This window comes from Mesorhizobium monacense, assembly GCF_056781675.1.
On the sequence record NZ_CM165567.1, the window covers coordinates 5355531 to 5413201 of the forward strand.

At 64.4% G+C, this 57671-nt stretch carries 43 protein-coding genes (1 of these 43 only partly in view); 22 read left to right on the top strand and 21 right to left on the bottom strand.

From position 1 onward, the window contains the following. Positions 1-89 precede the first annotated feature (89 nt). Entirely contained in the window at positions 90-1787 is a 1698-nt protein-coding gene (rpsA, locus tag AC1RUK_RS25635) for a 30S ribosomal protein S1 (RefSeq protein ID WP_006204006.1), read from the top strand. Between the two features lie 76 nt (positions 1788-1863). Here the strand turns inward: rpsA and AC1RUK_RS25640 are convergent, their stop codons facing one another. The 3 genes from AC1RUK_RS25640 to AC1RUK_RS25650 all read right to left on the bottom strand — a co-directional run bounded on the left by AC1RUK_RS25640 (position 1864) and on the right by AC1RUK_RS25650 (position 5174). Beyond that, entirely contained in the window at positions 1864-2571 is a 708-nt protein-coding gene (locus tag AC1RUK_RS25640) for an SDR family NAD(P)-dependent oxidoreductase (RefSeq protein ID WP_481838417.1), read from the bottom strand. Between the two features lie 177 nt (positions 2572-2748). Then, positions 2749-4329 carry a 5-guanidino-2-oxopentanoate decarboxylase gene (locus AC1RUK_RS25645; protein ID WP_481838416.1) on the bottom strand — a complete coding sequence of 527 codons (1581 nt, stop codon included), beginning with the start codon at positions 4327-4329 and terminating at the stop codon, positions 2749-2751. Further along, on the bottom strand, positions 4326-5174 hold the full coding sequence (locus AC1RUK_RS25650) for a dimethylarginine dimethylaminohydrolase family protein (protein ID WP_481839392.1): 849 nt from the start codon (positions 5172-5174) through the stop codon (positions 4326-4328). Before AC1RUK_RS25650 ends, AC1RUK_RS25645 begins: the two co-directional genes overlap by 4 nt. 221 nt (positions 5175-5395) lie before the next feature. Between AC1RUK_RS25650 and AC1RUK_RS25655 the strand changes: the two genes are divergently transcribed. From AC1RUK_RS25655 to AC1RUK_RS25685, 7 genes are all read left to right on the top strand, one after another. Next, complete coding sequence (locus AC1RUK_RS25655) at positions 5396-6208, top strand: ABC transporter ATP-binding protein (protein ID WP_481838415.1); 813 nt, start codon at positions 5396-5398, stop codon at positions 6206-6208. A gap of 56 nt (positions 6209-6264) precedes the next feature. Then, positions 6265-7059, top strand: a complete 795-nt coding sequence (locus AC1RUK_RS25660; RefSeq protein ID WP_481838414.1) for a transporter substrate-binding domain-containing protein — start codon at positions 6265-6267, stop codon at positions 7057-7059. 213 nt (positions 7060-7272) lie between these two features. Then, positions 7273-7938 carry an ABC transporter permease gene (locus AC1RUK_RS25665; protein WP_481839391.1) on the top strand — a complete coding sequence of 222 codons (666 nt, stop codon included), beginning with the start codon at positions 7273-7275 and terminating at the stop codon, positions 7936-7938. Further along, a complete protein-coding gene (locus AC1RUK_RS25670) occupies positions 7938-8747 on the top strand; it encodes an ABC transporter permease (RefSeq protein ID WP_436170444.1) in 810 nt (269 codons plus the stop codon). Before AC1RUK_RS25665 ends, AC1RUK_RS25670 begins: the two co-directional genes overlap by 1 nt. A 92-nt stretch (positions 8748-8839) precedes the next feature. After that, complete coding sequence (locus tag AC1RUK_RS25675; RefSeq protein ID WP_481838413.1) at positions 8840-9841, top strand: Ldh family oxidoreductase; 1002 nt, start codon at positions 8840-8842, stop codon at positions 9839-9841. A 386-nt stretch (positions 9842-10227) separates the two neighbouring features. Continuing rightward, positions 10228-10680 carry a DoxX family protein gene (locus AC1RUK_RS25680; protein ID WP_481838412.1) on the top strand — a complete coding sequence of 151 codons (453 nt, stop codon included), beginning with the start codon at positions 10228-10230 and terminating at the stop codon, positions 10678-10680. Positions 10681-10866: 186 nt separating this feature from the next. Continuing rightward, on the top strand, positions 10867-11841 hold the full coding sequence (locus tag AC1RUK_RS25685) for a complex I NDUFA9 subunit family protein (protein ID WP_481838411.1): 975 nt from the start codon (positions 10867-10869) through the stop codon (positions 11839-11841). A 23-nt stretch (positions 11842-11864) separates the two neighbouring features. On the opposite strand, the gene AC1RUK_RS25690 is transcribed toward AC1RUK_RS25685, so the two are convergent. Then, positions 11865-13238, bottom strand: a complete 1374-nt coding sequence (locus tag AC1RUK_RS25690; protein ID WP_481838410.1) for a cytochrome P450 — start codon at positions 13236-13238, stop codon at positions 11865-11867. 185 nt (positions 13239-13423) lie between these two features. On the opposite strand from AC1RUK_RS25690, the gene AC1RUK_RS25695 reads away from it, so the two are divergent. The 3 genes from AC1RUK_RS25695 to gyrB all read left to right on the top strand — a co-directional run bounded on the left by AC1RUK_RS25695 (position 13424) and on the right by gyrB (position 19332). Further along, the gene (locus AC1RUK_RS25695) at positions 13424-13993 is read left to right on the top strand and encodes an NADPH-dependent FMN reductase (protein ID WP_481838409.1); all 570 of its coding nucleotides are present in this window, start codon (positions 13424-13426) and stop codon (positions 13991-13993) included. Positions 13994-14044: 51 nt separating this feature from the next. Continuing rightward, positions 14045-16699, top strand: a complete 2655-nt coding sequence (locus tag AC1RUK_RS25700; protein WP_481840131.1) for a caspase family protein — start codon at positions 14045-14047, stop codon at positions 16697-16699. 161 nt (positions 16700-16860) lie between these two features. After that, positions 16861-19332, top strand: coding sequence for a DNA topoisomerase (ATP-hydrolyzing) subunit B (gyrB, locus tag AC1RUK_RS25705; RefSeq protein ID WP_481838407.1), 2472 nt, complete (start codon positions 16861-16863; stop codon positions 19330-19332). A 12-nt stretch (positions 19333-19344) separates the two neighbouring features. Here gyrB and AC1RUK_RS25710 read toward each other — a convergent pair whose 3' ends face one another. Both AC1RUK_RS25710 and AC1RUK_RS25715 read right to left on the bottom strand, forming a co-directional pair. Further along, a complete protein-coding gene (locus AC1RUK_RS25710) occupies positions 19345-21144 on the bottom strand; it encodes a hydantoinase B/oxoprolinase family protein (protein ID WP_481840132.1) in 1800 nt (599 codons plus the stop codon). Position 21145: 1 nt separating this feature from the next. Then, positions 21146-23218 carry a hydantoinase/oxoprolinase family protein gene (locus AC1RUK_RS25715; protein ID WP_481838405.1) on the bottom strand — a complete coding sequence of 691 codons (2073 nt, stop codon included), beginning with the start codon at positions 23216-23218 and terminating at the stop codon, positions 21146-21148. A gap of 220 nt (positions 23219-23438) precedes the next feature. Here AC1RUK_RS25715 and AC1RUK_RS25720 point away from each other — a divergent pair, with 220 nt between their 5' ends. The 5 genes from AC1RUK_RS25720 (at position 23439) to AC1RUK_RS25740 (ending at position 29892) form a co-directional block, all read left to right on the top strand. Further along, the gene (locus AC1RUK_RS25720; protein WP_481840133.1) at positions 23439-24266 is read left to right on the top strand and encodes a ferredoxin--NADP reductase; all 828 of its coding nucleotides are present in this window, start codon (positions 23439-23441) and stop codon (positions 24264-24266) included. Between the two features lie 166 nt (positions 24267-24432). Then, positions 24433-25482: a deoxyribose-phosphate aldolase gene (deoC, locus tag AC1RUK_RS25725; protein WP_481838403.1), complete on the top strand. Its 1050-nt coding sequence runs from the start codon at positions 24433-24435 to the stop codon at positions 25480-25482. Between the two features lie 49 nt (positions 25483-25531). Further along, a complete protein-coding gene (locus tag AC1RUK_RS25730) occupies positions 25532-27904 on the top strand; it encodes an aldehyde dehydrogenase family protein (RefSeq protein ID WP_481838402.1) in 2373 nt (790 codons plus the stop codon). A 191-nt stretch (positions 27905-28095) separates the two neighbouring features. Further along, positions 28096-28827: an SDR family oxidoreductase gene (locus tag AC1RUK_RS25735; protein ID WP_481838401.1), complete on the top strand. Its 732-nt coding sequence runs from the start codon at positions 28096-28098 to the stop codon at positions 28825-28827. A 219-nt stretch (positions 28828-29046) separates the two neighbouring features. After that, entirely contained in the window at positions 29047-29892 is an 846-nt protein-coding gene (locus AC1RUK_RS25740) for a fumarylacetoacetate hydrolase family protein (RefSeq protein ID WP_481838400.1), read from the top strand. Positions 29893-30103: 211 nt separating this feature from the next. On the opposite strand, the gene AC1RUK_RS25745 is transcribed toward AC1RUK_RS25740, so the two are convergent. From AC1RUK_RS25745 to AC1RUK_RS25770, 6 genes are all read right to left on the bottom strand, one after another. Further along, a complete protein-coding gene (locus AC1RUK_RS25745; RefSeq protein ID WP_481838399.1) occupies positions 30104-31102 on the bottom strand; it encodes an ABC transporter ATP-binding protein in 999 nt (332 codons plus the stop codon). 15 nt (positions 31103-31117) lie between these two features. Continuing rightward, positions 31118-32179 carry a Gfo/Idh/MocA family protein gene (locus AC1RUK_RS25750; RefSeq protein ID WP_481838398.1) on the bottom strand — a complete coding sequence of 354 codons (1062 nt, stop codon included), beginning with the start codon at positions 32177-32179 and terminating at the stop codon, positions 31118-31120. Beyond that, positions 32176-33015, bottom strand: a complete 840-nt coding sequence (locus AC1RUK_RS25755) for a carbohydrate ABC transporter permease (protein WP_436170426.1) — start codon at positions 33013-33015, stop codon at positions 32176-32178. Before AC1RUK_RS25755 ends, AC1RUK_RS25750 begins: the two co-directional genes overlap by 4 nt. 10 nt (positions 33016-33025) lie before the next feature. Beyond that, positions 33026-33955 carry a carbohydrate ABC transporter permease gene (locus tag AC1RUK_RS25760; protein ID WP_481839390.1) on the bottom strand — a complete coding sequence of 310 codons (930 nt, stop codon included), beginning with the start codon at positions 33953-33955 and terminating at the stop codon, positions 33026-33028. Between the two features lie 219 nt (positions 33956-34174). Beyond that, the gene (locus AC1RUK_RS25765; protein ID WP_481838397.1) at positions 34175-35434 is read right to left on the bottom strand and encodes an ABC transporter substrate-binding protein; all 1260 of its coding nucleotides are present in this window, start codon (positions 35432-35434) and stop codon (positions 34175-34177) included. Positions 35435-35436: 2 nt separating this feature from the next. Next, positions 35437-36393, bottom strand: coding sequence for an N-acetylmuramic acid 6-phosphate etherase (locus tag AC1RUK_RS25770; protein ID WP_481838396.1), 957 nt, complete (start codon positions 36391-36393; stop codon positions 35437-35439). A gap of 199 nt (positions 36394-36592) precedes the next feature. On the opposite strand from AC1RUK_RS25770, the gene AC1RUK_RS25775 reads away from it, so the two are divergent. The 6 genes from AC1RUK_RS25775 (at position 36593) to AC1RUK_RS25800 (ending at position 41999) form a co-directional block, all read left to right on the top strand. Beyond that, the gene (locus AC1RUK_RS25775) at positions 36593-37474 is read left to right on the top strand and encodes a glucosamine kinase nucleotide-binding domain-containing protein (RefSeq protein WP_436170423.1); all 882 of its coding nucleotides are present in this window, start codon (positions 36593-36595) and stop codon (positions 37472-37474) included. Beyond that, a complete protein-coding gene (locus tag AC1RUK_RS25780) occupies positions 37471-38250 on the top strand; it encodes a GntR family transcriptional regulator (RefSeq protein WP_436170422.1) in 780 nt (259 codons plus the stop codon). Before AC1RUK_RS25775 ends, AC1RUK_RS25780 begins: the two co-directional genes overlap by 4 nt. Further along, the gene (locus AC1RUK_RS25785; protein WP_436170421.1) at positions 38247-39281 is read left to right on the top strand and encodes an SIS domain-containing protein; all 1035 of its coding nucleotides are present in this window, start codon (positions 38247-38249) and stop codon (positions 39279-39281) included. The genes AC1RUK_RS25780 and AC1RUK_RS25785 overlap by 4 nt, the downstream gene beginning before the upstream one ends. Then, complete coding sequence (gene nagA / locus AC1RUK_RS25790) at positions 39278-40456, top strand: N-acetylglucosamine-6-phosphate deacetylase (protein WP_481838395.1); 1179 nt, start codon at positions 39278-39280, stop codon at positions 40454-40456. Before AC1RUK_RS25785 ends, nagA begins: the two co-directional genes overlap by 4 nt. 44 nt (positions 40457-40500) lie before the next feature. Next, the gene (locus tag AC1RUK_RS25795; RefSeq protein WP_436170419.1) at positions 40501-40821 is read left to right on the top strand and encodes a hypothetical protein; all 321 of its coding nucleotides are present in this window, start codon (positions 40501-40503) and stop codon (positions 40819-40821) included. 65 nt (positions 40822-40886) lie between these two features. Beyond that, positions 40887-41999: an NAD(P)/FAD-dependent oxidoreductase gene (locus tag AC1RUK_RS25800; RefSeq protein ID WP_436170418.1), complete on the top strand. Its 1113-nt coding sequence runs from the start codon at positions 40887-40889 to the stop codon at positions 41997-41999. A gap of 36 nt (positions 42000-42035) precedes the next feature. Here AC1RUK_RS25800 and AC1RUK_RS25805 read toward each other — a convergent pair whose 3' ends face one another. From AC1RUK_RS25805 to AC1RUK_RS25845, 9 genes are all read right to left on the bottom strand, one after another. Next, positions 42036-43565, bottom strand: a complete 1530-nt coding sequence (locus AC1RUK_RS25805) for a malonate--CoA ligase (RefSeq protein WP_481838394.1) — start codon at positions 43563-43565, stop codon at positions 42036-42038. Positions 43566-43629: 64 nt separating this feature from the next. Further along, positions 43630-44376, bottom strand: a complete 747-nt coding sequence (locus tag AC1RUK_RS25810; RefSeq protein WP_481838393.1) for a GntR family transcriptional regulator — start codon at positions 44374-44376, stop codon at positions 43630-43632. A gap of 340 nt (positions 44377-44716) precedes the next feature. Beyond that, positions 44717-45394 carry a ribulose-phosphate 3-epimerase gene (gene rpe, locus AC1RUK_RS25815; RefSeq protein ID WP_481838392.1) on the bottom strand — a complete coding sequence of 226 codons (678 nt, stop codon included), beginning with the start codon at positions 45392-45394 and terminating at the stop codon, positions 44717-44719. A gap of 247 nt (positions 45395-45641) precedes the next feature. Next, positions 45642-47594, bottom strand: a complete 1953-nt coding sequence (locus tag AC1RUK_RS25820) for a hypothetical protein (RefSeq protein ID WP_481838391.1) — start codon at positions 47592-47594, stop codon at positions 45642-45644. Positions 47595-47723: 129 nt separating this feature from the next. Then, entirely contained in the window at positions 47724-51551 is a 3828-nt protein-coding gene (locus AC1RUK_RS25825; protein ID WP_481838390.1) for a DUF7929 domain-containing protein, read from the bottom strand. A 10-nt stretch (positions 51552-51561) separates the two neighbouring features. Beyond that, complete coding sequence (locus AC1RUK_RS25830) at positions 51562-53523, bottom strand: hypothetical protein (RefSeq protein WP_481838389.1); 1962 nt, start codon at positions 53521-53523, stop codon at positions 51562-51564. 412 nt (positions 53524-53935) lie between these two features. Next, positions 53936-54877 carry an alpha/beta hydrolase gene (locus tag AC1RUK_RS25835; RefSeq protein WP_481838388.1) on the bottom strand — a complete coding sequence of 314 codons (942 nt, stop codon included), beginning with the start codon at positions 54875-54877 and terminating at the stop codon, positions 53936-53938. 21 nt (positions 54878-54898) lie between these two features. Beyond that, positions 54899-55681 carry a carnitinyl-CoA dehydratase gene (locus AC1RUK_RS25840; RefSeq protein WP_120011890.1) on the bottom strand — a complete coding sequence of 261 codons (783 nt, stop codon included), beginning with the start codon at positions 55679-55681 and terminating at the stop codon, positions 54899-54901. Next, positions 55674-57671: the 3' portion of an acetate--CoA ligase family protein gene (locus AC1RUK_RS25845; RefSeq protein WP_481839389.1), read on the bottom strand. Its footprint extends 81 nt past the window's final position; the window shows 1998 of its 2079 coding nt (coding positions 82-2079); its start codon lies beyond the right edge, outside the window — the gene reads right to left on this strand; the stop codon is at positions 55674-55676. The genes AC1RUK_RS25840 and AC1RUK_RS25845 overlap by 8 nt, the downstream gene beginning before the upstream one ends.

A 57671-nucleotide genomic window follows, 5' to 3' on the forward strand; every position in this document is an offset into this window, starting at 1 on the left:
CTTTTGTAGCCCGGAACGCCGGCAGGCCAACGCAACGCTAACCCACGGCGCCCGTCCCGCTTGAGATGCGGGGCATTCCAGGAGAAAATATGTCAGCTGCAAATCCCACTCGCGATGATTTCGCGAGCCTGCTCGAAGAATCTTTTACCGCCGGCCATTCCGGCGAAGGCCAGGTCGTCAAGGGCACGATCACCGCGATCGAAAAGGACATGGCCATCATCGACGTCGGCCTCAAGGTCGAAGGCCGCGTGCCGCTGAAGGAATTCGGCGTCAAGGGCAAGGACACCACCCTCAAGGTTGGTGACACCGTCGAAGTCTATGTCGAGCGCATCGAGAACGCGCTTGGCGAAGCGATGCTGTCGCGTGAGAAGGCTCGTCGCGAAGAGAGCTGGGTGCGTCTCGAAGAGAAGTTCACCAAGGGTGAGCGCGTCGAAGGCGTCATCTTCAACCAGGTCAAGGGCGGCTTCACCGTCGACCTCGACGGCGCCGTGGCCTTCCTGCCGCGCAGCCAGGTCGATATCCGTCCGATCCGCGACGTTTCCCCGCTGATGCACAACCCGCAGCCCTTCGAGATCCTCAAGATGGATCGCCGCCGGGGCAACATCGTGGTGTCGCGCCGCACCGTGCTCGAAGAGAGCCGCGCCGAACAGCGTTCGGAAATCGTGCAGAACCTCGAAGAGGGCCAGGTTGTCGAAGGCGTGGTCAAGAACATCACCGACTACGGTGCGTTCGTCGACCTCGGCGGCATCGACGGCCTGCTGCATGTCACCGACATGGCATGGCGCCGCGTCAACCATCCGACCGAAATCCTCAACATCGGCCAGACGGTCAAGGTGCAGATCATCCGCATCAACCAGGAAACCCACCGCATCTCGCTCGGCATGAAGCAGCTCGAGAGCGATCCGTGGTCCGAGATCGGCACCAAGTTCCCGATCGGCAAGAAGATCAAGGGCACCGTCACCAACATCACCGACTACGGCGCGTTCGTCGAGCTGGAGCCGGGCATCGAAGGCCTCATCCACGTTTCGGAAATGTCGTGGACGAAGAAGAACGTGCACCCCGGCAAGATCCTGTCGACGACCCAGGAAGTCGACGTGGTGGTGCTCGAGGTCGATCCGGCCAAGCGCCGCATTTCGCTCGGCCTCAAGCAGACGCTGGAAAACCCTTGGGAAGCCTTCGCGCGCACCCATCCGGTCGGCAGCCAGGTCGAGGGCGAGGTCAAGAACAAGACCGAGTTCGGCCTGTTCATCGGCCTGGAAGGCGACGTGGACGGCATGGTGCACCTCTCCGACCTCGACTGGACCCGTCCGGGCGAGCAGGTTATCGAAGAGTACAATCGCGGCGACATGGTCAAGGCGCAGGTGCTCGACGTCGACATCGAGAAGGAGCGCATCTCGCTCGGCATCAAGCAGCTGGCCAAGGATACGGTCGGCGAAGCGGCGACTTCGGGCGAACTGCGCAAGAACGCCGTCGTCACCTGCGAGGTTATCGGCGTCAAGGATGGCGGTCTGGAAGTGCGGCTGGTCGACAGCGGCATCGAGACCTTCATCAAGCGCTCCGATCTGAGCCGTGACCGCGACGAACAGCGCCCCGAGCGCTTCACCGTCGGCCAGAAGGTCGACGCCCGCGTCATCGCCTTCGACAAGAAGACCCGCAAGCTGCAGGTCTCGATCAAGGCGCTGGAAATCGCCGAAGAGAAGGAAGCGGTCGCTCAGTACGGCTCGACCGACTCCGGCGCATCGCTGGGCGACATCCTGGGTGCTGCGCTGAAGAAGCAGGGCAGCTAAGCGCTTTCGCACCGACTGAAACCAAAACCCCGCCGGAGCGATCCGGCGGGGTTTTTCTTTGGGATATGCCGAGGGATCAGGCCCGGCCGTAAAGCGGCACCAGCGCGCCGCTCATTGCCAAATTGGCCGGCGAGGCGAGATAGGCGATGGCTTCGGCCACCGCTTCGAGGCTGACCCATTTGCTGAAATCGGCGTCCGGCATGTCGGCCCGGTTTGCCGGCGTGTCGAGCGTCGAGGGCGCCACGGCATTGACCAGTATGCCCTTGCCTTTCAATTCCTCGGCCATCGCCAGCGTCATCGCGGCGACTGCCGCCTTGCTGGCGGCATAGGCGACCATGCCGGAGCCGCGCCTGGGCTCGAGCCCGGCGCGCGCCGTGACGTTGACGATGCGGCCCGCCGTGCTTGACGCCAGCATCGAGCGGACAGCGGCGCGACAGCACAGGAACGTGGTGCGGGCGTTGGTGTCCATCATCTCGGCGAAGGACGCCGATTCGATCTTCTCCACCGGCGCCATCGTGAAGCCGCCCGCCAGATGGATTGAACCCCAGAGTTCCGGAAGCTGGTGGTAGAACGCCTCGACCTTGGCGGAGTCCGACAGGTCGACATTGTGCGCCAGCCTGACGCGGTCATGCGTGGTGAAAGGAAAATGCGAAGGTGCGGCGGCATGGGCATTGGGCACATGGCAGACCGCGCCCTGCTCCAAGAGCTTGCCGACAACCGCGCCGCCCAGCGCCCCGGTGCCGCCGGTCACCACGATATGCCTGCCGTCCAGTGTTTCCGTCATATTCGACTGCTCCAGTGTTCTTATGCTTGGGCCACGCCGCCGGCGAAAGTCGCGCCTTTCGCTCGATCACTCAACTGAAATATCGACATGGCTGGGTCGCGTCTTTGCATCGCTCGGGCCGCCGGCCAGACGCAAGCCTCGCCAGGCTAACGCATGAAGCGCTCTGCCCGGCCAAACTCAGTCGACGGTTATTTCGATGACGTAGGGAAGTCCGCTCGCGCGTGCGCGCTTGAGCGCATCCGCCAGCCCGCCAACGCCGGCAAGCCGCTCGGCGGCAATGCCATAGGCCTCGGCCAGCTTGCAGAAATCCGGCGGCGCCGGCGACACACCGACCGGTTCGACGCCGACGTTCAGCATCGAAGTCTCGATCTCGCGATAGCCGCGATTGTTCCAGACGACGAAGATGACCGGCGCATCCGCATCGAGGGCGGCGCCCAGCTCCGGCAAGGTGAACTGGAAGCCGCCATCGCCGGTGAGGCAGACGACCGGCGCCTCGGGCACGGCAAGCGCGGCACCGATGGCCGCCGGCGGGCCAAAGCCCAGCGCGCCGAAGCCGGTGGCGGCATTGAACCAGCCACCCGGCCGGTCATGGTCGTAGTAAAGGTTGGCGGCGTAGATCGGCTGCGTCGAGTCGCCGACGATGATTGATCCGGGCAGTGCATCGCGGATCACTTCGACCGCGCGCATCTGCGCCTGCATGGCCGGGCCAAGTTCTGCAAATGCGGCCTGCCGGGTTGCGGCGGCGCGGGCCGGGCCGTCGGCCGAAGCAGGCGGCCTGTCGCCAAGCCGAGCCAGCAAGGCCTCGATCGCCTCGGCGCAGTCAGCCTGGATGGCGACGGTGGCCGGGCGGCGCGCGAGCTGGTCGGCGCCGATGTCGATGCGGATCAGATTGGCCGGCAGGACGAAACCGCCATCGCTATAACCGTCATACTCGGTCGGACCGAATTCGGTGCCGGCGGCAATGACCAGGTCGGCCTCCGCCATCAGCGCCCGCACTGCCTTCAGGCAGGGGCCTGCCGGCACGCACAGCGGATGGCGGTGCAGCAGGCCGCGCGCATTGGCGGTCTCGACGACCGGCGCGCCGAGCCTTTCGGCCAGCCGCCGCAACGGCGCCTCGGCCCGCCTGGCGCCACCGCCGGCAAGGATCAGCGGGCGGCGGGCGTCCGCGCAAAGCCTGGCTGCCTCCTCTATCGCCGCCGCGTCGGGAACCGGCGGCGCGGCATTGCTCAGCAAGGCTTCGATGCCGTCGCCCGGCTTGACCATGACGTCGGTCGGGATCTCGATATGGACCGGGCCCGGACGCGAGGACGAGAACAGCGCGAAGGCGCGGGCGAGCACGCCGGGCAATTCGCCGGCCTCGGTGACACGATGCGAGAACAGCGCCACCTTCTCCATCATGCCGCGCTGGTCGGGCAGTTCGTGCAGATGGCCGAGACCCTTGCCGAGTGTCGGCATGGCGTTGACGCCGGAAATCACCAGCATCGGCACCGAATCGGCGCGCGCCTGGCCCATGGCGGTGATGGTGTTGGTCAGCCCCGGCCCGGTGATGACGAAGGCGACGCCCGGGCGGCCGCTGGCGCGCGCATAGCCGTCGGCCATGAAGCCGGCACCCTGCTCGTGGCGCGGCGTCACATGGCGGATATTCGAACGCGCCAGGCCGCGATAGAGCTCGACCGTATGGACGCCCGGAATGCCGAAGACGGTATCGACGCCATGGGCCTCGAGCAAGGTGATGAGCGCTTCGCCGATCGTGGTCATTGTCTGAGCACCGGACGCGTGAGGCAGGTCGGGCCGCCCTCGCAGGCGATACACAGCGCATCCGCCTCGAAGGTTGAGACCGTGCAGCCGGCGGCCTGCATGGCGGCGGCGGTCTTCGGAAAACCAGCGACCGCGATCACCTGGCGCGGGGCGGTCGGCAACACGTTGAGGCTGAGCCCGTTGGAGGCGAAGAACTCGTCGGCGTCGCCCTCGACCAGGCGAATGCCGCGGCCGCGCAGCATCTGGTAGAAGGCAGCCGGAAGAAGCGGCGCGTAGACCAGCGCCAGATCGTCGGCCAGCGGACTGATCACCGACATCAGGTGCAGGCAGGCTTCCTCGCCGTGCCAGAGCGGCAGGTCGAAGCTGTAGACTTGGATGCCCTTCGGCGAAAGCAGGTTCGCAAGCTGCTGGATGCCATCCTGGTTGGTGCGCACGCCGCGGCCCACGGCCAGCGTGGTTCTGTCCACCCAGACACAGTCGCCGCCCTCGACCTGGCCGGGGCTTTCGATGCGACCAAGAACGGGAATGCCCATGCGACTGTAGGCAGCTTCGTGCAAAGCCGGTTCGCCAACGCGCAGTGCCTTGCCCATGGCGAGGATGATGGCGCCATGGTCGGTCATCAGCGAGGGGTCGTGGGTGAAGACGGAATCGGCAAGCCCGTCATCGGCGTCGGTCAGCCATTCGATCTCGGCGCCGGAGGCCGAAACCAGCCTGGTCAGCGCCTCGTGCTGGGCGGCGGCCTTTTGCGGATCGAAACCGGGGCCATAATGCCACTCCGATGCCCTGGCATGGCGCATGGCGCCGGCGGCGGAGCGCATCAGCACGCGTTCAAGCTGCCCGGCCATGGACTGCGACCCGAATGTTTTGCCCACCAACTTCTCCCTGAAACGTCCGTTTCGCCACTAACCACCACAACAGGCTGTGATCAATGGTCCAAAAACCATGGTTGACGGATGCAAGCGGAACGGTCCATCTTGCGAAAGGGAACTTCTGTTTTGCGACGGGTAATGGGTAAAAGATTTCAGCAGCGATGGCTCCGGCGGCTCCGCGGAGCACTGAAAGCGTAATGGCGTTGGCTACGGCTCCCGCACTGAAACATACGGCGCAGGACGGCGCCGCCGAAGCCATCCATGTCGAGAACCTGCACAAGAAATTCGGCGAATTGCATGTGCTAAAAGGCGTCTCGCTGTCGGCGCGCGACGGCGAGGTCATTGCCATCATCGGCGGCTCAGGCTCCGGCAAGTCGACGCTTTTGCGCTGCATCAACTGCCTGGAAAATCCGACCAGCGGCATCATCCGCGTCAATGGCGAGGAGATCAAGCTGAAGGCCGACAGCCACGGCCACACCGTTCCCGCAGACCGCAAGCAGATCGAACGCATCCGCTCCAAGCTCGGCATGGTGTTCCAGAACTTCAACCTGTGGAGCCATATGACGCTGATCGAGAACGTCATCGAAGTTCCGGTGCACGTGCTTGGCGTCAAGCGCGACGAGGCGATTGCCCAGGCCGAAAAGCTGCTTGCCCGCGTCGGCCTCGCCGAAAAGCGCGACGTCTATCCAGCCTATCTGTCGGGGGGCCAGCAGCAGCGCGCGGCGATCGCTCGCGCGCTGGCGATCAACCCGCGCGTCATGCTGTTCGACGAACCGACCTCGGCACTCGATCCCGAACTGGTCGGCGAGGTGCTGAAGGTGATCGGCGACCTGGCGCGCGAAGGGCGCACCATGGTGCTGGTCACCCATGAGATGAAGTTTGCCCGCGAGGTCGCGACGCATGTCGTCTATCTCTACAACGGGCTGGTCGAGGAAGAAGGACCGCCGAAGCAGATCTTCGGCGCGCCCAAATCCGAAAGGCTCAAACAATTCATCCGCAACATCGGCTAGATCAGGCCGAAAGCGGGCGAAGAACCGGGAACCAACAACAAACTGGGAGTTCTGACATGAAGACTGTTCTGAAGACATTCGCCGCAGCGTTGCTGCTCGGCGTCGCCGCCATGGGCGTGGCCAAGGCCGATCCGGTCAAGATCGGCGTCGCCGCCGAACCCTATCCGCCCTTCGCCTCACCGGACGCCTCCGGCAAGTGGGTCGGCTGGGAGGTCGATTTCATCGACGCCGTCTGCGCCGAAGAGAAACTCGACTGCGTCATCACCCCGGTCGGCTGGGACGGCATCATTCCGGCGCTGACGACCAAGAAGATCGACGTCATCGCCGCCTCGATGTCGATCACCGACGAGCGCAAGAAGACGATCGACTTCTCCGACAAGTATTACAACACGCCGACCGCCATTATCGGGCCGAAGGACCAGAAGTTCGGCGCCACGCCGGATGACCTCAAGGGCAAGATCATCGGGGTGCAGGTGTCGACCGTGCATGCCGTCTACGCCAAGAAGCACTTCACCGGTGCGGCGGAAATCAAGGAATACCAGACCCAGGATGAGGCCAACCAGGACCTCGCAGCCGGCCGTGTCGATGCGGTGCAGGCCGATTCGATCGCACTCGGCGAATTCCTCAAGTCCGATCAGGGCAAGGGGTGCTGCGACCTGAAGGGCATGGTGGCTCCGGACGTAGAAGTTCTGGGTCCCGGCGTCGGCGCCGGCATCCGCAAGGAAGACACCGAGCTGAAGGACAAGATCAACGCCGGCATCAAGGCCATCCGCGCCAACGGCAAGTATGAGGAGATTTCGAAGAAATACTTCGATTTCGACATCTACGGCGAAGACAGCCAGTCGAACTGACGGCCCGCGCACGAGCGAATGGCTGCACGGCGCGTAATGCGCGCCGTGCAGCCTCGCCGAAATCTGTCCACGCATGCTTTCCGCTGACGGGCGCAGCCCGCGGCCGGCGCCAGCCATTTGGGGGCGAAGCTGATCGAAGCACTTCTTCCGGCCTCGGCGGCCGGCATCATCGAGCTTCTCTCGCCCGTGCCGCCCGGCTGGGGCGGGACCCTGTTGCTCGGTCTGCTTCATTCGATAGAGATCGCGGTCGGCGCAACGTGCCTCGGCCTGCTGATCGGTACGTGCGGCGCCTATGGCAAGCTGTATGGCGGCCCGGTGGTGCGCGATCTCCTCGCAGTCTACACGACCGTGGTGCGCGCTGTGCCGGAGCTTGTGCTGATCCTGCTGCTCTATTATGCCGGCACCGACCTGATAAACCAGCTGCTGACGGCGATGGGCTATCAGCGCATCGACATCAGCGGGCTTGCGGCCGGCATTGCGGTGCTGGGCTTCGTCCAGGGCGCCTATTCGACCGAGGTCATTCGCGGCGCGATCCTTGCCATTCCACAAGGACAAATTGAAGCTGCCCGCGCCTATGGCATGTCACCCGGCCTTCTTCTCAGGCGCATCACGCTGCCGGCGATGCTGCCTTTCGCCATACCTGGCCTTGCCAATCTCTGGCTGATCGCCACCAAGGACACGGCGCTGCTGGCAGTCGTCGGCTTTTACGAACTCGCGCTGGCAACACGACAGGCGGCGGGCGTCACCAAGGCCTATTTCACCTTCTATGTCGCGGCGGGCGCGCTGTATCTTATGCTGTCGCTGTTTTCCAACGTGATCCTCGGCCGGATCGAGGCCTGGTCGCGGCGCGGCATGCCTTCGGTCAAGGAGGCACGTTGATGGCCGGCGAAGCGACCGTCATCAACGTAGCCGCGCGCACATCGCTGTGGCTGCAGCCGCATCGCATCGTGCTGATCCTGATCGCGCTGGCGCTGGTCCTCGGCGCCGCCTTCTTCATGCGCTGGGACTGGCTGCCGCAATATTACGAAATGGGATTGCTGGGCATCTGGCGGTCGCTGTGGATCCTGGCCGTCACCTGCTTCCTGGGCTTCATGCTCGCCGTGCCGCTCGGGCTGGCGCAGGCGGCGGGTCCATTCTGGTTTTCCGCACCCGCCAAGGCCTTCTGCACCGTCATCCGGGGAACGCCGCTGCTGATCCAGCTCTGGCTGCTCTACTACGGGCTGGGTTCGCTGTTTCCCCAGTATCCGTGGATCCGCGAGTCCTGGATGTGGCCCTATCTCCGCCAGGCCTGGCCCTATGGCGTCCTGGCGCTGACACTGTCCTTCGCCGGCTATGAGGGCGAGGTGATGCGCGGCGCCTTTGCCGGCGTGCCGAAGGGTCAGCTCGAGGCTGCCCGCGCCTTCGGCATGAGCCGCTGGAAGATATTCCGGCGCATCTGGCTGCCGCAGGCCATCTACCGGGCGCTGCCGACGCTGACCGGCGAAACCGTGCTGCAATTGAAGTCGACGCCACTGGTGGCGACGATCAGCGTCATCGATATCTTCGCCGTCTCCTCCAAGGTGCGGCAGGACACCTACCTCACCTATGAACCCTTGCTGCTGCTGGCGTTGATCTATATGGCCATCACCGGCATTCTCGTCTTCGCCTTCAGCCGGATCGAAGCGCGGATCCCGAACAAGGTCGGTTAGGATTTTGGTGAGTAGCCAGGAGTGAGTAGTGTGCAGGCAGTCGCTCCCACCACTCACTAATCCCCACTCACTACTCACTAAAGGCAATCGCCATGCAACTCAGTCTCGACCAGGCAACCGGATTGTGCCGGATGGCGGCACTCGGCGCCGGCGCCAATGAGGAAGCGGCGCAGTCGCTCGCCGCCTCCATCGTCGCGGCCGAGGCGGAAGGGCTCGTCTCGGTCGGGCTGACGCATCTCATCGACTATCTGGAAGCGATCGAAGCCGGCCGCATCGATGGCAATGCCGACCCCGTCATCACCAGGCCGGCGCTCGCGGTCTATCTTTCCGATGCGCGAGGCGGCCTCGCTCATACCGGTTTCGACCGCACGATCGACGATCTTGCGAAGGCCGCAAAACTGTTCGGCGTCTCGATCTTCTCGCAGAAAAACGCCTATACATGCGGCGCGCTCGGCTATTTCACCGGCCGGCTGGCAGCGCTTGGGCTGGTGTCCTTCGCCGCCACCAACGGGCCCGCGGTGCTTGCCGGTTCCGGCTCGGTCAAGCCGGTCTACTGCACCAACCCGATGTCGTTTGCCGCACCCGCCGCCGACGGATCGCCTTTAGTCATCGACCAGTCGTCGAGCGCCACCGCCTTCGTCAACATCCGCAAGGCGGCCGAGGATGGCAGGAAGATCCCCGAAGGCTGGGCGCTCGATGCTAGCGGCAACCCGACCACCGATGCGGCGGCGGCCATGAAAGGCGCCATGCTTGCCTTCGGCGGCCAGCGCGGCGCCAACATCGCGCTGATGGTCGAGGTGCTGGCCGCCGGCCTGTCCGGCGCCAACTGGTCAATCGACGCCCCCTGGTTCACCGGCGGGCCGGACAGCCCGGGAACCGGCCTGTTCGTGCTTGCGATCGAGCCGAAGCTGCTCGATCCGGATTTCGAGCAGCGCATGAGAGACCAGCTCGACCGGCTGCGGCGGCGCTACGGCGTGCACGTGCCGGGACGCGCCCGGGCCGAGGCGGCGGAGAAGGCGCAAGCACGGGGCATAGACGCGCCCAAGGCGGTGGTGCAGCGCATTTCCGAATTCGCCGAGCGCTATTCGGGCTGAAATCCTTATCCATCAAATAAATAGCTGACCTCTCCCGCGAGGCTGTGGGCAGGCGTGGATTTTTTGCGTCCGTCGCTGAACCTTCCAGTGGGTGGCGGCGACCAATGCCTGACCGGGTCGGGCTTGCCCGGTCGGTGTCTACTGTCGGATGCGTCCAGGGCTGGGGCGGGCGTCTCACGCCAAGCTGATACCGTCTCAGGTCAGGCCGTCTCGTTGGACCCTGGTTTCGACACGAACGTCACCCGGAAAACCCCGCTTCGGCGGGGTTTTCTGCGTTTTTGTCTGCTGTCAAGAAAAACATGTGAGCGACGGTCAACTTTTGTTTATTTGACACTGCCCGACCCCATCGGGCGTTTGCGGATGACAGCAACACAGAGGAGACCGCCTTGTCCGCAACCACCGACAGCACTCGCAGCAACCTTTTCGTTCCCGCCCTTGGCGGCGTCTACGCCACATTGAACAATGCCGCGGAAACCATGCTGCGGGCCGTCGCCGGCATCTTCCTTACCATCCATGGCTCGGAGAAGATCACCGATCCGTTCGGCGCCGCCGAGATGGTCGAGGGCCTCGGCTTCTATCCCGGCGCGTTCTGGTCGCTGCTTCTCGCCTGCACCGAATTCTTCGGCGGCATTTTCATCGCCATCGGCCTGCTTACCCGCCCAGTTGCCTTTGCCGGGATGTTCGTGCTTCTGGTGACTGTGTGGTTCCACTGGGTCACCGTCGGTCAAGGTTTTTCCGGCGCCGAAAAGTCGCTTTTGTGGGCAACGATCCTGCTCTTCTTCGTCATCCGTGGCGGCAACCGCCATTCGGTCGACGCGCGCATCGGCAAGGCGTTCTGAGGCGGGTCTGTTTAGATGCGATTCCCAAGGGAAAGCGCTATGCGCTTTTCCCGGGAAAACCGCTTCACACTTTTCCTGGAATTGCTCTGAAACAAGGTCACGAGCGACCTCCGGTCGCTCTTTGCCTTTGCCTCGAAACGGATTAAGAAGCGGCTTCAGCCAAGCTTGCGAGCGCCGGAGCCAGCCATGACCGAAATCCTGCAGACCCCCAAGCTCGTCGTCGTGTTCGGCGGGTCCGGTTTTGTCGGCCGCCACGTGGTGCGGGCACTGGCCAAGCGCGGCTACCGTATCAGGGTGCCCGTGCGCCGGCCCGATCTCGCCGGCCATCTGCAGCCGCTCGGCAATGTCGGCCAGATCCAGCCGGTGCAGGCCAATGTGCGCGTGCGCTGGTCGGTCGACCGTGCCGTGCAGGGCGCCGACCATGTCATCAACCTGGTCGCCATCCTGCATGAGAGCGGCCGGCAGAAATTTTCCGCCGTGCATGAGTTCGGCACCCGCGCCATCGCCGAAGCCGCGCGCGCGGTCGGCGCCGGCCTCACCCATATTTCGGCGCTGGGCGCGGATCTCAACGCGAAATCGGACTATGCCCGCACCAAGGCACTCGGCGAAAAGGCGGTGCTGGAGACGATCGCGGATGCTGTCATCTTCCGTCCCTCGATCAATTTCGGACCGGAGGACGCCTTCTTCAACCGCTTCGCCAACATGGCACGCTATTCGCCGGTGCTGCCGTTGCTCGGCGGCGGGCTGACCAAGTTCCAGCCGGTCTATGTCGGCGATGTCGCCGAGGCAGTGGCGCGCTCGGTCGAAGGCAAGGTCGAAGGCGGCCGGATCTACGAACTCGGCGGGCCGCAGGTGCTCACCTTCAAGGAATGCATGGAAGAACTGCTCACCGTGATCGAGCGCAAGCGGATTTTGCTGCCCGTGCCGTGGTGGGTGGCGAACATGCAGGCGTCGGTTCTCGGGCTGTTGCCCAACCCGGTGCTGACCAAGGACCAGGTGCTGCAACTGCGCGAGCACAACATCGTCTCGGACGCGGCCGCCAAGGAAAGCAGGACGCTTGCCGGCCTCGGCATCCAGCCGCAGTCGATTGGCACGATCCTGCCCAGCTACCTCTGGCGCTTCCGCGCCGCCGGCCAGTTCCAGCGCAAGTCGGCAGCCTAAGCGGCAAGGGCCCGCTCAGCCGTCTATGAAACGCGGCTCGTGACCTGCATCGGCAGGCCGCCTTGCGGCTGCGTCGTCAGCTTCTGCACCGGCCAGGGCTTCGTCTCAGGAGTGGTGTCAAAGCGGAAGCGCGACAGCATGATGGCCAGCGCGATGATCGCCTCCTGCATGGCGAAGCTGGCGCCGATGCAGACGCGCGGGCCGGCGCCGAACGGCAGATACTGGTAGCGGTCGATTTTTTCACGATTTCCCGGGTGGAAGCGTTCGGGCATGAAGGCGTCCGGCCTGTCCCACAGTTTTCTGTGGCGATGCACGACCCACGGCATCACCAGCACCGCGGCGCGCTTGGGAATGTAGAGCTCGTTCCAGGTCTCCGGCTCGATCGGCTCGCGATTGATCGACGGCGCGGGCGGATAGAGGCGTAACGCCTCCTCGAAGGCGGCGCGGGTGAGAGGCATGGCATCGAGCCATTTCGTCGCATCGGGCTCGCGCGCCAACACAGTGTCGATTTCGCGCTCGACCTTTTCGCGCTCCCAGGGCGCCTCGGCCAGGCAATAAATCGTCCAGCCCAGGGCGCGGGCCGTGGTCTCGTGGCCGGCGCCGATGAAGGTGATGATATTGTCCTCGACCTCGGCGCGCGTCAGCCCGTCCGGCCCCTCGGCCTTGAGCAGCAGGGTGAGGAAATCCTGCGGCACCGTATCGGCATCGCGCTTCAGCTGCTCCTCGCGCATCCGGACGGTGTCGGTGACGATCTTGCGGAAATAGGCCATGGTCTTGCGACCACGGATGCGTGTCAGGCGCGGCAACCATTCTGGCGCGCGCAGCAGGTCGAGCGGATCGACGCGGCCCATGGTCTCGAACAGCCGGTCGATCTCCCTGGCGAAGCTGCCCGGCTCGCCCGATATCTCGCCGGAAAACAACGTCTCGGCCAGGATATCGTAGGTGAGCAGCGTCATGTCATGGGCGATGTCGGAGATGCCGCCGGCCTCGTAGCGACTGACGAAGTCCAGCGTGCGTTTCAGCATCGGCTGGGCAAAACCGAAGATGTGGCGCGGCGTGAACACCGGCGCCATCGCCTTGCGCGACCGCTTCCACACCTCGCCCTCGGCGGTCAACAGGCCGTCGCGCAGGATCGGGCGCAGGATCATCTGGCGCACCGTCGCCATCTTGTAGTTCCTGGCGTTGTCGACCAGTACGTGGCGGATGAGGCCAGGATCGTTGGCAACGACCAATGGTCCGCCGACGCCGTTCACCGAGATCCAGGGCTCGTTGTAGGTGTGCTCGCTCCACAGTTCGAGCGGATTGCGATAGACGATGCGCATCATCTCCAGCGTCGAAGGCGGCGTCGTGCGCGGCTTCGGCGCGGGCGGAACGAAAGGGGCGGGCTGCGTGTCCATGGGATGCTCCGCTGATACCCCAATGTAGTGAGCGGCAAAGCCGGCGTCCATGCCGCCGAACGGCAGGGCACCGGCATCCGCTCTCCGGATTTTGACCGGCCGCCCGAGCCCTGCCCTCTTGCTGCCAGTTGCCGCATGCCCTACGGGCAGCCACCAACAGATACCGCTATCCGCAGGAGCACGCCTTGAAACATCGGTTGAACATCATCATCGGCAGCACGCGACCCGGCCGCGCCGGGCCGATCTTCGCCCAATGGCTGGACGGCTTCGCGCGCGAGCACGAGAAATTCGAGCCTGTCCTGACAGATATCGCCGCGTTCGACCTGCCTTTGCTGGACGAACCGCACCATCCCAAGCTCGCCAAATATGAGAAGGACCACACCAAGGCGTGGTCGAAGGCGATCGACGCAGCCGACGCCTTTGTCTTCGTTGCGCCTGAATACAATCATTTCGTGGCGCCGGCGATCGTCAACGCGATCGACTATCTGCTCAAGGAATGGCGCTACAAGCCGGCCGCCATTTTCAGCTATGGCGGCGTCTCCGGCGGGCTGCGTGCGGCCGAGGCGATCAAGCCGCTGCTGACCGGGGTCGGTGTGATGCCCATCCCGGAGGACGTGGCCCTGCAGTCCTACCGGAAGCTGCTCGACAAGGACCGTGCTTTCCAGCCGAGCGAATACGTGCTTGGTGAGGCAAAGATCATGCTGGATGAGCTGTTCCGCTGGAGCGCGGCGCTGAAGCCGCTGCGCGCCGGCTAGGGCCGACCGCCGCTCGAACAACGCGGCTTGTTCACGCCATAAAGAGATGAAATGCTCCGGCCATTGACCGGGCCGGGGCGGTTCGATTTGCGATTTCTGTTTGCGCTATTGCTGATTTTGTCGACGGCCGCTGCCGCCATCGCGGAGCGGCGCGTCGCGCTGGTCGTCGCCGATGACGATTACCGGCTGATCCGGCCGCTGGCAAATCCCGTCAATGACGGCGAGGCGATTGAGGCGGCGCTGAAGAAGCTCGGCTTCGCGGTCGTGCTCGAAACCAACCGGGACCTGCGCCGCATGCGCCGCGCGCTCGACGATTTTCGCGAGGACGCCAAGGGCGCCGACGTGGCGCTGGTGTATTTCTCCGGCCATGGCGTCGAAATCTCGGGGGACAACCGGCTGCTGCCGGTCGATGCCGACGCCTCTTCGCTCGATGCGCTGAAAAGGACCAGCCTGCCGCTGGAAGAGGTGCGCGATGCTGTCGCCGCCACGGCCAAGGTCGGGCTGATCGTGCTCGATGCCTGCCGCAGCGATCCGTTCACGGCAAGCGCCGGCGAAGGCCGTGGCGCAACATCACTGGCCAAGAATGTCTCTGACAAGGTGCGGCCCGGTCTCGGCCGTATCGGCAAGGCGGAAAATACCCTGTTTGCCTTTTCCGCCGCGCCCGGCGAGACGGCCGCCGACGGCTCTGGCCAGAACTCGCCCTTCACCGCAGCGCTGGCGAAATATCTCGGCACCGACGGGCTGGAAATCCGCTCAGTGCTGACGCTGGTGCAGCAGGAGGTCTACGACCTGACGCGCGGCAAGCAGCTCCCCTATGTCGAGAGCGGCCTGCCGCAGCTGTTCTTTGCCGCATCCACCAGGGAGCAGTTGCCGGAGCGCGAACGGCTGCTGCTGGCGATGGCCGAGGTGACACCTGAGATGCGCGGCGAGGTCGAACGGATCGCCAGCGACGCCGACATGCCGCTGGCGCCGCTCTACGGCGCACTGATCAGCACCGATGCGAGCCATCTTTCGGCTGAAAGCCTGGACGCCAGGCTGCGCGAGGCGGCGGACGCCTTCGTCAAGGTGCGCAGCGAAATGAAGGTTCTCGCGCCTGGCGATCCGCAGGTGAACGCGTTGCGCCAGCAGGCGCAAGAGCAGCTTTCGCTCGGCGCCTTCGACGCCGCGCGGGCAAAACTCGCCGAGGCCGCCGGCATCGACAGTGTGTCGCGCAAGGCGCTGAAGGCCAATTTCGCCAGTCGCACGCTGTCCGAAGCCGCTACGCGCTTCCTCTCGGGCGGCGCGGCCCGCGCCGACCTCAGCTATGCCGCCGCCATCAAGGACTATGAGGCGGTGCTGGCACTCTATGGCGAGGCCGGGCAGTCGGCGCTCAAGCCCGACGATTTCGACCGCCAGATCCGCACCCAGGATGAGCTGGGCAAACTCTACACCACCGTTGGCAACATCACCGCCGCCGGCCGCGCCTTCGAGGCGCTGCGGGCCAATCTCGAGCAGAGATCGCGGCAGGAAGCCGATCCGGGCGTGCGGCGCGATCTCGCCATCAGCCACACCAAGCTCGGCAACATCAGGATGGCGCAAGGCGATCTGCCAGCCGCTTTGCAGAACTACCAGACGGCGCGCGCGATGCTGCACGACCTGATTTCGGCCGAGCCGGGCCGCCTGGAATGGTTCGGCGATCTGGCCATGAACGACGACAAGATCGGTGACGTGCTGGTGCCGAACGGCGATCTGGCCGGCGCCTCGCAAGTCTACCAGGAAAGCCTGTCGATCAAGAAAGTGCTCGCCGCCAACGAGCCGGAGCGCGCCGGCCTGCAGCGTGACCTGACCATCTCCTATGACGAGATCGCCCGCCTTGCGCGTGCCGCGGGACAGCTGGACAATGCGCAGGCGGCCTTTGAGGAAAGCCTGAAGATCCGCCTTGCCTTGGCCGCGAAGGCGCCTGACGACGCGCAAAGGCAGCGCGACGTCTCGGTCAGCCACGACACGATCGGCGACCTCAAGCGCGAGCGCGGCGACGCCGTCGGCGCCCTTGCCGCCTACCGCGAAGGCCTGGCAATTGTCGAACGGCTGGCGAGCCTTGACCCCGACAACACCGAGCTGAAGCGCGACCTGTCGGTCGGCAACACCAAGATCGGCAACGCGCTGAAGGATCAGGAGGATTGGCCGGCTGCCCTTGCGGCCTATCAACAAGGGCTGGCGCAGGCCCGTCAGCTCGCGGACGGCGACCCCGGAAACACGGAGTGGCAGCGCGACCTCTCGGTCAGCCTCGAAAAGGTCGCCGGCGTGCTTGCCATCCAGGGCGACCGCAAGGGCGCGCTCAAACTGTATCTCGACAGTTTCGTCATCGTCGACAGGCTGGCGAAGCTCGACCCGGCCAATCTTGACTGGCAGCGCGACCTGTCGATAACGCTGTCGGAGATCGGCATGCTCAAGGTCAAGCAGCGCGACATCAAGGGCGCGCGGCAGGCGTTCCAGGACAGCCTGGACATCCGCCAGCAGCTTGCCCGATCCGACCCCGACAACGCCACCTGGCAGCGCGATCTGGTGGTTGCGATGATCGATTATGCGCAGGTCGCCAAGAACCCGAAGGCGGTTCTTTCGCAGGCGCTGGACATCACACTGGAACTCGACCGCAGCGGCCGGCTGGCGCCACGCTACAAGTTCATGATCAAGTTTCTCAAGGATCGATTGGCCCGCGTGAAATAGGCCTGACTGAAGCCGGTCGTCGATAGCCGGCTCTTCCGCCCCGGAAATCCTCGCAAACCTTGGAAAAACCGCCTTTTGCGCCTATATCTAGGACATCAAAACGGCGCGATTCGGAGCCAATTTCCGGCACCGGGCCAGCGCCATCAATCAGACAGGTTTTCATGAGCGATCAGACTGAAAGCGCCAATGGCGCGGAAGCCGAGTACGGCGCCGATTCCATCAAGGTTTTGAAGGGGTTGGATGCTGTCCGCAAGCGGCCGGGCATGTATATCGGCGACACCGATGACGGCTCGGGCCTGCATCACATGGTCTACGAGGTGGTCGACAACGCCATCGACGAGGCGCTGGCCGGCCATGCCGACCTCGTCACGGTGACGCTTAATCCCGACGGATCGGTCACCGTCATCGACAATGGCCGCGGCATTCCGACCGATATCCACACCGGAGAAGGCATTTCGGCGGCCGAAGTGATCATGACGCAGCTGCATGCCGGCGGCAAATTCGACCAGAATTCCTACAAGGTGTCGGGCGGCCTGCACGGCGTCGGCGTGTCGGTGGTCAACGCGCTGTCGGCCTGGCTGAACCTGAGGATCCGCCGCAACGGCCAGATCTACGAGATGAGCTTCACCCATGGCGATGCCGATGCGCCGCTGAAAGTGACCGGCAGCTACGAGCAGAACAAGACCGCCGGCACCTATGAGGGACGCAGCGGCAGCGAGATCACCTTCTTCCCGTCGGCCGAGACTTTCACAATGGTCGAGTTCGACTACGGCACGCTGGAGCACCGGCTGCGCGAGCTGGCTTTCCTGAATTCCGGTGTGCGCATCGTGCTGACCGATGCCCGCCATGCCGACATCGTGCGCCACGAGCTGCACTATGATGGCGGGCTCGAGGAGTTCGTCAAATATCTCGACCGCGTGAAGAAACCACTGATCGACAAGCCGATCGCCATCAAGGCCGAACGCGACGGCATCACCATCGAAGTGGCGATGTGGTGGAACGACAGCTACCACGAGAACGTGCTGGCCTTCACCAACAACATCCCGCAGCGCGACGGCGGCACGCATCTGGCCGGCTTCCGCGGCGCGCTGACGCGCCAGATCACCGGCTATGGCGAATCCTCCGGCCAGACCAAGAAGGAGAAGGTGTCGCTGATCGGCGACGACTGCCGCGAGGGCCTGACGGCGGTGCTGTCGGTCAAGGTTCCCGACCCGAAATTCTCCTCGCAGACCAAGGACAAACTGGTCTCGTCCGAGGTTCGCCCGGTCGTGGAAGGGCTGGTCAACGAGGCTTTGGGAACCTGGCTGGAGGAACACCCGACCGAGGGCAAGGTGGTGATCGAGAAGGTGATCCAGGCTGCTGCTGCGCGCGAAGCCGCGCGCAAGGCGCGCGACATCACCCGCAAGAGTTCGCTCGGCGTCACCTCGCTGCCCGGCAAGCTGGCGGACTGCCAGGAACGCGACCCGGCCAAGTCTGAAATCTTCATCGTCGAGGGTGACTCGGCCGGCGGCTCGGCCAAGGGCGGCCGTTCGCGGCAGAACCAGGCCATTCTTCCGTTGCGCGGCAAGATCCTCAATGTCGAGCGAGCACGTTTCGACCGCATGCTCGGCTCCGACATGATCGGCACGCTGATCACCGCGCTCGGCACCTCGATCGGCAAGGACGAGTTCAACGCCGACAAATTGCGCTACCACAAGATCATCCTGATGACCGACGCCGACGTCGACGGTGCCCACATCCGCACCTTACTGCTCACCTTCTTCTTCCGGCAGATGCCGGAGCTGATCGAACGCGGCCATCTCTACATCGCCCAGCCGCCGCTCTACAAAGTGACGCGCGGCAAGAGCTCGCAATACATCAAGGACGAAGGTGCGTTCGAGGAGTTCCTGATCGGTTCGGGACTGGAGGAGGCGTCGCTTTCGCTGGGTTCCGGCGAGGTGCGGGCGGGACAAGACCTGCGCAGCGCCATCGACGACGCGCTGGCGGTGCGGCAGCTGATCAACGGGCTGCACACGCGCTACAACCGGGCCGTGGTCGAGCAGGCGGCGATCGCCGGCGCGCTCAACCCGGATGTGCTTGCCGATCTTGGCCGCGCCAACGCCATGGCCGACCGTGTCGCCAAGCGCCTCGACATCATCGCCGAGGACACCGAACGCGGCTGGACCGGCCGCATGTCGACCTCGAACGAAGGCGTCGGCGGCTATGTGTTCGAGCGCACGGTGCGCAGCGTCAAGGAATTCGCGCAGCTCGATCTCGGGCTGATCAATTCGGCCGACGCCCGCCAGCTCGACCGCTATGCGCCGCGCCTGACCGAAGTCTACGGCACGCCGCCAGTGCTGCGCCGCAAGGATGTCTCCGAAACCATTTCGGGACCGCTGGCGCTGCTCAACGCGGTGTTCGCGACCGGCCGCAAGGGCCTGACCATGCAGCGCTACAAGGGTCTTGGCGAGATGAACGCCGAACAGCTCTGGGAAACCACGCTCGACCCGAATGTGCGCTCGCTGCTGCAGGTCAAGGTCAATGACGCCACCGACGCGGACAGCCTGTTCTCGCGGCTGATGGGCGACGAGGTGGAACCCCGGCGCGAGTTCATCCAGGACAATGCGCTATCGGTTGCCAATCTGGATATTTGAGCCGGCTTAGATTCACGCCTTGATGGAGCCGTTTCGTTTCGTCAGGGCGTCAATGAGTTCGGAGAAGCTTTCGCCGGCGCGCCGCTTCTCGGTTGCTGCCCGATCTACGGTCAGCCCGTCTGCCGCCAAGGTGACGCCGAACTTATCACTGGCCTCCTTGGGCGTGTAGTAGCCGAGCGCTACATCTCTCAGCACCAGATTTGCCTCGCGCTGGAGCGGATCGCCATAGCCGCCGCCGCCAGGCGTGCCGACGCGCACACGGTCGCCGGCCTTGAGCGCGATATCCTGCTCCTTGGAAAGGTGCGGCGGCACATGCGCCTCGCCGCCGCGGAACACCGTCACCGTGTTGGGCGCGCCGTCCCTGCCGCCAAGCGCGCCTTGCGGGCCGAAGCGGCCGTGATCCATGACGAAGGAGGCGCGGGCGTCGCCGCGCAGGATCTCGACCTCGTAGGCGAGCCCGAATCCGCCGCGCTGCTTGCCGGCGCCGCCGGAGCCTTCGCGCAGGGCATAGTGGCGGTAGAGCACGGGAAAGGCCTGCTCCATGATCTCGACCGGCGGCGATTTGGAAATGCCGATGGTCGAGCAGCCATTGGTCAGGCCGTCATGGCCGGCATTGCCGCCATAGCCGCCGCCGGAAATCTGGTACATGACGTAGTCGCGGCCACGCACCGGGTCGTTGCCGCCGAGCGCGAAATTGCCGCTGGATCCGGCGGGAGCCGCCGTCACCTTGTCCGGCAGCGCCTGCACCATGGCCGCGAACACCGCTTCGGCGATGCGCTGCGAAACCTCGGCCGCGCAGCCCGACACCGGGCGCGGATATCTGGCGTCGAGGAAGGTGCCTTCCGGTCGCTTGACGATGAGTGGCTCGAAGGCGCCGGCGCTGATCGGCACGTCCGGAAAAATGTGGCGCATGGCGAGATAGACCGACGACAAGGTCGTCGCTAGCACGCTGTTCATCGGCCCGGCGCAGGGCTTTGATGAGCCGGAAAAGTCGAAGGTCAGCGTATCGCCCTGCTTCTCGACGGCGAGCGCGATGGTCAGCGGCTCGTTCACCACCCCGTCGGAATCGACGAAGGCTTTTGAACGGTAGGTTCCGTCCGGGATGGCGGCAATGTTGGCGCGCATCTGCTCGGCGGCGCGGCGGCGCAGTTCCGCGATCGCCCCGACAACCGTTTCATCGCCGTAACGATCGAGAATCCCATTGAGGCGGTCCTGACCGATCAGCAGTGCCGCGGCCTGCGCCCGGATATCGCCGATGCGTTGATCGGCAACACGGATGTTGGAGCAGATGATGGCGTAGATCTCCGCGTCGAGCACGCCCTTCTTGAACAGCTTTACCGGCGGCAGCCGCAGCCCTTCCTGCTCGACCGCGGTTGCGGAGGCCGAGAAGCCGCCCGGCACCGAACCGCCGATGTCGGGCCAGTGGCCGGTGTTCGACAGCCAGCAGAAAATCTTGCCGTTCCGGTACACCGGCATGGCGAAGCGGACATCCATCAGATGCGTGCCGCCGAGATAAGGGTCGTTGACGATGTAGATGTCGCCTGGCTCGGGCGGCAGGCAGCGCCCGTCGGCAATCATCTCTATGACCGTTTTGGTCGAATATTGCATGACGCCGACGAACACCGGCAGGCCCTGCGAGCCCTGCGCGATCAGCGAGCCGTCGAGGGCCGAATATATGCCGTCGGATCGGTCGTTGGCTTCGGCGATGACCGGCGAGAAGGCGGCGCGCGAAAATGTCAGGTCCATCTCGTCGCAGACCTGTTGCAGGGCTGCCTGAAGTACCGAAAGCGTGATGGTGTCGAGCTTTGCCATCTCAGGCCTCGCCGATGTCGATGATGATGTTGCCATCGGCGTCCGAACGCGCCCGGTCGCCGGGTTCGAGCACCGTGGTGGCGTCCATCTGCTCTAGGATCGCCGGCCCTTCGATCACCGCATCGAGCGGCAGTTTTTCGCGCGTGTAGATCGGCGTGTCGTGCCAGGTGCCGGCGTACCAGACCGGCCGGATTTCGCGCCGCGCGTCGGCAAGTGTCGCCGCGCGACCGGCCGGGTCGATTAGCCGCGACAGATCGATCGCCGGCCTGACACCGGTCACCGAGGTGTTGAGGTTGACCAGGTTGGCGCGGATCTCCGGCAGTTCGACCTTGAAGCGGGCGAAATAGGCCTTTTCGAACAGAAGCTGCAACATTTCACGTGTGACGGAAGAGGAAGGCAGGGGCACGTTGATGATGTGGGTCTGGCCGACGAACTGCATGTCGGCGGAATGGGTGACGCGGATCGTCTCCGGCTTTACCGCTTCCTTGCCGATCAGCTCCTCGCCTTCGTTCCGGTGCCGTTCCAATATCGCGTGAAGCTGGGTTTCATCGAGACTGGACACCGGCTGGTTGACGGTGTTGACGAAGTCGTGCCGGAGATCGGCGACCACGCAACCGAGCGCATTGGTGATGCCAGGCCGCGCCGGCACCAGCACCTTGGGCAAGCCAAGCTCGCGCGCCAGTGCTGTCGCATGCAGCGGCCCGGCACCGCCAAAGGCAAACAGCGCAAAATCGCGCGGGTCATGGCCGCGCGACACCGAGACCATGCGGATGGCGCCGGCCATTTTCATGTTGCCGAGCCTGAGCACCGCACCTGCGGCCTCGACGCCGGAAAGGCCGGTGGCCTTGCCGATCTTGTCCTCGAATATGCCAGTGACGCGCTCGACGGTGACCGGGTTTTCGACCGCCAGCAGTTTCTTCGGCGCCAGCCGTCCGAGCACCAGATTGGCGTCGGTGATGGTCGGCTCGTTTCCGCCGCGCCCGTAGCAGATCGGGCCGGGATTGGCGCCGGCACTTTCCGGGCCGATCTGGATCAGGCCCGCGGCATCGACGCGGGCGATCGAGCCGCCGCCGGCGCCAACCGTGTGCACCGCCACCATCGGCACATGGATCGGCATTGCATATTCGATCTCGATCTCGTTCGACACCGCCGGCTCGGCGTTGCGGATCAGCGCAACGTCGGTCGAGGTGCCGCCCATGTCGTAGGTGACCAAGTTCTCGAAGCCGGCGCGCTTGCCGGTATAGGCGGCGGCGATGACGCCCGAGGCCGGCCCCGACATGACGGTCTTCGCCGATTCACGGGTGACGAAGCGGGCCGAGATCATGCCGCCATTGCCGTTCATGATCAAAAAATCGCGGGCGTAGCCTTTTGCTGCAAGTTCCGTGCGCAGCCTCTCGACATAGCGCTCGAGGATCGGCTGCACCGAGGCGTTGACCGAGGCCGTCACCCCGCGTTCGAACTCGCGCGCTTCCGACAGCAGCGCATGACCGGTGGTGATGTAGCCATTCGGCCAAAGTTCGGCGGCGATTTCGGCGGCGCGACGCTCATGCGACGGATTGGCATAAGAATGCAGGAAGTGGATGACGAGGGATTCGCAGCCGGCCTCGATCAGCTGTGAGACAGCCATGCGCATCTCGGCTTCGTCGAGCGGAACGCGAACCGCGCCAGAAGCCTCGACCCGCTCCGACACTTCGAGCCTGAGATTGCGCGGAATGACCGGCACGAACGTTCCTGTCATGCCATAGGGCTGCGGCCGGGTGCGCCGTCCAAGCTCGATCACGTCGCGAAAGCCGCGCGTGGTGATCATGCCGGTTTTCGCCAGCCGGCGCTCCAGCACGGCGTTGGTGGTGGTGGTCGTGCCGTGCACGATGAGGTCGATGCCATCGATCGGAAAGCCGGTGGCGCCAAGTGCTGAAACCACGCCGAAAGCCTGGTTGTCGACCGTGGTCGGGGTCTTGGCGATATGCACCCGGCCGCCGTCTTTGCCATCGATCAAAAGCAGGTCGGTAAAGGTTCCGCCAACATCGATGCCGGCGACGACATTGCCCGGCAACGCCGAAAAATTCTCTTTCATTGTCGAAACCCGAAATGCCCGGACTACGGATATGTCTCAGTTTGGAAAGGTGTTTTACGCTGGTCTCTTGACGCAAATATCATTTGTATACTAATAAATTCGGGACACAAGAGCTTACCGCTTCGCAGTGTGCAAAGGGCACGCCGGAACCTGACTGGTTCGGGCGCGCAGGAGAAGGTTTGGCGCCCGCGTCTGAAATTGGGCCAGAAGGTTGGATTTGATGAACACCACATCCGCGTTCAACACCGCCGGCGCCCGGCCGCTGCAGTTTCCGATTCCGGCCAATGTCTATGCCGAAACGGTCGTCTCGGTGAAGCATTACACCGACCGTCTGTTCTCGTTCCGCATCACCCGGCCGCAGTCGCTGCGCTTCCGCTCTGGCGAGTTCGTCATGATCGGCCTGCCCAATGCCGAGAAGCCGGTGTACCGCGCCTATTCGGTCGCCAGCCCGTCCTGGGACGACGAACTGGAATTTTTCTCGATCAAGGTGCCGGACGGCCCGCTGACCTCCGAGCTGCAGAAGATCCAGGTTGGCGACACCGTCATCATGCGCCAGAAGTCGACCGGCACGCTGGTGCTCGATGCGCTGACCCCGGCAAAGCGCCTGTTCATGATCTCGACCGGCACCGGCATCGCGCCCTTCGCCAGCCTGCTGCGCGATCCCGACACCTATGAGAAGTTCGAGCAGGTCATCCTGACCCACACCTGCCGCGACAATGCCGAGCTGGTTTACGGCCAGGAGCTGGTAGCCGCACTCGAAAACGACCCGCTGATCGGCGAACTGACCGGCGGCCGCGTCACCCTCTACAATTCGACGACGCGCGAAGAGTTGGCGCGCATGGGCCGCATCACCGCGCTTATCGGCTCGGGCAAGTTCTATTCCGACCTCGGCATCGACAAGCTCAACCCCGAGACCGACCGCATCATGATCTGCGGCTCGATCCACATGCTCAAGGACGTCAAGGAACTCGCCGAGAGCCTGGGCTTCCAAGAAGGCTCGCTGCATCAGCCGTCGAGCTTCGTCGTCGAGCGCGCCTTCGTCGGCTGAGACGTCGGGACGTTTAACGTCCTTCCTCCAAATTTGCATTTTTGACCACGCGGTCAAAAATCTGCTGCTTTCGCTGCCTTTTTCAGCTATGAGCCGCTTGAGGACTCGTGAAGTGCACCTTCACGGGCTATCTTCGGCGCACGCCGCTGAATGAAGAGGGCAGGAGATGAGCAGCACAATCCGTGAAGCCGACGTCGGCGCGTCCAAGGTCACGCCGCTGCCGGCGCGCACCGCCGCCAACACGCCCGCACTGCCGGACCATGCCATTGCCCGCAATCCCGGCATGCGGCTCGATCTCGGCTTCATGGAATCGGTGCGCAGCGTCAACCGCTCCGCGCTGGAGCGCCGCGTCGCCAGCCTGACCAAGCGGCGCTCGATCAAGGCCGACAACCAAGCGGCCTGGCTGCTACGCGCCGTTGCCTGCATGGACCTGACGACACTGAATTCCAACGACACCGAGGAGCGCGTGCGCCGGCTCTGCGCCAAGGCGATCAATCCGTTCCGCCGCGACATCGTCGAGGGGCTCGACATAGCAGGCGAGACCATCCGCCCGGCGGCGGTCTGCGTCTACCATCCCTTCGTCGCCACCGCCGTCGATGCCGTACGCGGCACCGGCATCCATGTCGCTGCCGTCTCGACCGCCTTTCCGCATGGTCTCGCGCCGCTGTCGACCCGCCTGCAGGAGATCGAGGCTTCGGTGCGGGACGGCGCCGACGAGATCGACGTCGTCATTCCGCGCGGGCTGGTCTTCGCGGCGAAATGGCAGGAACTCTACAACGAGATCGTTTCGATGCGCGAAGCTTGCAGCGAGGCGCATCTCAAGGTCATTCTCGGCACCGGCGACCTCGCCACGCTGCGCAATGTCATGCTGGCCTCGATGGTGGCGATGATGGCGGGCGCGGATTTCATCAAGACCTCGACCGGCAAGGAAAGCGTCAACGCGACGCTGCCCGTCGGCCTCGCCATGGTGCGCGCCATCCGCGCCTATTTCGAGGAAACCGGCTATCTTATCGGCTTCAAGCCGGCCGGCGGCATTTCCACCGCCAAGGCTTCGCTCGACTGGCTGGTGCTGATGAAGGAAGAGCTGGGCCGGCCATGGCTGGAGCCCGACCTGTTCCGCTTCGGCGCATCGAGCCTGCTGACCGACATCGAGCGCCAGCTCGAACACCATCTGACCGGCCATTACTCGGCCAATCATCGCCACGCGATGGCTTGAGGCGCCACACCGCGCCGCACAAAAAACCTCCTCCTAGCGGAGACGCCCGATGAACATTCTCGAACGCTATCACGCCATGGATTACGGCCCGGCGCCGGAGGCCCGCAACGAGGCGGATGCCTGGCTTGCCGCGCGAGATTTCGGCAAGGCGCTGTTCATCGGCGGCGAGTGGAAGGCGGCGGGCAGCGGCAAGACCTTCGACACCAGCGATCCCGCCTCCGGCAAGCTGCTCGCAAAAGTCTCGGATGCGGGTGCAGCCGATATCGACGCCGCGGTTGCGGCTGCGGCAAAAGCCTTGCCGAAATGGAGCGCCAGCACCGGCTACAGCCGAGCCAAGGTGCTCTATGCCATCGGCCGCGCCATGCAGCGCCATCAGCGCCTGTTCGCGGTGCTGGAATCGATCGACAACGGTAAGCCGATCCGCGAAAGCCGCGACATCGACGTGCCCTTAGCCATCCGCCATTTCATCCACCATGCCGGCTGGGCACAGGCGCTGGACAAGGATTTCGCTGATCATAAGGGCGTCGGCGTTGTCGGCCAGATCATCCCGTGGAACTTCCCGCTGCTGATGCTGGCCTGGAAGATCGCGCCGGCACTCGCCGCCGGCTGCACGGTGGTGCTGAAGCCGGCCGAGTTCACGCCGCTCACCGCCATCCTGTTCGCCGAGATCTGCGAACGGGCAGGTGTGCCCAAAGGCGTCGTCAACATCGTCCAGGGCGGGCCGGAGGCGGGTGCCGCAATCGTCAACCATCCGGGCGTCCAGAAGATCGCCTTCACCGGCTCATCCGAGGTCGGCAAGATCATTCGAAAAGCCACGGCGGGATCGGGGAAAAAGATATCGCTGGAGCTCGGCGGCAAGTCGGCCTTCGTCGTCTTCGAGGACGCCGATCTCGACAGCGCCGTCGAGGGCCTGGTCGACGGCATCTGGTTCAACCAGGGCCAGGTCTGCTGCGCCGGCTCGCGGCTTCTGGTGCAGGAAGGCATCGCCGATGCCTTGATCGCCAAGGTCAAGACCCGGATGGGCCGGCTGCGCGTCGGCAGCCCGCTTGACAAGAACACCGATATCGGCCCGCTGGTCGACTTGACCCAGCTCGAGCGTGTCAAGGGACTGGTCGCCGAAGGGGCAAAACAGGGCGCCGTCTGCTGGCAGCCCGATGCTGCCCTGCCGTCCTCCGGCTATTACCATCTGCCGACGCTCGCGACTGGTGTTTCGCCGGCTAATATCTTGGCGCAGGAGGAGGTGTTCGGCCCGGTGCTGGCCACCATGACCTTCCGCAACACCGAGGAAGCGATCGAGCTCGCCAACAACACGCGCTATGGGCTGGCAGCCTCGGTGTGGAGCGAAAACGTCAACCTTGCGCTGCATGTCGCGCCGCAGCTGAAGGCCGGCGTCGTCTGGGTCAACGGCACCAACATGTTCGACGCCGCCTGCGGCTTCGGCGGCTACCGCGAGAGCGGCTTCGGCCGCGAAGGCGGCCGCGAGGGGATGTTCGAATATCTGTCCGTGAAACTGCCGCTCGGCCCGGTGATCAAGCCGGCGACATCTTCCGTGCAGCCTGTCGAGCAATCTGAAGGCGACGCCATCGATCGCACGGCAAAGCTGTTCATCGGCGGCAAGCAGGTCAGGCCGGACGGCAATTATTCGCTTGGAATTGCCACTGCCAAGGGCAAGCTTGCAGGCGAGGTTGGGCTCGGCAATCGCAAGGATATCCGCGACGCCGTCTCGGCTGCCCGCGCCTGCAAGGGCTGGCCGGAAGCGACCGCCTACAATCGTGCCCAGGTGCTCTACTATCTGGCCGAAAACCTGTCCGGCCGTGCCGATGAATTCGCCGCGCGTCTTGTCCAACTTACCGGTGTGGCGGCAAAAGCCGCGCGCGAAGAGGTCGAGCAGTCGATCGAGCGGCTGTTCGTCTATGCCGGCCTCGCCGACAAGTTCGAGGGCCGCGTGCACCAGCCGCCTGCCCGGGCTGTCACATTGGCGCTGCACGAGCCGGTCGGCGTCGTCGGCATCGTCGCGCCCGACGCAGCACCCTTGCTCGGTCTGATCTCGCTGGTTGCTCCGGCGCTCGCCATGGGCAACACGGTGGTGGCTGTGCCTTCGGAAAAGTATCCGCTCCTGGCGACCGATCTCTATCAGGTGATCGAGTATTCCGACGTTCCGGCCGGCGCCATCAACATCGTCACCGGCCGCAGCGCCGAGCTTGCCGGCGTGCTGGCCAAGCACGACGATGTCGACGGCCTCTGGGTGTTTGCCGATGCCGAGACCTGCGCCAAGGCGGAAGCCGACTCGATCGGCAACCTCAAGCGCGTCTGGACCGGCAATGGCCGCAGCCTCGACTGGGCGTCGGGCGAAGCCGCAGGGGACGCTTTCCTGCGCCGTGCCGTCGAGGTCAAGAACGTCTGGGTGCCCTACGGCGACTGACGGTCCACCCGAGCGTCCGGCGGCGACGTTCGGGCTTGACGGGTCAATGGATGTTCTTTAACGAGAAAAAACAATTGGCCTGCAGGCGCACGCCCCCGCACAGGCGGCACGATAGTGCCTGCCTGGCACATTGCACATTGGCCGAATGCCCTTAGAAATCCGGGCGGCGATATACAGTCGAGGAGAAAAGCATGGCGGATCTGGCAGGCAAGGTCGTTGTCGTCACCGCAGCGGCGCAAGGCATCGGCAGGGCGAGCGCGCTGGCCTTCGCCAAAGCAGGCGCCGTGGTGCACGCCACCGACATCAACGAGGTGCTGCTGGCCGAACTCGGCAAGACGTCTGACATCAAGACCCGCAAGCTCGATGTGCTGAACGACGAGGCGGTGAAATCGGGCTTCGCCGAAATCGGCCCTGTCGATGTGCTGTTCAATTGCGCTGGCTTCGTCCATTCCGGCTCGATCCTCGAAATGGCGGACGCCGATCTCGACTTCGCCTTCAACCTCAATGTGCGCGCGATGATCCGTACCATCCGCGCCGTGCTGCCGGGAATGCTGGAACGTGGCGGCGGATCGATCGTCAACATGTCTTCGGTCGCCGGTGCCGGCAAAGGCGTGCCCAACCGTTTCGCTTATGGCGTCACCAAGGCTGCGGTCATCGGCCTGACCAAGGCGGTCGCCGCCGACTATGTCGGCAAGGGCATACGCTGCAACGCCATCTGCCCAGGCACCGTCGAGAGCCCGTCGCTGCAGGATCGCATGCATGCGCAAGGCGACTACGAAGCCGCCCGCGCCGCCTTCATCGCCCGCCAGCCGATGGGCCGTCTCGGCACGCCGGAGGAAATTGCCGATCTCGCCGTTTATCTGGCCGGCGCCACCTACACGTCGGGGCAGGCCTACAACATCGATGGCGGCTGGTCGATCTGACCATGATCCCGAAAAGTGGGAACCGGTTTTCGGAAAAGGTCATGGATGGATCAGGATCGAGGAGTCTGAAAATCCCACCCCGCCAGCGCTTGAAATGGCTTCTGCGCTTGCCCGGAGTCAGGTCCAATAGGTACGTTCCGCCCGGTTTCTGAAAACCATATCGTTGCCTCGGCGGAGAGTTTGCAAAAGGCCTCGGGCCGCAATCAGGAGAAAGACTGCATGAAACTGCTGCGCTATGGCGAGGTAGGGAGCGAACGTCCCGGCCTGCTCGATGAGGATGGGACGATCCGCGACCTCTCCGCTTATGTCGCCGACATCGCCGGCACGGTGCTTCATCCGGCCTCGCTGGACATGCTGTCGAAGCTCGATCCGAAATCGCTGCCGGCGGTTTCCGGTAACCCTCGCATCGGCGCCTGCGTCGCCGGCACGGGAAAATTCATCTGCATCGGGCTGAACTATTCCGACCATGCCGCCGAGACCGGCGCTACCGTGCCGCCGGAGCCGATCATCTTCATGAAGGCAAGCTCGGCCATCGTCGGGCCTGACGACGACGTGCTGATCCCGCGCGGCTCGGTCAAGACCGACTGGGAGGTCGAACTCGCCGTCGTTATTGGCAGAAAAGCGAAATATGTCAGCGAGGCCGAAGCGCTGGATTATATTGCCGGCTACTGCGTCGCGCATGACGTTTCCGAGCGTGCCTTCCAGGCCGAGCGGCAAGGCCAGTGGACCAAGGGCAAGAGCTGCGACACATTCGGCCCGATCGGCCCGTGGCTGGTGACCAAGGACGAGGTGGCCGACCCGCAGAACATCAAGATGTGGCTGACGGTCAACGGCAAGACGATGCAGAACGGCTCGACCAAGACCATGGTCTACGGCGTCGCCTATCTGGTCTCCTATCTCAGCCAGTTCATGTCGCTGCATCCCGGCGACATCATCTCCACCGGCACGCCACCCGGCGTTGGCCTCGGCATGAAGCCGCCGGTGTTCCTCAAGGCGGGCGATGTTGTCGAGCTCGGTATTGAGGGGCTGGGTCAGCAGAAGCAGACGTTCAGGGCGGACGCGTAGGCGTATCACCTCACAAGCTTGCGCCACCCCTCATCTGGCTGCCGCCATCTTCTCCCCGTGAACGGGGAGAAGGACGCCGTCATCGACGATTTCGCCAATCGCCTACGTTGCGGAAAAGGCGCCAGCGCTGCGGCCAGCTTTCTTTCTCCCCGTTTGCGGGGAGAAATGCCTGGCAGGGCAATGAGGGGCAGCGCCGGCCAATGCTGCGAAGCTACTTCATCACCTTCCCATCGACTCCAAACCGATAGGTCTTCGCCGAATCCGGCGTCGCATAAAGCGTGGCACCCGGCTCCGCATTGTAGACACCGAAGATGCGCACCGTGATCAGCCCGGCCTTTTCGCAGTCGAGATAGAGATTGGTGTCGGCGCCGAGGTGCTCGGCATGCACCACCGTGCCCTTCCAGGCTCCCGATTTCGTGTCAACGGTCAGGTGCTCGGGCCGGACGCCGATGGTCTTGGCCGTCTCGCCCAGTCTCGCGCCGTCGATGAAATTCATCTTCGGTGAGCCGATGAAGCCGGCGACGAATTCGTTCGCCGGCGAATTGTAGAGCTCCATCGGCCCGCCGATCTGCTCGATCCGGCCCGCATTGAGCACGACGATCTTGTCGGCCAGCGTCATCGCTTCGACCTGGTCGTGGGTGACGTAGATCATCGTCGCTTTCAGCCGGCGATGCAGCTGCGCGATTTCCAGCCTGGTGTTGACGCGTAGCGCGGCATCGAGATTGGACAAAGGCTCGTCGAAGAGAAAAAGCTTGGGTTCCCGCACCACGGCGCGGCCGATGGCGACGCGCTGGCGCTGGCCGCCCGAGAGTTCCGCCGGCCGCCTCTCGAGATAGGGCTCCAGCGACAGCATCGTGGACGCAATGCCGATGCGGCGGTCGATCTCGGCCGCCGGCGTGCTGGCCTGCTTCAGGCCGAGACCCATGTTGTTCTTCACCGTCAGATGCGGGTAGAGCGCATAGGTCTGGAACACCATGGCGATGCCGCGCTTGGCCGGTGGCGTAACGGAGACGTCGTCGCCGTCGATCACCACGCGGCCCGAAGTCGAATCCTCCAGCCCGGCAATGACCCTGAGCAAGGTCGACTTGCCGCAGCCGGATGGTCCGACGAAGACGACGAACTCGCCGTCCGTCACTTCGAGGTTGATGCCCTTCAGCACCTCGACCGGCCCGAAAGCCTTCTTCACATTCTCGATCTTCAGCGAGCCCACGGCGTCGTCCCTGTTCTAGAGTTTGATGGCGGCGCCGCTGCGCACGCTCTCGTCGGCGGCAAGGCAGACGGCGAGCGACTTCACCGCGTCGTCCATATGCCTGTTGAGATCGAGATCCTCGCGGATCGCCTTGAGCACAAAGGCCTGCTCGAGATCGCACAGGTCCTGGTGGCCCGGCTCGCCTTCCATCGACAGCATCTCGTCGGGCCTGGCGAACTTGCCGTCGGCTCCGGTCGCGGCACTATGCAGGCGGATGGTCGAGGTCTTGGTGTGGGTGTCGATATCGTCGGATTTGACACCTTCCTTCATGACGATCGATACGCAGCCGTTCGGTGAGATCACGTCCTTCACGAAGAAGGCGGTCTCCGAGATCATCGGCCCCCAGCCGGCCTCGTACCAGCCGACGGAGCCATCATCGAACAGCACCTGCAGGTGGCCGTAATTGTACATCGAGGGCGCGACCTCTTCGGTCAGCCGCACCCCCATGCCGCGCACCTCGACCGGCCTGGCGTCGGTGATCTGCAGCATCACGTCGAGATAGTGCACGCCGCAGTCGACGATCGGCGAGGTCGTCTGCATCAGCTGCTTGTGCGTGCCCCAGGTATGGCCCGAGGATTGCTGGTTGAGGTTCATGCGGAACACGTAGGGGCCGCCGAGCTTGCGCGCCTCGGCGATCAGCCGGATCCAGGACGGGTGATGGCGCAGGATGTAGCCGATCACCAGCTTTTTGCCGTTGGCCTTGGCCGCCGCGACGACGCGCTCGGCATCGGCAACCGTTGTTGCCAGCGGCTTCTCGACAAAGACATGACAGCCGGCTTCGAACGCCTTCACCGCATAGTCGGCATGGCTGTCCGAATAGGTGGCGATCGAGGCGACATCGGGCTTCTCGTCGCGCAACGCCTCGTCGAAGGAGCGCCTGATGCCGTAGCCGGAAAGCCCTTCCGGCAGCGGCACGTCGGAGCGGTTGACCAGTGCCGCGATCTCGAAGCCTGGATTGGTGTGATAGGCGAGCGCGTGGCTGCGGCCCATATTGCCGAGGCCGGCGACGACGACGCGAAGGGGTTTTTGCGAACTCACTTGACGGCTCCAGACGTGATGCCGCGGATCAGCTGCCGCGAGAAGATGACGTAGAGGATCAGCACCGGCATGATCGCCAGCGAGAGTGCTGCCAGGATGGCGTTCCAGTTGGTGACGAACTGGCCGAGGAAGAGCTGCGCGCCGAGCGTCACCGTCTTGGTCTCTTCCGACGGCGCCAGGATCAGCGGGAACCACAGATCATTCCAGATCGGGATCATGGTGAAGACCGCGACTGTCGCCATCGACGGCCTGACCAGCGGCAGCACCAGCCGGAAGAAGATCGTGTATTCCGACAGCCCGTCGATGCGGCCGGCATTCTTCAGGTCGTCGGACACCTGCTTCATGAATTCCGACAGGATAAAGACAGCCAGCGGCAGGCCTTGCGCGGTGTAAACCAGGATCAGCGCTGTCAGTGTGTTGACCAGCCCGCTCGCCACCATCAATTGCAGGATGGCGACGGTGCCGAGGCGGATCGGGATCATGATGCCGAGCGCCAGATAAAGCCCCATCAGCGTGTTGCCGCGGAAGCGATATTCCGACAGCGCGAAGGCGGCCATGGCGCCGAACAGAAGCACGAAGAACAGCGAAGCGACGGTGACGACGAGGCTGTTCTGGAAATAGTGGATGAAGTCACCCTGGCCGATGACCGTGGTGTAGCCGATCAGGTCGAACGTCTTCGGCGTCGGCGGCGTCAGCGGCTCGCCAAAAATGCCGGCGCGCGACTTGAACGAATTCATGATCACGATGATGACCGGAAACAGCGCGATCGCCGTATAGGTCAACAAGATCGCGTGGGCGCCGATAGTGCGGGGCAGCGAACGGGTTGCGGTGCTCATCTGTCGCCCCTCAGAACTGGTAGCGACGCAGGCGCGTCTGCACGAGGAAGAGGTAGACGCAGACGCCGCCGAGGATGATCAGGAACATCATGGTGGCGATCGCCGCGCCCATGTTGGGATCGCCGATTTGTAGCTGGAAGCCGAAGAAGGCGCGGTAGAGGTAGGTGCCGAGAATGTCGGTCGAATAATTCGGCCCGGCAAGCGCTCCTTGCGCGGTGTAGATCAGGTCGAAGGCGTTGAAATTGCCGACAAAGGTGAGGATCGAGATGATGCCGATCGACGGCAGGATCAGGGGCAGCTTGATCTTCCAGAACTGCGACATGCCGGTGATGCCATCGCATTCGGCCGCCTCGAGCACCTCATCGGGGATCGACAGAAGTGCCGCATAGATCAGCATCATCGGAATGCCGACGAACTGCCAGACCGAAATCAGGCTGAGCGCGGTCAGCGCGTACTCTTCCTTGCCGAGCCATGGCGTGAACAGGCTCTTCAGGCCGACAAGGTCGAGCAAATGCGGCGCCACGCCCCACAGCGGCGACAGGATCAGCTTCCAGGCGAAGCCGACGATGACGAAGGAGAGGATGGTCGGCACGAAGATTGCCGTGCGGTAGAATGCGGAGAACCTCAGCCGCGGGCTGGACAGAAGTGCCGCCAGCAGGACCCCGATCGGGTTCTGCACCAGCATGTGGATGATGAAGAACCAGACGTTGTTCCGGAGCGCATTCCAGAAGCCCACGGACCAGTTAGGGTCGCCGAATAGGGTGCGGAAGTTTTGCAGCCCGATGAAGACCTGATGTTGCTCGATGTTGCGGAACAGCGACAGCTGCAGCGTGCCGGCCAGCGGCAGGATCATGATCGCCGTATAGACCAGCACCGCCGGCGCCAGGAAGATGCCGATGTGCCAGCGGAACGGTCGTTTGTGTCGTGTTTGTGCGGCCATGAGTTCGGTCCCCGCCGTCTCTCGGTTCCAGGTGATGCGATGCTCGATGATGCCTCGATGCACGGCCCGCATCCAAGAATGGAGGCCTGCGACACGTCAGCTTCGCCTTCCCCGCAAAGCGAGGAAGGCTGAGAGGCAGGGCCGACAATCGCAATCTCAAAACAGACGCTTCTCGAATGCCGGCCGGGCATTTGCCCGGCCGGCCCGTTGCCTGAGCTCTTACTTTGCCGGCTTGTACCAGCTGTCGAGACCGTCCTGCAACTTCTTGGCGGCCACTTCCGGCGTGTCGGTGCCGTTGATGACGTTGGCCGATTCAACCCAGGTCTCGTTTTCGAGGTTCGGCGTACCGCGGCCCAGGATCTGGTAGGTCGAGCGGATAGTCGACTTGCACTTGCCGCGCCAGGAGACGAATTCCTGCGCAAGCGGGTCTTCCATCTTCACCGGCGTGTTGTTCAGGCTGAAGAAGCCTGGCAGCGCGTTGGCGTAGATGGTCGCGAAGTCAGGCGAAGCGACCCAGGACAAGAAGGTCTTGGCCGCATCGGCATTCTTCGAAGCCGCGTTGAGGCCCATGCCGATGTCAGTGTGGTCGGAGATGTAGCAGGTGTCGCCGGCCTTCTCGACCGGCGGCGGGAAGGCGCCCATCTTGAACTGCGCCTGGGTGTTGAACAGTGCTATCTCCCACGAGCCGGCCGGGTAGATGGCGGCGCGGCCGAGCGTGAACAGGTTCTGGCTATCCGGGTAGGTCTGCGCCTCGAAGCCGTCGCCAAGATAAGGCTTCCACTTGGCAAGTTCTTCATACGGCGCCACCCAGTCCTTGTCGGTCAGCTTCTGCTCGCCCTTGATGAGCGCTGTCCGGCCATCCTCGCCTTTCCAGTAGTTCGGGCCGATGTTCTGGTAGCCCATGGTCGCTGCTTCCCAGAGATCCTTGGTGCCCATCGCCATCGGGATGTAGGTGCCGTCGGCCTTGATCTTGTCGAGCGCGGCGAAGAATTCGTCGCGAGTCTCCGGCACCTTGATGCCGAGCTTGTCGAAGGCGTCCTTGTTGTAGATGAAGCCGTGGATGACCGAGGCCATCGGCACGCAGAACGTCGCCTTGCCGTCGTCGGTCTGCCAGGCGGCCTTGGCCACGGGGGAGAAATTCTCCATGCCGGGCAGCGCCGACAGATCGGCGAGGTTGCCCTTCTGGTAGAGCACCAGCGACTTGTCGAACGGGCGGCAGGTGATCAGGTCTCCCGCCGAGCCGGCGGCGAGCTTGGCGCCCAGCGCCGCGTCGTACTCGGTCGGCGCCGACGGTGCGAACACCACCTTGATGCCGGGGGTCTTGGCCTCAAAAGCCGGGATCAGCTTGTCTTTCCAGATGGCAAGGTCGTCGCCGCGCCAGCTTTCGATGTTGAGCGTTACGTCGTCGGCATAGGCCACCCCGGCGGTGCCGAGAATGCTGGTGCCGAGAAGAAGGGCCGTCAGTAGTTTCGTTGTCATGCTCAGTCTCCCTGTTGACCTTTTTCAGGTTCGGTTTTGAGAACAGAGGCTTTCGCGCCCTTGTTCCCCTCGATCGCGGAAAGCGCCGGCCGCAGTTTCCGGCCGGTCCTTTCCAGTATCTTCTCAGCCGCATCGGCGTTGGCGGCGCCGGCGGCGAGCAGAATGGCTGTCTTGACGACGCCGCCGCTCTTTTCGAGCAGCCGCACCGCATCGTCCCTGCCGCGCCCGCTGATGGCGGCGACGATGCGTGCCGCGCGATCGCGCAGCTTGATGTTGTCGGCGGTGAGATTGACCATGTAGCCGTCATGGACATGGCCGAGATGGATGGCGGTGAGCGTCGACAGCATGTTGAGCGCGATCTTCTGCGCCGTGCCGGCGCCCATGCGGGTCGAGCCGGCAATGATCTCCGGCGGCGTCTCGAGCAGGATGGCGACATCCGCCAGCTTGAGCAGCGGCGTGTCCTTGTTGTTGGCGATGGCGATGGTCGCGGCACCCCGGCTGCGCGCATCCTCCAGGGCCCTGACCGCATAAGGCGTCGAGCCGCTGGCCGAGACGGCGATCAGGCAATCGCCATTGCCGATACCGGCACCAGCGACGGCCGCCGAGGCCTCTTGGGTGTCGTCCTCCGGTCCACCGGCCAGTGTCTTGAAGGCTTCGTCGCCGCCGGCAATCAGGATGGCGATCCGATCGCGCGCTATGCCGAACGTGCCCGGCAGTTCCAGGGCATCGGCCAATGCCATCAGGCCCGAGCTGCCGGCCGCCGCATAGGCAAGCTTGCCGCCACTGGCCAGCTGGCCGGCGATGATCTCAGCGGCCTTGGCAATAGCGGGAATGGCGCCGCGCACGGCCCTGGCGGCCTCGATCTGTGCGTCGGCCAAAAAGGAAAGGATGGCGTCCGGGGCCTGGATGTCCAGTCCCTCGGCATTCTGGTGATGCGCTTCCGTGCGCTTCTCGGCCATCCAATTCCCTCCAACTCACAAAACAATACCAAAAAAATACCACTTGTCCACACGCATTAACGAATTCATTGCTCAGAAATTGGACCGCCGGCAAAATGTGCTGATTTTTCAATAAAATACGCCTTAATCTTTTTGAAACCGAAATTAACTCTTGGCTATTGGTATTTTATTGGTATTATTTGCCCGGAGGAGAAATCGCGTGAATTTCGTGCTTGGCATCGATGGCGGCGGCACCAGCTGCAGGGCAGCCCTTGCAACAGCGGGCGGCATGGTCGTCGGCCGCGCCAAGAGCGGCGCCGCCAACATCCGCACCGATCTCACCGGCGCCCGGACCAACATCGTCGAGGCGGCACGGCAGGCCTTTATCGCCGCCGGACAGGATCCGGAACTGATCCCGCAGACGCCAGCCATTCTCGGTCTTGCCGGCGCCAATGTCGGCACCTACAGGCAGCAGCTCGAAGCGATCCTGCCGTTCAGCCAAAGCCGCGTCGAGACCGATGCCGAGATCGCGCTGGAGGGCGCGGTTGGCTCCGGCGACGGTGCCATGGCCATCCTCGGCACCGGCACCGCCTATATGGCGCGCAAGAACGGCACGTCGCGCGCCATCGGCGGCTGGGGTTTCCAGGTCGGCGACCAGGGCAGTGGCGCCCGCATCGGCCGCGACCTGCTCGAACAGACTCTGCTTGCCTATGACGGCATTCGCCCCGCCTCGCCCTTGACGGACGCCATGCTCGCCGTCTTCCGCAACAATCCCGAGGACGTGGTCGAGTTCACCACCAATGCCAAGCCCGGTGATTTCGGCGGCTTCGCGCCCAAGGTCTTCGATCACGCCGCCAAGGGCGACATCGTCGCCAACTGGATCCTCGACAAGACAATCGCCGATGTCGAGGCCTCGCTCGGCGCGCTCGATCTCTCGGGCGGTGCCCCGCTCTGCCTGCTCGGCGGGCTGGCGCCGCTCTATGCGCCGCGCCTGTCGGCGCGCTACCAGGCGCTGCTCAAGCCGCCGCTCGACGATGCGCTGGGTGGCGCGGTGCAGATGGCGGTGCGCATCTTCGCCAATGCCGCGGAGACGGCCGGATGAACGCCGCCGACCAGATCTTCGCCATGCTGAAAGAGTCGTCGCAAAGCGGTGCGCCGCTCTACCTGCAGCTCAGGAAGAGCATCGAGGACGCGGTCAATCGCGGCCTGATCGGACCCGGCGACGCGCTGCCGTCCGAACGCGACATTGCCAGCAAGGCCGACATTTCGCGCGTTACCGTGCGCAAGGCGGTGCAGGATCTGGTCAAGGGCGGCATTCTCGTCCAGCGCCACGGCTCCGGCACTTTCGTTGCGCCGCGCATGGAACGGGTCGAGCAGTCGCTGTCGCGGCTGACCTCGTTCACCGAGGACATGGCACGGCGCGGCATGGCGGTGCGTTCGGCCTGGCTCGACCGCGGCCTCTATGCGCCCTCGCCCGACGAGATGATGGTGCTCGGCCTGTCGTCGAGCGAACTTGTGGCGCGCGTGGCGCGCCTGCGCATTGCCAACGACACGCCACTGGCGATCGAACGCGCCTCGCTGTCGGCCAGCGTGCTGCCCGACCCGGAGGCAATAGGCTCGTCGCTCTACGCGGCACTGGAAATATCCGGCAATCGGCCGGTGCGGGCGGTGCAGCGCATCTCCGCCGCCAATCTCGGCGACAGCGACGCGCGCCTGCTCGAAGTGCCACCGGGCATTGCCGGACTGCATATCGAACGTATTTCCTATCTGGCGAGCGGCAAGGTGATCGAATTCACCCGCTCAATCTACAGGGGCGACGCCTATGATTTCGTCGCCGAACTCCGGCTGAGCGGGCCGGGCGAGGAGGGCCGGCCATGAGCGCAACATCAACCACCCATATGCGGCGCGAGATCGAGGAGATCCCGGAAGCCACCGCCCGCCTGCTCGACGGCTCGGCGGCGGTGTTGACCGAAGCCGGGCGTGGCATCCGCGAGCGCGACCCGAGCTTCGTCGTCACTGTGGCGCGCGGCTCGTCCGACCACGCCGCCACCTTCATGAAATACGCCGTCGAGCTGACCGCTGGCCTTGCCGTCGCTTCGGTCGGCCCATCGATCGCGTCCATCTATGGCGCCAAGCTGAGGCTTGCCGGCTCTGCCTGCCTCGCCATCTCGCAGTCGGGCAAGAGCCCCGACATCGTCGCCATGGCGCAAGCGGCAAGGGCCGGCGGCGCGCTGACCGTCGCCATCACCAACACCGCCGATTCGCCGCTGGCGCGCGCCTCGGACTATGCCATCGACATCCTCGCCGGACCGGAGCGCAGCGTCGCGGCGACCAAGACCTTCGTCAATTCCGCCGTTGCCGGTCTCGCCTTGATGGCGCATTCCACCGGTGACGATGCGCTGCTGGCCGCACTCGCCGGCTTGCCCGAGCATTTCCGCAAGGCGATCGCCTGCGACTGGATGGCGCTGGCCGGCGCACTGGAGACACCTAGATCGCTGTTCATCCTCGGCCGTGGTCCGTCTGCCGCGATCGCCAACGAGGCGGCGCTGAAATTCAAGGAAACCTGCGGCATGCATGCCGAGGCCTATAGCGCCGCCGAAGTCATGCACGGTCCGCTGGCATTGGTCGGACCGGGCTTCCCGGTGCTGGCGCTGGCTGCCCGCGATGCCTCCGAACCGTCGGTCGCCGAGGCGGCCGACAGCCTGGCGGGCAAGGGCGCGGCGGTCTTCGTGACGTCGGACAAGGCGAAGAGCGCGCTGCGCCTGCCTTATGTCGCCACCGGCCACCCGCTGACCGACCCGCTGGCGCTGATCGTGTCCTTCTATGGCTTCGTCGAAGCCTTTGCCCGTCATCGCGGCCTTGATCCGGACACGCCGCCCAATCTGCGCAAAGTGACGGAAACCGTATGAGCGACCGTTTCGCCCTGACTGGCGCTCGCATCTTTGACGGCGCCGACTGGCACGAGGATGCCGCCCTTGTCGTGCAGGGCGGTCTGGTCGAGGCCATCGTGCCTGCCGGCGCCGTTCCGTCCGACGTCATCAAAGTCGAGACCGGCGGCGGGCTGCTTGCGCCGGGCTTCGTCGATTTGCAGGTCAATGGCGGCGGCGGCGTCATGCTCAACGACCATCCTGACGTCGCCTCGATCGCGACCATCTGCCGGGCGCACGCGCCCTTCGGCACGACGGCGCTGTTGCCGACTTTAATCACCGACACGCCCGCGATCACAGCGGCGGCGGTTGCCGCAGGAGCCGAAGCCGCGCGGCAGAAGGTGCCGGGCTTTCTCGGCCTGCATCTCGAAGGTCCGCATCTGTCCGTTGCCCGCAAGGGCGCGCATGATCCGGCTCTGATCCGGCCGATGCTGGATGCCGACCAGGCGGCGCTGATCGCGGCTCGGAAAGAGCTTCCCGTCCTGCTGACGACGATCGCACCTGAATCCGTCGAGCCGTCGCGCGTTGCAGCGCTGGCCAAGGCCGGCATCGTCGTCAGCCTCGGCCATTCCGACACCGGCTACGCCAGGGCACGCGCCTTCGCCGGCGCCGGTGCGACCGTGGTCACCCATCTGTTCAACGCCATGAGCCAGGTCGGCAATCGTGAGCCGGGGCTGGCGGGAGCCGCCATCGACACCGGCACATTGTTTGCCGGCATCATCGCCGACGGCATCCATGTCGATCCTGCCACCATGGCGATTGCGCTGCGCGCCAAGCAGGGGCCCGGCAAGATCGTGCTGGTCACCGACGCCATGGCGACGATCGGCACCGACATGACCTCGTTCACGCTGAACGGCCGTACCATCTATCGCAAGGACGGCAGCCTGCGGCTGGCCGACGGAACGCTGGCGGGTGCCGATCTCGACATGATCTCGGCTGTCCGATATGTCCACCGGGTCGTCGCGCTGGAGCTCTCGGAGGCGTTGCGCATGGCCTCGCTCTATCCGGCACAGGCGATCGGCCAGTCGCACCGGCTCGGCCGCTTCGCCAACGGCACCGCGGCCGATATCGTCGCTTTGTCGGACGATCTGAATGTCAAAGGCGTCTGGATCGACGGCACTAAGGTTTTTGCGGCCGGCCCCGACATTTTGCATTAGAGTCAGAGACCCGTTGGCTTTCGTCTCAAACTGGAGACCAGCAAGTGGCCTTGGTGCAGAATTGGGTTTGGCTCGTTAATTGGGATCCGCTGATTGATCAGATCGGTCACATGGCTGGCGAGGCCCTTGACGTGGGGTTGCGCAGGATTCTCGACGACGAGCTCAAAGAGTCCGATACGGATGCATCTCCACCGCGATGGGCATCGTGCCAATTCGATGGTCCCCGACCCATTACCGCTTTGTTCGGAATTGATCAGGGAACGGACGTTTTGCTCGTTCGAATTGAGGTGCCAGACAACCTTTCTGTTCGGGCCGAGACAGTACTCGACCTGATGAAGTCTTACGCGCTTGTGGCGCCTGGCTGATCGTCCGCACCGGGTCGAACCCGATCGTTGAGAATGATTGAGTTTTAACCTCGGGGAGCGGACCGATGCACACAGTCGATTGCGTTGTTGCCGGGGCAGGTGTCGTTGGCCTCGCCGTCGCCCGCGCGCTTGCCTTGTCGGGCCGCGAGGTGCTGGTGGTCGAAAAGACGGCAGACATCGGCACCGGAACGAGTTCGCGCAATTCCGAAGTCATCCATGCCGGCATCTACTACGCGCCGGGAAGCCTTAAGGCCTGTCTCTGCGTGGAAGGACGCGAAAGGCTCTATGCCTACTGCCGCGAGCGCAACATCGGCCATGCCCGCACCGGCAAGCTGATCGTTGCCGTCGAAGCGGCACAGCTCGACAGGCTGCAGACGATCCGGGCCAATGCGCAACGCAGCGGCGTTGACGATCTCGAATTGCTGACGCGACAGGAAGCCGAAAGCCTCGAACCTCATCTGAACTGCGCTGGCGCATTGCTGTCGCCCTCGACCGGCATCGTCGACAGCCACGCGCTGATGCTGTCCCTGCGCGGCGACGCGGAAGCAGCCGGCGCTTCTTTTGCTTTCCTGACCACGGTTGCCGCGGCGGTCGCCGGAGCCGATGGGGTGCAAATCCGCACGCTCGACGCCAGCGGTGAACCGTTCGAATTGAAGGCTGGCGCCTTCGTCAACGCTGCAGGCCTTGACGCGCAGGCCCTGGCCGGGCGGATCGAGGGTTTCCCGCAAGACCTCATCCCTCAGCAATGGCTGGCGCGCGGCAACTATTTTGCGCTTTCGGGCCGTTCGCCCTTCTCGCGGCTGATCTATCCAGTCCCCGTCGATGGCGGCCTTGGCGTCCACCTGACGCTCGATCTCGGCGGCAGCGCGCGCTTCGGACCCGATGTCGAATGGATCGACCATGTCGACTATACGGTCGATCCCGGCCGAGCCGATTCATTCTACGGCGAGATCAGGCGTTACTGGCCGGGTCTTGCGGACGACGCCCTGCTCCCGGCCTATGCCGGTGTCAGGCCGAAACTGTCCGGTCCGGGCCAGCCGGCGGCCGATTTCCTGATCCAGGGCCCGGCCGACCATGGTGCCGGCCGCATTGTCAGTCTGTTCGGCATCGAGAGCCCTGGCCTGACCGCGAGCCTCGCCATCGCCGAACATGTTTTCGAGCTGTTGTATCCGAACTGACCCCGCGCAGGCTGCGATGTCCGAACCGAGTTCAGCTCATGAGCCGGCTTTCGATGGCGCGTAAAGGTCCTTGTAGGTTTCGCGCAAAAGATTCTTCTGCACCTTGCCCATGGTGTTGCGCGGCAACTCGTCGACGAAGATCACCTGCTTGGGATGCTTGTATTTGGCGATCCGTGCACCGATCGCCGCGATGATATCGGCGGCGCTGATGGCAGAGGCCGGCGCCCGCACCACGACCGCCGTGACGCCTTCGCCGAAATCCGGATGGGCAATGCCAATCACAGCGCTCTCGCTGACCCCGGCAAGCGCGTCGATCTCGCTCTCGATCTCTTTCGGATAGATGTTGTAGCCGCCGGAAATGATCAGGTCCTTGCCGCGCCCGACGATGTGCACATAGCCATCGGCATCGATCAGCCCGAGATCGCCGGTGATGAAGAAGCCGTCCTCGCGGAACTCGGCCTTGGTCTTCTCCGGCATGCGCCAATAGCCGGCAAAGACATTCGGGCCCTTCACCTCGATCATGCCAACCTCACCCTGGGCGAGCGTGCCGCCGCTGTCGGGATCGGCGATGCGCAGCGAAACGCCCGGCAACGGAAAGCCGACCGTGCCGGCGCGCCGCTCGCCATCATAGGGGTTCGACGTGTTCATGTTGGTCTCGGTCATGCCGTAGCGCTCGAGAATGGCGTGGCCGGTGCGCTCGCGCCAGGCCGCATGCGTCTCGGCCAGAAGCGGTGCCGACCCGGATATGAACAGGCGGATGTTTTTTGCCGCCTGGCCGTTGAGGCCTGCCTGCTGCAAAAGCCTGACATAGAAGGTCGGCACGCCCATCAGCACTGTTGCGCCGGGCAGCAGCGAGACGATGCGGCCCGCGTCGAATTTCTGCTCGAACAGCATCGAGGCCCCGGCCATCAGGATGACGTTGGTGGCGACGAACAGGCCGTGCGTGTGGAAGATCGGCAGCGCATGGATCAGCACGTCGTCAGAGGTGAAACGCCAGTGGTCAACCAGCACCCACGCGTTCGAAGCGAGGTTGTCGTGGCTGAGCATGGCGCCTTTCGAACGGCCGGTCGTGCCTGACGTGTAGAGGATGGCGGCGAGGTCGTCCGGCCCGCGCGCCACATCGTGGAAATCCCTCGGCTGGTGCGCTGCATGGCCGGTCAGCGAGCCATCGCCTTTGGCGCCAAGCGTGGCCACAGCGGCGCCCGATGCCTCCGCCAGCGGCCCGATATCGGCCGCCCGTGCCGGATCACAGACGACAAGCCGCGGTTCGGCATCGCCGAAGAAATAGCCAAGTTCCGCCAACGTGTATGCAGTGTTGAGCGGCAGGAACACAGCACCGGCGCGCAGGCAGGCAAGGTAGAGAAAAATGGCCTCCGGACTTTTCTCGACCTGGACGGCGACGCGGTCGCCCGGCTTGACGCCGAATTGCGAGAGCGCATGCGCCAGCTGCGCGGACTGGGCCAGCATGTCGCCATAGGTGATGGAGCGCCCTTCATCCGTCTCCATCAACCGCCGCCCAGGCCCGGGCATGCGGGCGCGGAAAGCGTCGAACAGGTGATTTCTCATGGTTTTCCCTGATATGGCGTTTTGCAGCAGCGCAAATATCAGATTTTTGGTGCGGGACGAGCAGCTATTTGCGGCCGCGCGATGCCTTGCCGGCGCCGGCCTTGGCCTGTTCGTCCTGGGCGAAGCGCTCCATGCACATGGCCGCCGTCAGGCGGTAGTGGCTGAGTAGAGCTTCGACCGCGCCGTCGGCGTCGCCATCCAGCGTGCGCTCGGCGATCAGGCGATGCTCGCCGAGATCGTCGCGTTCGATTGCCGGGCTGACCTGCGACATCAGCCGGTAGCGGGAGGCCTGATCGGAAAGCTGGTCGCAGAACCCAACCAGCCAGTGCGACCGGCAGCCTGCAATCAGCGCCCTATGGAAGGCGCGATGCAGCTTCTCCCAGTCCGGATTGTTCGACGAGGGCTCGTCCGGCAGGCGGCGCGGGGCGCGCGCCAGGCGATGCAGCGCCAGCACCAGCTGCTCTTCCCATTCCGCCGTGCGGTGGGCGATCGATTCGCGAAGCGCCCGCTCTTCCAGCCAGCAGCGCGTGCGGGTCAACTCCTCCAGTTCCTCGGCGCTGACCGGCATGAGGAAGAAGCCACGCTGGTCGTGGCGGCCGAGCAGACCTTCCGAGGCGAGACGGTTGAGAGCTTCGCGCACGGGCGAAGCCCCGGCGCCATACCGCGAAACCACCCACTCGACCCGAAGCTTGCTTTCGGTTTCGAGCACGCCACGCAGAAGATCGTCGCGTAGCTGATGATAGACCGTGCTGGCGAGGGTGCCCTTGGGTCCGGCCCCTTCATCGCCCAGATCGGCGGTTCCGTATGTCAATATAGCTCCTGTTGCCTGCTTGGGCCCGTTGTGGATTCTTGTGTCAAAGCAGCATTGATCCCGTACGCGTACTATACCGCGCCCTGCTTTCGACCCTCAAGCAGAAGATGGCGGTATTCGACTTAAAGAGGAGAGATGGTAGTACCCCATCCGCCAATGTAACTATTGTCAGGAAAATCTCTTTGTCCCGAAGAAACCAGCGCGCGCCGAACAAGAGGCGTTTGGCGCGTTTCCTTTGCCGTTACAATCGGAAGTTTGGCGACCAAGCCCGTGCCTGGCCTAGCATTTCGGGTTCATCGTCAGGGCCGGCTGAAGCTGTCGAATCTTGCTGCAATCGATTTCAGACGGCGGCGCGGTCCGCTGCCGTCCTGATCGCCTCGATGTTTGCCCGATAGGCTTCGACGCTGCCGCCCTTGAAGATGGCCGCACCCGCGACCAGCACGTCGGCGCCGGCAGCGGTGACCAGCGGCGCCGTCTCCGGCGAGACGCCGCCGTCGATCTCGATCCGGATCGGGCGCTTGCCGATCATCGCCTTGACCCGCTTCACCTTGTCGACAATAGCAGGAATGAAGGCCTGGCCGCCGAAACCGGGATTGACGGTCATGATCAGGATCAGGTCGAGCCGGTCGAGCACATATTCGATCGCGCTTTCGGGCGTCGCCGGATTGAGCGACACGCCCGCTTTCTTGCCGAGGTTCCTGATCGTCTGCAGCGAACGGTCGAGATGCGGCCCGGCCTCGGCATGCACGGTGATGCCGTCGCAGCCGGCTTCGGCGAAGGCGGCCAGAAAGGGATCGGCCGGCGCGATCATCAAATGGCAGTCGAAGAAGGCCTTGGTGCGGTTGCGGATCGCCTTGACCACCGGCGGGCCGAAGGTGATGTTGGGCACGAAATGGCCGTCCATCACGTCGAGATGGATCCAGTCGGCGCCGGCCGCCGCGACGGCCTCGACCTCGTCGCCGAGCTTCGAGAAATCCGACGCCAGCACCGATGGCGCGATCAGGGTCTTTTGAGCCATGTCCGCTTCCCGTTCTTGGAACCCGCTCCCGCCCTAACGCATCGGCCCGAAAATCGGAACCGATTTTCGGAAAGCACGATGCGTAGATTCAAAAGTGTTAGAGCGTACTTTGTGCGTCCAAATGGACGCACGTCGCTCTAATGGTCCCGGCGCTGCTTGTCGACAGGAATCCGGCGCCGATGCGTTCTCCACACAGAGAGAGGGAGGCAGCCATCGGCCGCCTCTCTCCTACATTTGCGTCAGGATTTCAGTTCACCAGCCGCCGCAGCTTGGCCTGTCCCTGCAGAAACGGCTTGGCCTTGCCTTGCTTCAACTTCTGCAAGTCGGTCACGCTCGGCTTGGGCACGCAATGTCCACGCACCAGCTTTTCGGTTGTCCGGCAGCCAGTGGTGATGATCGCATCCTTCACGCACGCCTTGCCGATCAGATGGTAGCCGCGTTTGCAGTCGATGACGACGGGAGGCTTGCGCACGCATTTGCCGTTGATGCGCAGTTCGTCGCGCCTGCATTTGTCGGCGATCACCGGGTTCTTCACGCATTTCAAGCCAAGCTGACGATAACCGGGCAGGCAGTGGATGCTGACACCGATGCACCTGCCGTTGACCAGCTTTTCGGTGCTTTTGCATGCGGCAACGATCGGCCTGTCGATGCATTTTCTACCCACCTGTTTCTGGCCGGGCAGGCATTTGCGGCCGGGATCGACGACGACTGGTGGCAGTCTCGGCTTGCCGAAGTCCGGGCGCGTGCTCGAGACGAGATCGTCGGCTTCCGGTTCGAAGGTGCGCTTTATGCAGGTGAAGTCCTCCTTGTCCGTATCGACGGTGGCGATGGAGCCGTCCTGCTTGATCTCCTGCAGCGTGCACTGGATCGAGCGGGTTCTGACGATGCTGAGATCGTGTGCCGCGCTCGCCTTGAACACGCCGCCATCGTTGAAGGCGACCTTGGTTCCCGTGAAGAATGCGCCGTTCGAGCAACTGATCCGGTAGTGGAACGCGCCAGGCTCGTCACGGCTCACTTCGAATGCGACCTGGCCCTTGCGTGGGCACAGTTTCTTTCCTCCGGCGCTATCGGAAACAGCGACCTCGCCTTGCCAGCCAGTCTGCGCCGGCGGGTTGTCGGGATCGGTCTGCGGTGCGTCGGTGAAGCCACCGCCGCCGGCGCCGGTGCAATGCACCGTGATGTCCTTCCAACCGTCGAAGGGTTCGAACGGACCATTGCCGACGATTTCGGTCTTGTACTGGAAGTAGGCCGTGGCACCGACATTCTCCCATTTCTCGTAGGTCGCGAAATAGCCGTTCTTGGCCGCGTCGTAAGACGCCCACGCCTGCTTGAACTCGGAGCTGATCGCTCCGCCGTCCTTCTGTCTCCAGATGCGCATCGAGACCGGCCCAGCCTGGTTGGCCTGCGCCCGGCTGGTGACCTTCAGCGAGGGGCAGACCGTGCCGGGCGTCGAGCCCGGTTGATTGGACTGGTAGGTGGTCAAGAACAGCTTGACGTTGTCGACCTCGAACTTGCCGAAATCGGTGGCGATGTCCTGGACCGTGGGCTTGATCACAGGGTCGCAGACGATTTGAACCTGGAATGTGCCATGCTCGGCGTAATGGGAGTCGAAAAGCGGATAAGGCCAGCTGCCCTGCTGGACTTCGGCCACGGCATTGTCCATGTCGAGCGCCTTGTCGGTAAGCGCCGTGAAGCTGGCGTGAAAGGTGTGGTTGAACGTATAGGATTTCGTCGGTCCGTCGGCCTGCAGGTGCTGGTTGCACTTGGCGATGATCTGGTCGCCATAGGGCACGACGGCAATGCCGGTGTCGGACGACAGCGGTATTTTGGACGGGTCAAAGGCGAAGTTTTCCTGGTGGTCGTAGTCGCGGCTGACTGGCGCGTCGCTCCAGATCGGCGGAAACGGGCCGCATTGGCCGGGTCCGCAGACGCCGAGTGCGACGCCGACATCCTGAACATAGCCGGGCCAGCGTGTGTTGATCTTCATGTGGCCCCAGAACTGGACGGTGCCGCTCTTCAGCGTATCCCATTTCTGTTTGTCGCTCGAAACGACATGGAGCGTGGTGTTGACGCTCTGCGTGTCGAAGGACATCGACTTGATGTTGGCCTGTTCGGCGAAGGCAGAGGTGGTGGCTAGTCCGGCTGCGAGCAAGGCAACGGTCGCAACCGTATTGCGAAAGGCGTGGCTGACTGAAGACATATCTCTCTCCTGAAGTGTTCCTTCAGGCGTTGGTCGCCGCTTGCCGCATCAAGGTTCACGCAATCGATCAAGCCAACGAAAAACCCCGCCGGATTGCTCCGGCGGGGTTTGGTCTTTTGGTGCCCAGGATTACGGCTTGGAGTTCAGGGTGGCCGGATCCTGCTGGTCCACCTGCGGCGTGCGCCTTGGCAGGACCTGCTGGAGGATGTTCGGATTGAGCAGCAGGTTCGGGTTGATCTCCGGCTGCCTGCGGACGCAGTTCGGATACCGTCCCACGGTGCCGGCCGGGCAGCGCCTGATGATGATCGGCTGGCACTGGCCGTTGATCAGCTGCGAGCCGGGCGCGCATTCCTGCCGAACCTTGCGGCAGGCGCCGTCGCGGACCTCGGTGCCACGCGGGCAGACACATTCGCCGCGCTTGTTATGCACCTGGCCGCGGATGGTGCACTGCTCCAGCTGGGGCTTCTTCTGCCGGCAGGCACCATTGCGGATCTCCGTACCCTTCGGGCAGACGCAATTGCCGTTGGAGTCGTGGACCTGGCCGCGGATCGTGCACTGCTCCGGCTTTGGCCGGACCGGACGACAGGCACCATTGCGCACCTCAGTTCCTTTCGGGCAGACGCAATCGCCATTGGCGTTGTGGACCTGGCCGCGAATGGTGCACTGCTCCGGTTTCGGCCGGATCGGCCGGCAGGCACCATTGCGCACCTCAGTCCCCCTCGGGCAGACGCAATCGCCGTCGGCGTCATGGACCTGGCCGCGAATGGTGCACTGCTCGGGCTTCTGCTTGTCCCGCACGCAGGCATTCGCATTCCTGTCGAGATGCGTGCCGGCGGGGCAGCGGCAGTTGCCGTCCGCTGTCGGGACCGAACCGGGGATGGTGCAGCCCTGCGTGACCTTCACGCAGGCACCATTCTCAAGCCCGGTTCCGCGCGGGCAGATGCAACGTCCGTCCTCGGTGCGGATCTGGCCCTTCAGCAGGACGCAGGGCTTCGGCTTCGGGTCGGTGATGACACCGCCGCCGGGCGAGCACTGGCCGTTTCGGAAGGTGGTGCCGGGCGGGCAGACGCACCTGCCGGCATCGTTCATGACGAAGCCTTGCGAGCATTCCTTCTCCACCTCGTTCTTGATGATGAAGGGATGGCAGGCATAGGCCTTGCCGCGATCGCCCTGGATATTGGCCTGATTGCCGGAAAGCACGTCGCCGCCGCCTTGCACCCGCGTGTCGGGAGACAGGACGCCAACGCAGTTCTGACCGTTCACCGTGCCCTGCAGATTGGCCAGACGACCGTCGTCGGGAATGACCACGGTGACAGCGTGCACGTGGCTTTCCCCGGCGCCGAGCGTCAGGTCGGCGACGCAGGACAGAGGTAGCGTTGCCGGTTCCGGCGAGCAGCCGAAGGGCGGTTCGATCGAGGTGATCGCAACGCCTTCCAGCCTGCCTAGGCCTTCCACGCCGACCGCATCACCGATGCGGACCGGACCTGAGAAGGGGGTCGTCCCGTCGTTCGTGATGGTGATCTCGAACGTGCAGGGCCGACCGGGCTGGCACTCGCTGTCGCCGGTCTTCTCGACACGGATGGTCGAAACACCGCCGCCCTTGGCGCAAGCCTGGCCGATCGGATAGACGATGTCGTCTCCCGGCGCCGGCCCGTAGGAGCCGCGCGCGCAGTTCTCGAACTCGCCATTGGCCGAGACCGTCACGTCGAAATGCCTTGAGGTTCCGGGCGTCATCACGGCGCCGGGAATCTGGCACGACAGCGCATTGGCGGGGACTGGCCCGCAAGCCCATTCCGCGCCGTCGGGCGTGACGGTCTGGATCTGGACCGGCGCGCCGCCAGCCACCAGCGTGGCGGCATCGTTGACCCGCACCGGACCGGTGGGGGCAGCGGTGCCGAGGCTGATGACGGTGATGCGGCACGAGATGACCGCGGCACCAGCGAGCGAACCGTTGCACACTTTGGTGATGCGCAGAGCCGGCTTGCCGCCATTGGGATGACGGAAGCGTTCCTTGGCGCAGGCCTTGTTGTTGGTGAGGTCGACCTCACCGGGGATGGGCTTCACCGCCGCGCAGTTCTCGACGGTGTCCGACTGGTAGCCGGCCGGCATCACTGCCTTGACGACGATCGGCGTCGAGGCGCCCGGCATCAGCACGATGCCGGCATTGTCGCAGCGGAACTGGCCGGGGCCGTTCGGTCCGCATGTCCAGGGCGGGCTCGGGCCGAAGGTCGAGGATGCCGGCGCGCCGCCAGGATAGCTGTCGATCACCGTCAGCGGCCCATTATAGGGGACGCTGCCGTTGTTGATGATGTCGATCACGAAGTAGCAGATGCCGTCGGGCGTGCAGACCGGGATGCGGGCACGCTTCTTCAGGATCAGGTCGACCTTCTTCTCGACCGGCGGCCGGCATTCCGGGTCGCGGTCGCCACGCCGACAGATCGGGATCGAGGCGCAGCCGCGATCGTTCTGCTGGCTGCCGAACAGCGGCTTGCCGCTGGCGCCATAATTGTAGGTGGCGCAGTTGCGTAAAGCACCGCCTTGCCAGCCCCCGGCCGGCTTGAAGCCGAGCTTGAGGTCGACGGAGGCCCCCGGGTTGAGCGTGGTCACCGGATAGGTGCACGTCATCGGCGTTGCTCCGGGCACACAGACCCAGGGCGGATTGGGCCCTGAATCCAGCGTTGAACCGGCCGGCAGCGTCACCTCGTCGAGGACGATCTTGCCGTGATAGGGCGCGCCGCCGACATTGGTGACCCTGATGGTGAAGTCACAGCCGCCACCCATCGTGCAACGCGTCACGTCGGCGCGCTTCTCGACCTTGAGGTCCGGCTCCTTTTCGGGCGGGCATCTGAGGTCACGCGGAATGACGATGTCGATGGTCTGCGTGCAGCACAGGCCCCAACCCTCTTCCGGCCCGGCATAGGTCTCGATGCCGGTGACGATGAGGTGGATGACGTCGCCGGGCGATGCGCCGACGATCTTCCAGTTGAGCACACCGCCGCCCGCCGGCACCAGTTGCGTGTCGGGAATGATGGTGATGCCGGGTGTCGTCGTCGAAACCTGCACCCACTTGCCGCCCATCTCCGGGCCAACCGGCATGTGGTAGATGAAGGCGCCGCCTCCGGGCACGCAATCGACCTTGCCGCGCTCCACCTTGAAGCATTCCTTGCCGGGAGGTGGCGGCGGCGGGTTGCACTTGGTCAGGTCGATCCTGATCGAGGTCTTTTCGCCGGTGAGGAAATCGCCATCATCCGGCTTGCTCGGATCCTGCGACGGGATGACCTTCGCGGTGCCTGGTCCGGCGGTCACCGTGATCAGACCCTGGTTGTCGACGATCGTCGGCGCGGGAAACGCCGCATGATCGATCTTGGCCGTGATGAGGAAATTTATGATGCGCTCGTTCGGAGCCCCGACGCCGTCGAGATCGGCGGCGGAAATCCGGAAATCGGAAACCGTCGCCGTGTCGTTCGGATCTGCCGAGGTGCTGATCGTGGCACCCGGCAGCGGGCCGCCGGACGAATCCGTTCCGTCGCCGGACACATTCACGTTGACGATCTCAAGGCCGTGCGGAAGCTGGTCCTTGAAGTCGACCCTGACCTTTTTCAGTCTGGCCACGAAGCTTGGATCGGCAAAGCCCTGCGGATCGCCGCGCAAGCCGAAGCTCAGGGAATAGACGACGTAGTCGCAGCCTCTTTGAGTGCCTTTCTTGGTGAAGAAGGGCACGATCCGGTCGGGCCTCGGATTGATGACGCGCGAACTGTCAAGGTCGAGCCTAAGCTCCGGGCTGATCGGGACAGCGTCTTGCGCGAAGCCTTGTGCTGGCGTCAGCATGGCGACCGCGATACCGGCCGCCATCAGCCAGCGCGCGCCGCGCCTGGCGAGTGACAGGGGTTTCATGATCGTCTCCATGACGGTTGGTTGCGTGCTTGTCGCGAGCGGGGAAAGTGCGAGATTCATCATCTTTCCCTCCTCACGGTTCGCAGCTGACGGCTGGCGTTCTGAGCGGCACGGTCATCTTGCAGCAAGGGAAGTAGCCGCCCTTGTCGCGGTCGGACTGCCTGTAGAAGCAGAGCCCGACATTGACGGTGTCGCCCGGATAATGGCCGGTGATGTTGATCGTGTAGGGCGCGCCGGGCGCATGCGACATGGGTGAAGTCACCCCGACGCCTGGCGTCCTGGACGAAGCCTTGATCGAATCGCCACCAAAGCCCGCATGGTCATGGAGGTAGAGATCGGCCTCGAGGCCGGAGGGCGTGCAGAAATACTGGACGTCCTCGACATCGAGACAGGGAGGCAGATCGCCGGGCGGTGGGAAGTCCGGCGGATAGAACGGTGGCAGATAGCCGCCCGGAATCTCCTCATAGTAGCCGGCACGGCCCTCGCAGGGGCGCCAGACCTCGACGTCGCCGACATGGCCTTCCACCTCGGGGTCTTCGAAATAGCCGTCGAAGTCGACGAACCAAGAGCCGAAAGGCGGCACGTTGGCCGGCTTGACCAGCGGCGTCGGCGTGATCTGCACGCCGTGCACGGCGGACGGCCCGCCCGCGGCGAGCTGTTCGGCCAATGCCGGATTGTCGCGCAGTTTGTCGCCAGTGTTGACCAGCGTGTCGGCGCAGGAGCGGGTGTCCAGATTGCCGTCCGCGTCATAGCCATATTGCAGGTCCAGGCCACCGGCCGACTGCCGGTTGCCTTGCGGGAAGCCGACCGCATATTCCTGCGGCTCTTCCACCCAGACCGATTCCGTCGCCGGATCGTCCGGATTTTCGCGCCAGTAGCGGATGACCTCGCCTTTGCCGGAATCGGCGAACTGGCTGTAGTCGTAGCGGTTTTCCACCGGGCCGCGCTGCGCCAGGTACATGAAGCCTTGGTTGTCGAAAGCGATGTCGGTGACGGCGTAGTCCTTGTCGGCCTTGACCGTCAGCTCCCAGCGCGGATCGCCGGCGAAGCTGCCGTCGCGGGCAACGCCCACCGACCAGATCTCAGCCTTCTCACCGACCGAGTAGTAGACCCGGCCACCATGATAGGCGACGGACCAGACGCGGCGTTCGTCTTGCGTGTAGCCCCAGCTGTCGGGGTCTTCACTGTCGAAGGCAGCACCCTGGATGTCCATCACCGCGCCGTCGTCGGCGACAGGGGCGAGCCCGTGCGCCGGGCGCCCGGCAACGCCGTGGTCGAAGCTGTCGATCAGCGCGCCGTTGGCGTCGATGCGATGGATGAGGCCGGTGTCGAGGTCGCTGGCGAAGAACTGGCGGTGGATGGCGTCGAAGCTGATGTCGCCGACGCCGGGACCGCTGTTGGTGTCGATGTCGGCGAATTTGGACACGGCGCCGGTGACGCCGTCGATCTTCCAGATCGTGCCGGGACCACCGCCGTTTTCGATGCCGAACTGGCCGTCCATGAAGGTGGCACCTGCCGTGCCGCGGCGTTGCCGTTCCGGCCGTCCGTCGGCGTCTTCGTCCGGGGTGACGATGCGGATGCCGTGCAGCGAGGTGGCGCCAGCATAGAGGTTTGGAATGCCCGATGGAACGCCGTCGCGCACGCCGTCGTCATAGGCCAGCGCGAACACCTGGCCGACCTGCTCGGCCGTTACCTCGAAGGGCGGCGGCGTGTAGACGAGCTGGCCCGAGGCCGGTCCGCCCAGCCCTGAAACGTCGAAAACGCGCAAAGTTGCGCGCGTGGTATCGATGAAGGTTTCGTCGACCGGATCGACGCCTGGCGGCAGGCCTTCCTCGAAGCCGGGAATGATGGTGCCGGAAAATCCGGTCACCGCCATCGAACCGGGATAGATGATCTGGGTTTCCTGTGCCTGGGCAGGGCCGCCCAGCCACAGGCTGGCGGTCAGCGCCAATGCCAGCAAAGCGCTGGCGGTCTGCCCCGCGCGGCGCAAGCGGCCGGCGCGAGAGGGCACGAACGAGCCGTGATCGCAAGACATGACATTCCCCCCACAGGATACGGGAGAAACGTCCGGAGTTGCCGCGCGAATCAGGGCAAGGCGCGGCGTTCCGTCACGTTCGTCCCTGATCGAATTGTCTGCTTTCCTCATAGTCACGATACGCCGGCTCTTACGCAGGGTCAACGGAATCAGCGGAAAGCCCAGCGCATCGACCCCGTCCCGAAGGCGATGGTCGCGCTGAGCTCCTGTTGTTCCCGGAGACCGTGGAGCCTCTGGGTGTCTGGTCATGGGGGGCTTCCTTTCCGGGCCGCACCATGCGGCACCTCACGTCAGTCGCGGACGGAGGCGGAAAGGTTCATTGGCCGGGAGGAACGGCTGGGTCGCAGAGGTTGATCGAAGTGACTGACGGCAAGACGCCGTCATGGCGCATCGGCGCAAATGACGAAGGGTTTCACCAGGTCCAGTCACCCCTGCCCAGCACCGACACTGCCTCGACGATGCGGGTGAAGCTCACACGAGCCCGGCCGACCGTGTGCCTGGCCCGGAGATAGCCATGCACCAGCCCCGGCTCCTCGAACCAATGAGCTCGCCCGGCGGCAGCAAGGATGCGGTCGCGATAGGCCTCGCCGTCGGACGACAGCGGGTCGCATTCGGCGGTGATCAGCACGGTCGGCGGCAGGTTGGCGAAATCGGCGTCGGCGAGCGGCGACAGGGTGATGTCTCCGGTCCGATCCACGCCGCCGGTGCGGATGTGCTTGTAGAATTCGATATCGCGCACCGTCAGCATCGGCGCCTCGGCATGCGTCACATAGGAGCCCTTCGAACGGTCGCCGAAAAGGCCTGCATAGATCAGCACCTGGCCGATCGGTCTTTTGACGTGGCCGCGCGTCGCATGACTGACGGCGGCGCAGAGATTGCCGCCGGCGCTGTCGCCGCAGAGCAGGACCGGGCATTTGTAGGCGGCCGCAGCCCATTCGAAGGCGCCCAATACGTCATCGAAGGCGGCGGGGTGCAGATGCTCCGGCGCCAGCCGGTAGTCGACCGACACCACCTCGTAGCCGGTACGGGCGCAAAGCTCGGCGCAGACATCGTCATGGCTGTCCAGTCCGCCGAGGATGAAGCCGCCGCCATGGACATAGAGTACCATCGCAGCATTGTTCGGCGTCGCGTTGCGGTAGACGCGGATCGGGATATTGTGCGCTGGTAATGCAATGGTGGTGGTTTCTGCCGTCACGCCTTGCGGATAGCCGGCAAAGAATTCTCGGCACATGCGGTCGTAGATCGCGCGCTGCTCGGCGATCGTGTAGTCGATCGTATCCGGCGGATAATAGGAATTGGTCTTCTCGATGAAGGCCCAGGTCCCGGCGTCGATGAGGGTTTTGTAGTCGGTCATGGCTGCTGAACGGACTGCGTCCTACCTGCCCTTCCACACCGGGTCGCGCTTTTCGGCAAAAGCACGAAAACCTTCCATGCCGTCCTCGGAACCGTAGAGGGCATCGACGGTCGGCAGCTGGCGGCGCGTCACCTTATTCATTGCCTCCTGGAAGGTCAGCGCCTCGGCGACGCGCGCCGTCTCCTTGATCGCCGCAAACACCAGCGGCGGGCCGCTGGCGAGCAGGCGAGCAATCTCCCAGACGCGGTCCTCGAGCTTTTCCTTCGGCAGGACTTCGTTGACCAGGCCCCAGCGATGCGCCTCGGCGACATCCATCCAGCGACCGGTGAGCAGCAAATCCATGGCGACATGGTAGGGAATACGCTTCGGCAGCTTGATTGTCGCCGCGTCGGCAAGCGTGCCGGCGCGGATTTCGGGAAGCGCGAAGGAGGAATGGTCGGAGGCGTAGATGAGGTCGCAGGACAGCGCCAGTTCGAAGCCGCCGCCGACCGCCATGCCGTTGACGCAGGCGATGACCGGCTTGTTGAGGTCGCGCAATTCCTGCAGCCCGGCAAAACCGCCGACGCCATAGTCACCGTCGACCGCGTCGCCACCGGCAGCCGCCTTGAGATCCCAGCCGGCGCAGAAGAACTTGTCGCCGGCGGTCTTGACGATGGCGACGCGCAACTCGGGATCGTCGCGGAATGCCTTGAACGTCTCGCCCATCAGCCGCGAGGTCTTGAGGTCGATGGCGTTGGCCTTCGGCCGATCAAGCGTAACTTCGAGGATCGTGCCCTCGCGCCGGGTCGAAATGACGTCAGCCATTCTTCTTTTCTCCAAGCACCAGCAGCGCGTCGGCGATCCAGGCGCCCTTGCCTTCGGCGCAGACGATCAGCGGGTTGATGTCGAGTTCCTCGATCTCGCCGGCATTCTGTTGCACGAAGGCGGCGATGCCCGATATCGCCTCGATGGCCGCCGCGACATCGGCCTTCGGCCGGCCGCGATAGCCTTCGAGCAGCGGATAGAGTTTCAGGCCGCGCAGCGCCGCCTCGATGTCGTCGCGCGTCGCTGGCAGCATCAGGGTGACGCTGTCGCGCAGCAGCTCGACCAGAACGCCGCCGGTGCCCAGCGTCATCACCGCGCCGAACATCGGGTCGCGGGTGAAGCCGACGATCAGTTCGGCGACGCCGTCACGCACCATGCGCTCGACATACAGGCCGGTGCCGAGCGGGCCGAGGTCATGGGCGGCGGTGCTGACGGATTCGGCATCCTTGAGGTTGAGCAGCACCGCGCCCATCTCGGATTTGTGGGTGACGCCCAAAGCCTTCAGTGCCACCGGGAAGCCCAACGCCATCGACGAGATCACCGCCTCGACGGCATTGCCGGCGCGTTCGCCCTTGGGCACGGGCAGACCGGCCTGGATCAGCCGCGCCTTCGCCTCGGCCTCGTCGGGCGTGACATGGCCGCCTACCGGCGCGCCGGATGCGGAGGTGTCGATCGGCTGCGCCTGCGGCTCACGCCAGGCCCAGCCGATGAAGGCTGCCGCCTGGGCGGCGTCCATCGCCTCGGAAATGCCGAACAGAGGCACCATTCCGCGCGCCATCAGGCCGGCTGTGTATTCCTCGGGCAGGTTCTCCGGCAGCGACGAGACGATCGCGCCTTGCGCCTTGTTGGTCTTGAGCGCCGATTCGAAGGCACGCAAGGTCGCCCACCAATCGGTATCCGAGCAGCGGTCTGGGCGCGGGAAATCGAGCACCAGCATGTTGAGGTCGAAGCCGCCCGACACCATGGCGGTGAAGGTGGCGGTCATCGCCGGCTCGTTGTTCCAGATGAAGGTGTGATAGTCGAGCGGGTTGGCCACCGCGACCAGCGGCCCGAGCGTCGATTTGACATGGGCGCGGTGCTTGTGGGTGAGCTCCGGGAAATTGACCCAGCGCCCTTCGGCGCTGTCGGCCATCACGGACGCCTCGCCACCCGAACAACTCATCGACGACAGCCGGTAACCGGGCAACGGGCCGGTGACATGCAGCAGCTTCAGCGCCTCGATGAAGGCGGGGATGGAATCGACGCGGGCGATGCCGAGCCGCTTCAGGAAAGCACCTGATGCAGCATCGGAGCCGGCCAGCGAGGCGGTGTGCGACACCGTCGCCTGCCGCGCCTGCTCGGAACGGCCGACCTTCATGGCGATGATCGGCTTTTTCAACTCGCGCGCCCTGGCCGCCAACCGCTCGAAGCCGGCTACCGAATCGAAGGCCTCGATGTGGAGCCCAAGCGAGGTGACGCGCTCGTCCTCGATCAGGCCGAGCGCCATCTCGGACAGGCCGGTCTGTGCCTGGTTGCCGGCCGTCATCAGGAAGGCGATCGGCAGGCCGCGCTTCTGCATCGTCATGTTGATGGCAATGTTGGACGACTGGGTGATGATGGCCACACCCCTGCCGCCCTCGGGCAGCCTGATGCCGCCATGCTGATCGGGCCACAAAAGCGCGCCATCGGCGTAGTTGATCAGGCCGTAGCAGTTCGGGCCGATGATCGGCATCTGGCCGGCGGCCGTGACCAGTTCGGCCTGCAGCCGTTCGCCGTCCTCATCATAGGCTTCGGTTTCGAGAAAGCCGGCGGCAAAGCAGACGGCGCCACCGGCGCCACGGTCGGCTAGTGCCTTGACCACCTCGATGGAGAGATGCCGGTTGACGCCGACAAAGGCGGCGTCCGGTGCGCCCGGCAGGTCGGCGACGGATCGATAGGCCTTGCGACCGGCGACCTCATCCTTGGTCGGGTGCACCGGCCAGATTTCGCCGGCAAAGCCCATCTTGATCGA

What these genes read in the sequence shown, in the direction of transcription:
- rpsA (WP_006204006.1), top strand. Translation starts at nt 90, where the DNA reads ATGTCAGCTGCAAATCCCACTCGCGATGATTTCGCGAGCCTGCTCGAA.
- AC1RUK_RS25640 (WP_481838417.1), bottom strand. Translation starts at nt 2,571, where the DNA reads ATGACGGAAACACTGGACGGCAGGCATATCGTGGTGACCGGCGGCACC.
- AC1RUK_RS25645 (WP_481838416.1), bottom strand. Translation starts at nt 4,329, where the DNA reads ATGACCACGATCGGCGAAGCGCTCATCACCTTGCTCGAGGCCCATGGC.
- AC1RUK_RS25650 (WP_481839392.1), bottom strand. Translation starts at nt 5,174, where the DNA reads ATGGCCGGGCAGCTTGAACGCGTGCTGATGCGCTCCGCCGCCGGCGCC.
- AC1RUK_RS25655 (WP_481838415.1), top strand. Translation starts at nt 5,396, where the DNA reads ATGGCGTTGGCTACGGCTCCCGCACTGAAACATACGGCGCAGGACGGC.
- AC1RUK_RS25660 (WP_481838414.1), top strand. Translation starts at nt 6,265, where the DNA reads ATGAAGACTGTTCTGAAGACATTCGCCGCAGCGTTGCTGCTCGGCGTC.
- AC1RUK_RS25670 (WP_436170444.1), top strand. Translation starts at nt 7,938, where the DNA reads ATGGCCGGCGAAGCGACCGTCATCAACGTAGCCGCGCGCACATCGCTG.
- AC1RUK_RS25675 (WP_481838413.1), top strand. Translation starts at nt 8,840, where the DNA reads ATGCAACTCAGTCTCGACCAGGCAACCGGATTGTGCCGGATGGCGGCA.
- AC1RUK_RS25685 (WP_481838411.1), top strand. Translation starts at nt 10,867, where the DNA reads ATGACCGAAATCCTGCAGACCCCCAAGCTCGTCGTCGTGTTCGGCGGG.
- AC1RUK_RS25690 (WP_481838410.1), bottom strand. Translation starts at nt 13,238, where the DNA reads ATGGACACGCAGCCCGCCCCTTTCGTTCCGCCCGCGCCGAAGCCGCGC.
- AC1RUK_RS25700 (WP_481840131.1), top strand. Translation starts at nt 14,045, where the DNA reads ATGCTCCGGCCATTGACCGGGCCGGGGCGGTTCGATTTGCGATTTCTG.
- gyrB (WP_481838407.1), top strand. Translation starts at nt 16,861, where the DNA reads ATGAGCGATCAGACTGAAAGCGCCAATGGCGCGGAAGCCGAGTACGGC.
- AC1RUK_RS25710 (WP_481840132.1), bottom strand. Translation starts at nt 21,144, where the DNA reads ATGGCAAAGCTCGACACCATCACGCTTTCGGTACTTCAGGCAGCCCTG.
- AC1RUK_RS25715 (WP_481838405.1), bottom strand. Translation starts at nt 23,218, where the DNA reads ATGAAAGAGAATTTTTCGGCGTTGCCGGGCAATGTCGTCGCCGGCATC.
- AC1RUK_RS25720 (WP_481840133.1), top strand. Translation starts at nt 23,439, where the DNA reads ATGAACACCACATCCGCGTTCAACACCGCCGGCGCCCGGCCGCTGCAG.
- deoC (WP_481838403.1), top strand. Translation starts at nt 24,433, where the DNA reads ATGAGCAGCACAATCCGTGAAGCCGACGTCGGCGCGTCCAAGGTCACG.
- AC1RUK_RS25730 (WP_481838402.1), top strand. Translation starts at nt 25,532, where the DNA reads ATGAACATTCTCGAACGCTATCACGCCATGGATTACGGCCCGGCGCCG.
- AC1RUK_RS25735 (WP_481838401.1), top strand. Translation starts at nt 28,096, where the DNA reads ATGGCGGATCTGGCAGGCAAGGTCGTTGTCGTCACCGCAGCGGCGCAA.
- AC1RUK_RS25740 (WP_481838400.1), top strand. Translation starts at nt 29,047, where the DNA reads ATGAAACTGCTGCGCTATGGCGAGGTAGGGAGCGAACGTCCCGGCCTG.
- AC1RUK_RS25755 (WP_436170426.1), bottom strand. Translation starts at nt 33,015, where the DNA reads ATGAGCACCGCAACCCGTTCGCTGCCCCGCACTATCGGCGCCCACGCG.
- AC1RUK_RS25760 (WP_481839390.1), bottom strand. Translation starts at nt 33,955, where the DNA reads ATGGCCGCACAAACACGACACAAACGACCGTTCCGCTGGCACATCGGC.
- AC1RUK_RS25765 (WP_481838397.1), bottom strand. Translation starts at nt 35,434, where the DNA reads ATGACAACGAAACTACTGACGGCCCTTCTTCTCGGCACCAGCATTCTC.
- AC1RUK_RS25770 (WP_481838396.1), bottom strand. Translation starts at nt 36,393, where the DNA reads ATGGCCGAGAAGCGCACGGAAGCGCATCACCAGAATGCCGAGGGACTG.
- AC1RUK_RS25780 (WP_436170422.1), top strand. Translation starts at nt 37,471, where the DNA reads ATGAACGCCGCCGACCAGATCTTCGCCATGCTGAAAGAGTCGTCGCAA.
- AC1RUK_RS25785 (WP_436170421.1), top strand. Translation starts at nt 38,247, where the DNA reads ATGAGCGCAACATCAACCACCCATATGCGGCGCGAGATCGAGGAGATC.
- nagA (WP_481838395.1), top strand. Translation starts at nt 39,278, where the DNA reads ATGAGCGACCGTTTCGCCCTGACTGGCGCTCGCATCTTTGACGGCGCC.
- AC1RUK_RS25800 (WP_436170418.1), top strand. Translation starts at nt 40,887, where the DNA reads ATGCACACAGTCGATTGCGTTGTTGCCGGGGCAGGTGTCGTTGGCCTC.
- AC1RUK_RS25805 (WP_481838394.1), bottom strand. Translation starts at nt 43,565, where the DNA reads ATGAGAAATCACCTGTTCGACGCTTTCCGCGCCCGCATGCCCGGGCCT.
- rpe (WP_481838392.1), bottom strand. Translation starts at nt 45,394, where the DNA reads ATGGCTCAAAAGACCCTGATCGCGCCATCGGTGCTGGCGTCGGATTTC.
- AC1RUK_RS25820 (WP_481838391.1), bottom strand. Translation starts at nt 47,594, where the DNA reads ATGTCTTCAGTCAGCCACGCCTTTCGCAATACGGTTGCGACCGTTGCC.
- AC1RUK_RS25825 (WP_481838390.1), bottom strand. Translation starts at nt 51,551, where the DNA reads ATGATGAATCTCGCACTTTCCCCGCTCGCGACAAGCACGCAACCAACC.
- AC1RUK_RS25830 (WP_481838389.1), bottom strand. Translation starts at nt 53,523, where the DNA reads ATGTCTTGCGATCACGGCTCGTTCGTGCCCTCTCGCGCCGGCCGCTTG.
- AC1RUK_RS25835 (WP_481838388.1), bottom strand. Translation starts at nt 54,877, where the DNA reads ATGACCGACTACAAAACCCTCATCGACGCCGGGACCTGGGCCTTCATC.
- AC1RUK_RS25840 (WP_120011890.1), bottom strand. Translation starts at nt 55,681, where the DNA reads ATGGCTGACGTCATTTCGACCCGGCGCGAGGGCACGATCCTCGAAGTT.